General features: G+C 38.2%; 44 protein-coding genes and 1 pseudogene (1 of these 45 only partly in view). 22 read left to right on the forward strand and 23 right to left on the reverse strand.

Annotated elements, in window-relative coordinates; translation table 11 throughout:
• Nucleotides 1–173, forward strand: partial view of a transcription elongation factor GreA gene (gene greA, locus PVV66_RS04375; RefSeq protein WP_005773808.1) — the end only. The gene continues 301 nt to the left of window position 1, outside the view; 173 of the gene's 474 nt are visible here — the last part of the coding sequence; its start codon lies off the left edge, out of view; it ends in the stop codon at nucleotides 171–173.
• Between the two features lie 14 nt (nucleotides 174–187).
• On the forward strand, nucleotides 188–1,246 hold the full coding sequence (locus PVV66_RS04380; RefSeq protein WP_273717611.1) for a glycosyltransferase family 4 protein: 1,059 nt from the start codon (nucleotides 188–190) through the stop codon (nucleotides 1,244–1,246).
• A gap of 1,195 nt (nucleotides 1,247–2,441) precedes the next feature.
• Here PVV66_RS04380 and PVV66_RS04385 read toward each other — a convergent pair.
• Nucleotides 2,442–3,836, reverse strand: coding sequence for a TrkH family potassium uptake protein (locus PVV66_RS04385; protein ID WP_273717610.1), 1,395 nt, complete (start codon nucleotides 3,834–3,836; stop codon nucleotides 2,442–2,444).
• 312 nt (nucleotides 3,837–4,148) lie between these two features.
• Between PVV66_RS04385 and trxB the strand changes: the two genes are divergently transcribed.
• The 3 genes and pseudogenes from trxB to PVV66_RS04400 all read left to right on the forward strand — a co-directional run bounded on the left by trxB (nucleotide 4,149) and on the right by PVV66_RS04400 (nucleotide 7,455).
• A complete protein-coding gene (gene trxB / locus PVV66_RS04390; RefSeq protein WP_273717609.1) occupies nucleotides 4,149–5,105 on the forward strand; it encodes a thioredoxin-disulfide reductase in 957 nt (318 codons plus the stop codon).
• Between the two features lie 42 nt (nucleotides 5,106–5,147).
• Nucleotides 5,148–6,053 carry a LysR family transcriptional regulator gene (locus PVV66_RS04395; protein WP_273717608.1) on the forward strand — a complete coding sequence of 302 codons (906 nt, stop codon included), beginning with the start codon at nucleotides 5,148–5,150 and terminating at the stop codon, nucleotides 6,051–6,053.
• A gap of 298 nt (nucleotides 6,054–6,351) precedes the next feature.
• Nucleotides 6,352–7,455: pseudogene (locus PVV66_RS04400) on the forward strand (Arm DNA-binding domain-containing protein).
• Nucleotides 7,456–9,311: 1,856 nt separating this feature from the next.
• Here the strand turns inward: PVV66_RS04400 and PVV66_RS04405 are convergent.
• The 3 genes from PVV66_RS04405 to carB all read right to left on the reverse strand — a co-directional run bounded on the left by PVV66_RS04405 (nucleotide 9,312) and on the right by carB (nucleotide 14,789).
• Nucleotides 9,312–10,514, reverse strand: a complete 1,203-nt coding sequence (locus PVV66_RS04405) for a pyridoxal phosphate-dependent aminotransferase (protein ID WP_273717607.1) — start codon at nucleotides 10,512–10,514, stop codon at nucleotides 9,312–9,314.
• Nucleotides 10,515–10,837: 323 nt separating this feature from the next.
• Nucleotides 10,838–11,047 (reverse strand): cold-shock protein, encoded by a 210-nt coding sequence (locus PVV66_RS04410; protein WP_006590201.1) that lies wholly within the window; start codon nucleotides 11,045–11,047, stop codon nucleotides 10,838–10,840.
• Nucleotides 11,048–11,303: 256 nt separating this feature from the next.
• The gene (carB, locus tag PVV66_RS04415; protein ID WP_273717606.1) at nucleotides 11,304–14,789 is read right to left on the reverse strand and encodes a carbamoyl-phosphate synthase large subunit; all 3,486 of its coding nucleotides are present in this window, start codon (nucleotides 14,787–14,789) and stop codon (nucleotides 11,304–11,306) included.
• Between the two features lie 709 nt (nucleotides 14,790–15,498).
• On the opposite strand from carB, the gene PVV66_RS04420 reads away from it, so the two are divergent.
• A complete protein-coding gene (locus tag PVV66_RS04420; protein ID WP_273717605.1) occupies nucleotides 15,499–16,032 on the forward strand; it encodes a methylated-DNA--[protein]-cysteine S-methyltransferase in 534 nt (177 codons plus the stop codon).
• On the opposite strand, the gene PVV66_RS04425 is transcribed toward PVV66_RS04420, so the two are convergent.
• The 9 genes from PVV66_RS04425 to thiC form a co-directional block, all read right to left on the reverse strand.
• The gene (locus PVV66_RS04425; RefSeq protein ID WP_273717604.1) at nucleotides 16,029–18,350 is read right to left on the reverse strand and encodes a PAS domain-containing sensor histidine kinase; all 2,322 of its coding nucleotides are present in this window, start codon (nucleotides 18,348–18,350) and stop codon (nucleotides 16,029–16,031) included. The two genes, PVV66_RS04420 and PVV66_RS04425, sit on opposite strands and share 4 nt — an antisense overlap.
• Nucleotides 18,351–18,639: 289 nt before the next feature.
• Nucleotides 18,640–21,267, reverse strand: a complete 2,628-nt coding sequence (gene pepN, locus PVV66_RS04430) for an aminopeptidase N (RefSeq protein WP_273717603.1) — start codon at nucleotides 21,265–21,267, stop codon at nucleotides 18,640–18,642.
• A 68-nt stretch (nucleotides 21,268–21,335) separates the two neighbouring features.
• Nucleotides 21,336–22,175, reverse strand: coding sequence for a uracil-DNA glycosylase family protein (locus tag PVV66_RS04435; RefSeq protein ID WP_273717602.1), 840 nt, complete (start codon nucleotides 22,173–22,175; stop codon nucleotides 21,336–21,338).
• Between the two features lie 336 nt (nucleotides 22,176–22,511).
• On the reverse strand, nucleotides 22,512–23,270 hold the full coding sequence (locus PVV66_RS04440) for a hydroxymethylpyrimidine/phosphomethylpyrimidine kinase (protein WP_273717695.1): 759 nt from the start codon (nucleotides 23,268–23,270) through the stop codon (nucleotides 22,512–22,514).
• Nucleotides 23,261–23,866, reverse strand: coding sequence for a thiamine phosphate synthase (locus PVV66_RS04445; protein WP_273717601.1), 606 nt, complete (start codon nucleotides 23,864–23,866; stop codon nucleotides 23,261–23,263). The genes PVV66_RS04440 and PVV66_RS04445 overlap by 10 nt, the downstream gene beginning before the upstream one ends.
• Nucleotides 23,866–24,636, reverse strand: a complete 771-nt coding sequence (locus PVV66_RS04450; RefSeq protein WP_273717600.1) for a thiazole synthase — start codon at nucleotides 24,634–24,636, stop codon at nucleotides 23,866–23,868. Before PVV66_RS04450 ends, PVV66_RS04445 begins: the two co-directional genes overlap by 1 nt.
• Nucleotides 24,637–24,641: 5 nt before the next feature.
• Entirely contained in the window at nucleotides 24,642–24,839 is a 198-nt protein-coding gene (gene thiS / locus PVV66_RS04455) for a sulfur carrier protein ThiS (protein ID WP_273717599.1), read from the reverse strand.
• 3 nt (nucleotides 24,840–24,842) lie between these two features.
• A complete protein-coding gene (gene thiO / locus PVV66_RS04460; RefSeq protein WP_273717598.1) occupies nucleotides 24,843–25,793 on the reverse strand; it encodes a glycine oxidase ThiO in 951 nt (316 codons plus the stop codon).
• Nucleotides 25,790–27,610: a phosphomethylpyrimidine synthase ThiC gene (gene thiC / locus PVV66_RS04465; RefSeq protein ID WP_273717597.1), complete on the reverse strand. Its 1,821-nt coding sequence runs from the start codon at nucleotides 27,608–27,610 to the stop codon at nucleotides 25,790–25,792. The genes thiO and thiC overlap by 4 nt, the downstream gene beginning before the upstream one ends.
• A gap of 1,373 nt (nucleotides 27,611–28,983) precedes the next feature.
• Between thiC and PVV66_RS04470 the strand changes: the two genes are divergently transcribed.
• Complete coding sequence (locus tag PVV66_RS04470; protein ID WP_273717596.1) at nucleotides 28,984–29,958, forward strand: phage tail protein; 975 nt, start codon at nucleotides 28,984–28,986, stop codon at nucleotides 29,956–29,958.
• Between the two features lie 599 nt (nucleotides 29,959–30,557).
• Here the strand turns inward: PVV66_RS04470 and PVV66_RS04475 are convergent.
• The 5 genes from PVV66_RS04475 to PVV66_RS04495 all read right to left on the reverse strand — a co-directional run bounded on the left by PVV66_RS04475 (nucleotide 30,558) and on the right by PVV66_RS04495 (nucleotide 36,877).
• Complete coding sequence (locus PVV66_RS04475) at nucleotides 30,558–31,391, reverse strand: heme ABC transporter ATP-binding protein (protein ID WP_273717595.1); 834 nt, start codon at nucleotides 31,389–31,391, stop codon at nucleotides 30,558–30,560.
• A complete protein-coding gene (locus PVV66_RS04480) occupies nucleotides 31,388–32,467 on the reverse strand; it encodes an iron ABC transporter permease (protein WP_273717694.1) in 1,080 nt (359 codons plus the stop codon). Before PVV66_RS04480 ends, PVV66_RS04475 begins: the two co-directional genes overlap by 4 nt.
• A gap of 17 nt (nucleotides 32,468–32,484) precedes the next feature.
• Complete coding sequence (locus PVV66_RS04485; protein WP_273717594.1) at nucleotides 32,485–33,390, reverse strand: hemin ABC transporter substrate-binding protein; 906 nt, start codon at nucleotides 33,388–33,390, stop codon at nucleotides 32,485–32,487.
• Between the two features lie 11 nt (nucleotides 33,391–33,401).
• On the reverse strand, nucleotides 33,402–34,445 hold the full coding sequence (locus tag PVV66_RS04490; protein ID WP_273717593.1) for a hemin-degrading factor: 1,044 nt from the start codon (nucleotides 34,443–34,445) through the stop codon (nucleotides 33,402–33,404).
• Nucleotides 34,446–34,699: 254 nt separating this feature from the next.
• Entirely contained in the window at nucleotides 34,700–36,877 is a 2,178-nt protein-coding gene (locus PVV66_RS04495) for a TonB-dependent hemoglobin/transferrin/lactoferrin family receptor (RefSeq protein ID WP_273717592.1), read from the reverse strand.
• Between the two features lie 255 nt (nucleotides 36,878–37,132).
• Between PVV66_RS04495 and PVV66_RS04500 the strand changes: the two genes are divergently transcribed.
• A complete protein-coding gene (locus tag PVV66_RS04500) occupies nucleotides 37,133–37,912 on the forward strand; it encodes an energy transducer TonB (protein ID WP_273717591.1) in 780 nt (259 codons plus the stop codon).
• 1,029 nt (nucleotides 37,913–38,941) lie between these two features.
• Here PVV66_RS04500 and PVV66_RS04505 read toward each other — a convergent pair.
• Nucleotides 38,942–41,035 carry a lytic transglycosylase domain-containing protein gene (locus PVV66_RS04505; RefSeq protein WP_273717590.1) on the reverse strand — a complete coding sequence of 698 codons (2,094 nt, stop codon included), beginning with the start codon at nucleotides 41,033–41,035 and terminating at the stop codon, nucleotides 38,942–38,944.
• Between the two features lie 250 nt (nucleotides 41,036–41,285).
• Here PVV66_RS04505 and dapA point away from each other — a divergent pair, with 250 nt between their 5' ends.
• Nucleotides 41,286–42,170 (forward strand): 4-hydroxy-tetrahydrodipicolinate synthase, encoded by an 885-nt coding sequence (dapA, locus tag PVV66_RS04510; protein WP_273717589.1) that lies wholly within the window; start codon nucleotides 41,286–41,288, stop codon nucleotides 42,168–42,170.
• 18 nt (nucleotides 42,171–42,188) lie between these two features.
• Complete coding sequence (gene smpB / locus PVV66_RS04515) at nucleotides 42,189–42,665, forward strand: SsrA-binding protein SmpB (protein WP_273717588.1); 477 nt, start codon at nucleotides 42,189–42,191, stop codon at nucleotides 42,663–42,665.
• Nucleotides 42,666–42,708: 43 nt separating this feature from the next.
• On the opposite strand, the gene PVV66_RS04520 is transcribed toward smpB, so the two are convergent.
• The gene (locus PVV66_RS04520) at nucleotides 42,709–43,377 is read right to left on the reverse strand and encodes a uracil-DNA glycosylase (RefSeq protein WP_273717693.1); all 669 of its coding nucleotides are present in this window, start codon (nucleotides 43,375–43,377) and stop codon (nucleotides 42,709–42,711) included.
• Between the two features lie 561 nt (nucleotides 43,378–43,938).
• On the opposite strand from PVV66_RS04520, the gene rpoZ reads away from it, so the two are divergent.
• The 11 genes from rpoZ to panB all read left to right on the forward strand — a co-directional run bounded on the left by rpoZ (nucleotide 43,939) and on the right by panB (nucleotide 53,327).
• Complete coding sequence (gene rpoZ / locus PVV66_RS04525) at nucleotides 43,939–44,337, forward strand: DNA-directed RNA polymerase subunit omega (protein WP_273717587.1); 399 nt, start codon at nucleotides 43,939–43,941, stop codon at nucleotides 44,335–44,337.
• A gap of 128 nt (nucleotides 44,338–44,465) precedes the next feature.
• Nucleotides 44,466–46,688, forward strand: a complete 2,223-nt coding sequence (locus tag PVV66_RS04530; RefSeq protein WP_273717586.1) for a bifunctional (p)ppGpp synthetase/guanosine-3',5'-bis(diphosphate) 3'-pyrophosphohydrolase — start codon at nucleotides 44,466–44,468, stop codon at nucleotides 46,686–46,688.
• Between the two features lie 16 nt (nucleotides 46,689–46,704).
• Nucleotides 46,705–47,283, forward strand: a complete 579-nt coding sequence (gene pyrE / locus PVV66_RS04535) for an orotate phosphoribosyltransferase (RefSeq protein WP_273717692.1) — start codon at nucleotides 46,705–46,707, stop codon at nucleotides 47,281–47,283.
• A 94-nt stretch (nucleotides 47,284–47,377) separates the two neighbouring features.
• Nucleotides 47,378–47,992, forward strand: a complete 615-nt coding sequence (locus tag PVV66_RS04540) for a DUF2062 domain-containing protein (RefSeq protein WP_273717585.1) — start codon at nucleotides 47,378–47,380, stop codon at nucleotides 47,990–47,992.
• Nucleotides 47,989–48,390, forward strand: coding sequence for a holo-ACP synthase (acpS, locus tag PVV66_RS04545; RefSeq protein WP_273717584.1), 402 nt, complete (start codon nucleotides 47,989–47,991; stop codon nucleotides 48,388–48,390). The genes PVV66_RS04540 and acpS overlap by 4 nt, the downstream gene beginning before the upstream one ends.
• 80 nt (nucleotides 48,391–48,470) lie before the next feature.
• The gene (lepB, locus tag PVV66_RS04550) at nucleotides 48,471–49,283 is read left to right on the forward strand and encodes a signal peptidase I (RefSeq protein WP_273717583.1); all 813 of its coding nucleotides are present in this window, start codon (nucleotides 48,471–48,473) and stop codon (nucleotides 49,281–49,283) included.
• Nucleotides 49,264–49,971, forward strand: coding sequence for a ribonuclease III (gene rnc / locus PVV66_RS04555; protein ID WP_273717582.1), 708 nt, complete (start codon nucleotides 49,264–49,266; stop codon nucleotides 49,969–49,971). Before lepB ends, rnc begins: the two co-directional genes overlap by 20 nt.
• Nucleotides 49,964–50,869 (forward strand): GTPase Era, encoded by a 906-nt coding sequence (era, locus tag PVV66_RS04560; RefSeq protein WP_273717581.1) that lies wholly within the window; start codon nucleotides 49,964–49,966, stop codon nucleotides 50,867–50,869. Before rnc ends, era begins: the two co-directional genes overlap by 8 nt.
• A 10-nt stretch (nucleotides 50,870–50,879) precedes the next feature.
• Complete coding sequence (recO, locus tag PVV66_RS04565; RefSeq protein WP_273717580.1) at nucleotides 50,880–51,626, forward strand: DNA repair protein RecO; 747 nt, start codon at nucleotides 50,880–50,882, stop codon at nucleotides 51,624–51,626.
• A 28-nt stretch (nucleotides 51,627–51,654) separates the two neighbouring features.
• On the forward strand, nucleotides 51,655–52,515 hold the full coding sequence (gene panC, locus PVV66_RS04570; RefSeq protein ID WP_273717579.1) for a pantoate--beta-alanine ligase: 861 nt from the start codon (nucleotides 51,655–51,657) through the stop codon (nucleotides 52,513–52,515).
• Nucleotides 52,512–53,327: a 3-methyl-2-oxobutanoate hydroxymethyltransferase gene (panB, locus tag PVV66_RS04575; RefSeq protein ID WP_273717578.1), complete on the forward strand. Its 816-nt coding sequence runs from the start codon at nucleotides 52,512–52,514 to the stop codon at nucleotides 53,325–53,327. Before panC ends, panB begins: the two co-directional genes overlap by 4 nt.
• A 588-nt stretch (nucleotides 53,328–53,915) precedes the next feature.
• Here the strand turns inward: panB and PVV66_RS04580 are convergent.
• The gene (locus PVV66_RS04580) at nucleotides 53,916–54,533 is read right to left on the reverse strand and encodes an HD family hydrolase (protein ID WP_273717577.1); all 618 of its coding nucleotides are present in this window, start codon (nucleotides 54,531–54,533) and stop codon (nucleotides 53,916–53,918) included.
• Nucleotides 54,526–55,398 (reverse strand): folate-binding protein YgfZ, encoded by an 873-nt coding sequence (locus PVV66_RS04585; RefSeq protein ID WP_273717576.1) that lies wholly within the window; start codon nucleotides 55,396–55,398, stop codon nucleotides 54,526–54,528. The genes PVV66_RS04580 and PVV66_RS04585 overlap by 8 nt, the downstream gene beginning before the upstream one ends.
• 65 nt (nucleotides 55,399–55,463) lie before the next feature.
• On the opposite strand from PVV66_RS04585, the gene PVV66_RS04590 reads away from it, so the two are divergent.
• A complete protein-coding gene (locus tag PVV66_RS04590) occupies nucleotides 55,464–56,792 on the forward strand; it encodes a dihydroorotase (protein WP_273717575.1) in 1,329 nt (442 codons plus the stop codon).
• Between the two features lie 418 nt (nucleotides 56,793–57,210).
• Here PVV66_RS04590 and PVV66_RS04595 read toward each other — a convergent pair whose 3' ends face one another.
• Complete coding sequence (locus PVV66_RS04595) at nucleotides 57,211–57,582, reverse strand: TIGR02301 family protein (protein ID WP_273717574.1); 372 nt, start codon at nucleotides 57,580–57,582, stop codon at nucleotides 57,211–57,213.
• Nucleotides 57,583–57,671: the final 89 nt, after the last annotated feature.

Here is a 57,671-nt window from a genome sequence, read left to right on the forward strand (position 1 = left end):
AAAAGGTGTATCAGATTGTAGGGGATCAAGAAGCTGATGTAAAAATTGGTAAAATCTCTATTTCTTCACCGATTGCACGTGCACTCATTGGCAAGCAAGAGGGTGATGTGATTGAAGTGAATGCGCCTGGTGGTGCGCATAATTACGAAATCATTAAGGTTCAGTACATCTAAATATCTAAAGTGTTATGCGTGTGTCTTTGGAAGAAACTGAGATTATTGCGCCTCACTTTAAAAGGCGTTTATCGGGAGTAACATCTACGATTATTCAGCTTATTCCACTGCAGCGCGAGCAGGGGGTGCGTATATCCACTCTGGGGTTTGGGTTACCGAAAGAATTGCCGGCTCTTGCCTTTAGGGACCTTTTCGGACTTTGGAAAAGTCCGAAAGGGAAGTCGTTTCGTATTTGGCACGCAAGGCGTAATATTGAGATGCTTTGTGGGATCTTTTTGCGCGATATCTTGAAAATGAAGCTGAAACTTATTTTTACATCGGCTTCACAACGTCATCATAAGCCTTTTACAAAATGGTTGATTCGCCGTATGGATAGGGTTATTGCTACCAGTACACATACGGGCGCTTATCTAGAAGTGCCACATAAGGTTATTATGCATGGGGTGGATGTGAGGCGTTTTACGCCACCACAGAATCTTGATGATTGCTTTGCTTCGACAGGATTTCCAGGAAAATATGCGGTAGGATGTTTTGGGCGTTTGCGCAGCTCAAAGGGAACAGACTTATTTGTTGATTCTATGATAGCATTATTGCCCCACTATCCTGAGTGGACAGCGCTTATCGCTGGTCGTACGACAGAGCAACATTATCATTTTGAAAAAGAATTACGCCAAAAGATTGCTAAAGCTGGTTTGGATGATCGTATTATTTTCCTTGGTGAGATACTGAACATCCCTTTGTGGTATCGTCGCCTGTCGCTTTATGTTGCACCTTCTCGTACAGAAGGTTTCGGTTTAACACCATTGGAGGCAATGGCATCACAGGTTGCGGTTGTAACGAGTGATGCAGGAGCTTATAAAGAATTGGTTGTAGAAGCAACAGGAACGGTTGTAAAAGCAGGAGATGGTTCGGCTTTAACGGCAGCAATTGAACCTTATTTTGCTGATGTAGAAAAAACATTGGAAGCTGGAAAGAAAGCTTTGAGCCATGTTCGTACGCATTTTCCTTTGGAAAAAGAGGCAAGTGAGATTGAAAGTGTTTACAAAGAACTGTTTGCGGAAAAAACATTTTAATATTATATCAAAAATCTTCTTGAAGAGTGATAGAAATTGCTTTCCTTAAAGGTTATTTCATAATCATCAAGAAAATAGCTCAATGATATAATTTTTTTATTTTAAGCTTGGCTTTCTTAGAATGCTATAAGCAGTTCTCAAAATTTTGGATAAAAAATTAAAAATCTATATGCTTGAGAGCGATATGTGGCTTATGATAAAGCATACGAGGAGGGAGGAGAGCTATTTTTATTCTAGTGATATTTTAGAATAAGAAAATAATGCTTTAACTCAAGACTAGAGATTTATGCACCATCTTAACGATATGGTGCCGATATTGTTCGTTTTGTAAGACTTAAATAGATAGCAAAAAAATGTTTTCTTATCTTTAAAAAGGTAATGAGGGTATCTCCATGGATAAAATAGTCATCCATATTTTCAATAAATTCATAATAAAATGACTCTAAGATCAATATATTGATTCATATAGATAATTTACCTTTTCAGTTTGAATAAGAGCTTTGAATATCGTAAGATTTTCTCATGTCAAATCTGTTGATATTAAAACAATAAGGGCTATCTTCTTGCACATCACAATTGAAAGATGGCATGTGGTGGATAAAAACTATTGAAGACAATATGTAAAGAGATTTCTTATAAATTGTCTGAAATGCAGGTTATTACAACATTAACAGAAATAGTATGGTGGTGCTAATTTATATCTTATTTTGTGGTACCGATTTGCAGCTTATTATTTAAGTAAAAGTGATAATGCCCATTTTATAGCTTTCATGAGGACTGTTTTGAAATGGGTGAATGAGTATTGTCAGATGTTTTTTAACAAGCTTTTGAATTTGTAATAAATGGTATTTTGTTTTTTATAAGGACATGACTTATTAGAGAAAAAGCAATTTTATCAGCAAATATTCATATTTTTTGCATGAGAGATTATTCGTAAGAAAGATGTTCTATCTATTCATTTTATTTGATAAAGAAGCTCAATAATATAAAGTGTTATATGTTATGGTTTTGAAAACTGTTGACATTTGATTGTTTTTTCCAAAACATTTTTATATCAATCATTTATACGATGATTTATTTGAAATTTCACGAAATCTTCCGTCGATTGATTGAAGATTGAATATTATTCCGCATATTGTTCACGTCTTTTTATTTTGTTAATTTTTTATCATGGTGGAATAAAATGCTCTATGCATTAGAACTGTTCACGCCAGAAAGCGGGAATAAAAAGAACGAATATTGTTATGATTTCAAGGCGTCCAGCTAACATTAGAAAACTTAAAATCCATAAAGCATTATCATTGATTGTAGAGAAATTACCAACAGGGCCAATAATATCTCCAAAGCCTGGACCAACATTTGAAAGTGCTGTTAAGACGCCCGTAAAGGCAGAGGTGAAGTCAAGACCGGTTGTAAGCAAAAGTGCAGTGCCGATCACAAGGCAGAACATATAAAGACAGACAAAAAACAAAACGGCTTGAGCAACATCGTTTGATATATTTGAGTGATCGTAACGCGCCTTTACAACGACATTAGGAGAAAGAAGTTTTTCTATATTTGTTTGTGTAATACGCCAAAGAATAATAAGGCGATTGATTTTCATACCACCAGAAGTAGAACCAGCACATCCGCCTGTAAAAGAAACAATGAAGAAAATTCCAAGCGCAAACGGTCCCCAAAGTTGATAATCTTCAGCGCTGTAACCTGTGGTGCTAATAATGGATGAAAGGTGAAAAATGACATCAAGGAAAATCAAGTGGAAAGCGCGATGATCATGAAACCGTAGCCATGCTGCTAAAGCAAAGCTGAAAAGGACGACGATATGAAGAAAAACAATCACTTGTGGGTCAAGGAAACGTTTGGAGTGTCCAGGAAGGACTAATTTAACATAAAGTACGAAGGGCAAAGCAGAAAGCAACATGAAGATTGTTGAAATAATTAAGATGGCTGGTGTATCAGAAAAATAGCCAAAAGAAGCATCATGCGTTGAAAACCCAGCCGTTGCTACTGTACTCATTGCATGGTTAATGGCATCAAATAAACTCATGCCCGCAGCAAAATAAGAAAGCATACAAGCCAATGTGAGTCCAACATAAGCGATGATAATTCCGTTAGCAATTTGGTTGATGCGAGGCAATATTTTTTCAGATTTATCAGATGATTCCATATGAAAAAGTCGTACCCCCCCCACACGCAGTGAAGGCAAAAGCAAGAGGGCTAAACCGATAAAACCAATGCCCCCAATCCAGCATATAATAGAACGCCATAACAAAATACTTCGCGATAAATTATCAAGACCAGAAAGGACTGTGGAGCCTGTTGTTGTAATTCCAGAAACAGATTCAAAAATGGCTCCTGCTAGAGAAATGGGAAGAGGGGAAAGATAAAGAGGTAAGGCACCTACGATGCTTCCTGTAAGCCAAAGACAAACAGTGAGCATAAAGCCGAGCCGTGCTGAAAAACGACAAGTAGCTCCCTTCGTTGCTAAAAGAATCAGCGTTGCTAACATGGTGGTTATGGCACAAGAATAGAGAAAGTTTATCCAATTACGGTTGTTGTCGTGCAGATCCACAAAAATTGGCAAAAGCATTGCTCCTCCCATGATTAACGCAAAACGTGCACAGACATTAATAATAAACTGAAAAATGACCGTTCCCTATCTTTATATCTCTTTTTATTATGTTTTTTTGCTCATAAGAATTTGCGTTTTTCTCTTTATAGGATAAAGATTAATCCTTAACATGAACATGCCTTGATGAATTGGTAATCAGACCTTTTCATAAAACTTGAAAAGAAGTATGTATATATAACATAGTTAAGGTTATTGAGAAATATTTTTTTAAAAGGCTGCATTCCGTTATAATTTATAGAATAATTAAGTTGAAAAAGTGAAGGGGATTGAATGATACAATCGCATATTCGTCTGCTGATTATTGGCTCAGGTCCGGCTGGTTATACAGCGGCGGTCTATGCGGCAAGAGCAATGCTCCAGCCGGTTTTAGTGACAGGCTTGCAGCAGGGTGGGCAATTGACAATTACAACGGATGTCGAAAATTATCCAGGTTTTGCTGACCCCATTCAAGGACCGTGGTTGATGGAACAAATGGCAAAACAAGCTGAGAATATGGGGACAAAAATTGTCTATGATACGATTACAAAGGCAGATTTATTGAAGTATCCTTTTGTCTTATATGGGGATTTAGGAACACAATATTCTTGTGATGCGCTGATTATTGCAACAGGGGCTCAAGCGCGCTGGCTTGGTTTAGAAAGTGAACAGACCTTTATGGGTGGTGGTGTTTCTGCTTGTGCTACGTGTGATGGCTTTTTTTATCGAGATAAGGATGTTATTGTTGTAGGAGGAGGCAATACGGCCGTTGAAGAAGCTCTTTATTTATCGCATATAGCAAAAAGTGTAAGCGTGGTTCATCGGCGAGAACAGTTTCGGGCAGAGAAAGTTTTGCAAGATAGGTTGTTTGCTTGTAATAATGTACGTGTTCTTTGGAATCATGTGGTGGAAGAAATTGTGGGGCTGCCAGCTCAGGGGGCAAAGGGAGCTGTTGTAACGGGGGCACGTTTGAAAAATGTTAAAACAGGTTACGAGATGAAAGTGGAAGCAGAGGGCATATTTATTGCCATTGGGCATGATCCTGCTGTTTCTCTATTTGAAGGACAGCTGAAACAAAAACGAGGCGGCTATTTATGGACAGCACCGGATTCAACAGCAACAAGCATTGCGGGTGTTTTTGCTGCAGGGGATGTAACAGATGAAACATTCCGTCAAGCTGTAACAGCCGCGGGAAGGGGATGTATGGCAGCATTGGAAGCAGAACGGTTTTTAGATATATCTAAGCGTTAATAATTCATTGAGAATAGAGAGAATCGAGAGGTAGAATTAATTGTGGCGTCACCGTTGGATTGGGATAAGTTAAGGGTTTTTCACGCAGCAGCAGAAGCGGGATCTTTTACGCATGCTGCTCAAAAGCTTCATTTATCCCAATCAGCGGTTTCACGGCAGGTCTCGGCTTTAGAACAAGAAGTTGGGGTATCTTTATTCCAGCGTCATGCGCGTGGTTTGATTCTCACAGAACAAGGAGAAACTCTTTATCGTACAGCTCATGATGTTTTGATGAAGCTTGAAAGTGTACGTTTGCAATTAAGTGAAAGCTATGCAAAACCAACGGGGCATTTGCGTGTGACCTCGACCTTTGGAATGGGGGCCGGGTGGATTGCAGAGCGTATGCCAGAATTTCTTAGTCTTTATCCTGATATGCAGGTCCAGCTTTTGCTTTCTGATGAAGAACTTGATTTGACAATGTGTCATGCAGATTGTGCTGTTCGCCTCCATCAACCCCAACAACCTGATCTTATACAAAGAAAATTATTTACAATTCATATGCATGTTTATGCTTCAGAAAAGTATATTGCAAATTATGGAAAGCCTGAAAAATTATCTGATCTCGATGAGCATCGTATTATTTCATTCGGAGAACCTGTTCCCCCTTATTTGTCGGGTTTAAATTGGTTGGAAAAAGCTGGTAGAAATGATGGATCATTGCGTGTTTCAGTCCTGCAAATCAACAATATCATCTCCATCAAGAATGCGCTTATGCGTGATCTTGGGATTGCTGTGTTGCCTGATTATATTGTCAACAATGATGAGCACTTGGTACGTCTTTTTCCTGATATGGTTGATATTCCTTCTTTTGATACTTTTTTTTGTTATCCTTATAATTTAAAGAATTTGGCAAGGTTGAATGCTTTTCGAGATTATATTTTCTTAAAAGCGCGTCAGTGGTCTTTTTAATATTCATGCCTTAATTTATAAGGAACAATTAATTGTTTTGCACCTTAAGATTCTCGTAATATTCTTTCGTTTTAAATTTTCCCATATTAAATCAATTAAAATCATTCATTGAATGACATTATAAGTATACAACTTATTGATTTATAATGATAATCCAGTGTTCATTCATATTGAATGAGAAGCTTAAGTACCGTAAGATTCTCTCATTTCAAACCCGTTTATATTGAATCAATCAAAATCACTTGCTTGCACGTCACAAGCGGGGAGGACATGTGGATAAAAATTATACAAGAAAAGCATGCCTCTTTTGAATCGTCTCAAGTGCCAAGAGCTATCGAAACATAGGGGCTGGCAAAGTGTGTGATGGTGTCGGTTTTCTCCTTCACAAGCGTAAAGATGGAAGGGTTCAATGGCTTTATCGTTATAACATTCACGGGGTGCGCCATCGTGAGATGGGGTTGGATGCTTTGAGAGATGTCTTTTTAAAACAAGCGTGTGAGTATGCAACGCAATGGCGATCTGTTTTATATGAAGGTTGAAGATCACAACACCATTAAAGAACGCGATAAACAAAAGCGTGAGGCAATAAGTAATCTCTATTATTTAAAAGATATTTCTCGAGAGACTTTTGAAAGTCAAAAAGCAGAATTAAAAGGTGATGGTAAAAATAGCAGTTGGTTTTTTATCCTTAAAATTTCATATTATTCTCCCAATAAGGCCGCCTCCCTTTTCAGAAATTACAAAGAACAGAAATACGCTTACTTCTATCTAGCATATAAAAAAGTTGATACAGTTCGTAAAGCGCTGAACCGTCTTAATATTTGTTTCAAAAATGCGGCTGACTTGGGTTTAGATGTTGATTTACAAGCAACAGAAACAGCACGTGCTCTTTTAGGAAAACAACGTCATAAAACGTAAAGCTCTCCAGCTATGGGTTGGAGAGATATTCCGACTTTTTACAAAATATTTTGCTAAATAACAACCCTAACACAACTGACTGTGCGTTTGCTTATTCTTAAAGGAGTTCGTTTTTTCTCTTATGTCATATTCATAAAAATCAGGTTGAGGGTGATATTTGGACATCCTTAATTCGAGAATATAAAAGGTCAACGGATACTATAACAGAGTTTCGCGTGCTTTTATCATGAGAGGTATTAGCAATTTTAAAACAAGTGCGCCTGCTGTCTCACAAAGATTTTTTTTGAGGTCGTGGTCCCTTTGCTGATAGTTGTATATCAAAGTATATGAGAAAAAATGTAAAGCTTGTTCGCATGGGTTTGACTCTAGTTGACAGAATTGGCTCGCTGAAACAATAGATACTTCTTATGAGGTCGCTGAAATTATTTTAGGTCATAGGGTGGAAGGTGTTTGTGTGGATAAATACTTTTGCAGAAAGGGATAAAATGTCTTTTATGAATTCGCTCAAATGTGAAGGCTGTTATAACATTAAAAATTAGACAATCGTATAAGGGTGACCTCTTTCTATTTAATTAAAGAGAGCGGTCCAAGATTGAGGAAGAATTAAAGCTATGTGTTTATTGCATAGCAGATACGCTTAAGTCTTTATTGTGCTTCTGCTTATAAAATGACATAGAATATTATCTCTTGATTATGTTGCCTCCCATTGCATTTTCTTGAGTGTTCCCTTACGAAGATCTGACAGATTGATTTTATCTCTGAAGATTTTCCAGATTTGCCGGACGTTTGTCCGGCTTTTTTTTTATTCCTAAAAAAGTGCTTAGAAATTGCAATGCATGGGAAGATTGATAAGAAAAAAATTTCAAAACTTATGGATATCCAACGAATTTTTTGGGTAGGCTAAAACTCAACGAGGAATTTGAGAGAGATTTATTCTTTTGTACCATAAAACTTTGTCTTTGGGGGGATATAAAGCATGTAAACTTTATACATGCAGTGTTTTTTATGAGAGTATGAGATGAATATTGAGGGATTTTTCGTAAAACCTATGAAGTCAATCAAGTGGTTAGTAGGGAGAACTTAAGAGAAATTGAACTATTTATGCAGCGGAGAAGGGTAGATTCTTTTTTATTTTAAGGCGAAAACGATGCCGTGAAATAGAAAGGTTTAATTGTAAGGGGCGTTTAATTATAAGAGCGATTGTGTTTAAAAGTACGAGGTCTTTCTTAGTGTTATAAATTGGATAGGGAAGGCAAGTTTTATCAATTTACGCGCTTCTTTAAGAAATATTCTTCAGTATGCCCAAGCTTTCTGATATCCGTGAATAGCATCACGTAAAAGTTTTGACAAAATGGTATAAGATTCACTGTACAACTATTTTTACACTCATGAAGAAGCAGGTTGCAGCATGATCATTCTTTATAAGCTTTCAATAGTTGCGTAATCCTTGCATTTGAGAGAGGGAGGTATTTTTGCTCCTTTTTTTAAGTTTTTACCAACACATCAACTCTGCTTGTGATATATAAGAAAATGATATCGTTTTGTCTCAGATAGATTTGAAATAAGGGAATCTTACAAGAGGATACTTCAAGTTAAGAATCAACGAATTTATAAATCAATATTCTTCTATATATCACTTATTATAACTTAACGTAACTATAAAATATAATATAATTTGTATTGTATCTGGAGAAAATAAAGAGATGCGAAATTTAAATCAGTCCATTTCCATAGGAGGGTGAAAGACCACAATAGATTAAAAATATTATATGATGTAAACTTTGCTTGAGAGGCTTTTGTTTATAATCTCTCATATGAAACATACCTTCAAAAACGATAAAAACGACTAAATTTTTTAAAGATATCTCTTTTTTAGAAATCCCTCTGTATATAGAAAAAACATTGATTATAATTAAACTAAAATTCGCGAGAAGAATGCTCTTGCCTATAAATTAAAACAAAATGTAAATATAACGCGCTTTTTCTGAAATTCCGTTTTTATCGTACATTTATAACAACAAATACATCGTTCTTTCTTAAGTGAGGAGAGGGCAAACAAGATGATTTCTTAATTTGAATTTCCCTATTAATCCTGAAATTTATATTTTCGATAGAGAAAACTAAACAGGTTTTTCATTTCTCATGACAATAGACTGATTCATTTATTTGATCGCTGGTTTTTTTTGATCATTATCTGCCAGCTTCTATTTTTTTTATTATGTTTATTCATGAATATTTTTGCTAAATCGATAGGCTCTATCCTTAACATAGCTTTCGATATTTTGTCGGATAGATTGACATTCGGCAAAAAAACAATCACAAGAGATAATGTTAAAAATTTTAAATTAAACTGTTGCAAAAGCATTGGATACGTGTGCAGGCTTCTTCAAGTAATTTTTCTGATGTTGCGTAAGAAATACGAAAAGTTGACCCAAGTCCAAAAGCAGCCCCTTGGACGACAGCGACAGCTTCTGTTTCTAGAAGTGCTATCACAAAGTCTTCATCATTCCGAATACATTGGCCGTTTGGTGTTTTCTTGCCAATAAGTCCTGCGCAAGAAGGATAAACATAAAAAGCACCTTCGGGGGTTGGACAATGAATGCCGGGAGTTTGGTTTAGCATGGAAACAACGAGATCACGGCGAGCTTGAAAAATACTTTTATTTTTAGCGATAAAGTCTTGAGGTCCATTGAGTGCTTCAACAGCAGCCCATTGTGAAATAACACTCGTGCCAGATGTTTGCTGACCTTGAATGATATCCATCGCTTTAATGAGTTCTTGTGGGCCACCTGCATAACCGATTCTCCAGCCCGTCATTGCATAGGCTTTGGAAACGCCATTCATTGTGAGTGTACGCTCATAAAGCGCTGGTTCTACTTGAGCGGGAGTCACAAAGGTAAAACCTTCATACGTGAGATGCTCATATATATCATCGGAAAGGATATAGATATGAGGATATTTTACTAAAATATCCGTGAGTTTTTTCAATTCATTATATGTATAAGCGGCTCCCGACGGATTTGAGGGAGAGTTAAAGATAAACCATTTTGTTTTGGGGGTAATAGCAGCTTCTAGCTCTTGTGGTTGGAGTTTATAAGAAAATTCGGCTTTTGTTTCTAAAAAGACAGGCGTACCCTCGTTAAGCGCGACCATTTCTGGATAACTCACCCAATAAGGGGATGGAATGATGACTTCATCTCCTTTATTCAACGTTGCCATCAAAGCATTAAAGAGAATTTGTTTTCCACCGGTCCCAACAATAATTTGTTCTGGTTGGTAAAGAAGGTTATTTTCTCTTTTAAACTTTGCAGAAATTGCTTGGCGCAACTCTGGAATTCCAGATATAGGAGGGTATTTTGTTTCTCCCCGTCGAATGGCTTCAATGGCCGCGTTTTTGATATTGTCTGGAGTATCAAAGTCTGGCTCCCCAGCACTTAAAGCAATAACATCGCGTCCTAATGTTTTTAAGTGACGGGCCTTTTGGGAAGCAGCAATTGTTGCAGAAGGTTTGATACGAGACAGCTTGTCGGCAATAAAAGCCATAATTTAAAATCCTTATATTATATCAACAAATGATTATTGCTTTAAGGATATTCTATAAGAGATTATATTGTATGCAATAAAAAACTTCCAAAATACTTTGACACGCGTTTTTATAGTGTTGTTTTTTGAGAATTTTAACAAGGAATTCTTCTCTTAAGGATTATAAAAGTTTTAGAGGAAGGATAGGAATACTTTGATAAATTGTGCAAAATAGATAAGCCGTGTTTTCTTTTATCCAGGTCAATTTTGCTTTCTACAAAATAAAAAAAATCTCCGTCGTTATAGACGAAGATTTTTAAATAAAATATTGCAGAATTCAAACTTTAAAGAGCTGCAAGGTTGCCAGCGGCAAATTTCCCTGAACGACGGTCTTGAAGAACATCATAAGACACTTTTTGTCCTTCATTAAGATTGCTTAGACCAGAACGCTCAACGGCGGAAATGTGTACAAATACATCTGCACTGCCATCACTAGGCTGAATGAATCCGAAACCTTTTGTTGTATTAAACCACTTAACTGTTCCTGTAGACATAGGAAACTCCTTAGATATATAATTATATTGTGTACTGAAGCTATAATTCTTCAATACGGCTGTAGATCGAAATTAGGTGGGAGAAGTCTCGTCAAAAGTGCAGAATACACAGGAAAGAAAGTCACGTAACCGAAAATTCGATAAAACTCATATAGGCGCCTTTAGAATAAAAAGCAAGCTTTAATTGCTATTTTTGATAAAGAAAAAATCGAGAAAAAGTATCAAAAAGCGTATGCTTTTCCACATAGCAAGAAATTCAACTGAAATAACTTTGCAGGGAACGCACTTCAAGGCGCTTTTTTTTGAGTGCTTTGATCGCTTCTACAACGGCTTCGGCTCCTGCTATTGTTGTATAATAGGGGACATTTTGCATGAGTGCTGCATAGCGTAATGATTTAGAATCTGAGATGGCACTGGCAGTGCTGGTTGTATTAAAAATCAATTGAATTTGGCGATTACGAATAGCATCTTCAATATGAGGGTGTCCTTCTAAAACTTTGTTGATTTTTTTTGCCTTAATATGATGTTCGGTGAGGAATTTTTGTGTTCCACTTGTAGCAACAATAGAAAAGCCAAGCTCTGTTAAACGTTTTACAGGATTTAAGATGCGTTTTTTGTCTTCATCTCTTACAGAAACGAATACGATTCCCTCCTTAGGGAGTTTTACACCAGCTCCAAGTTGCGCTTTAGCAAAAGCAAGCGCAAACTCATAGTCAAGTCCCATAACTTCACCGGTTGAGCGCATTTCTGGACCAAGAAGTGTATCAACACCTGAAAAACGAGCAAAAGGAAACACGGCTTCTTTGACAGCGATATGTTGTTTTTCCTGCGAAGAAGGTAATCCACCATAAGCTTGGAGAGCATTGTGCAGCGTTTCTCCTGCCATAATATGTGCAGCCATTTTAGCAATAGGGCGACCAATTGTTTTTGCAACAAATGGAACCGTCCGTGAAGCGCGGGGATTGACCTCTAAGACATAAATGGTGCCATCTTTAATGGCATATTGTACATTCATTAAGCCGCGAACATGAAGTGCTTGTGCGAGTGCTTTGGTTTGGCGCTCTAATTCAGCGACTATGCTCTGTGAGAGCGTATGGACTGGTAAAGAACACGCGGAATCACCGGAGTGGATTCCTGCTTCTTCAATATGTTCCATAATCCCAACGATCAGTGTTTCTTTGCCATCACAAAGACAATCAACGTCTACTTCAATTGCTTCTGTTAGATAGGTGTCAAAGAGAAGCGGATTTTTACCAAGCAATATGTTTATTTGTCCTGTTTTGTCGTTGGGATAACGGGCTTTGATATCTTCAGGGATTAATTCAGGAACACTTTCAAGTAAATAATTTTGCAAACTTCGCTCGTCACGGATAATTTGCATAGCACGTCCTCCTAAAACATAAGAGGGACGTACAACCAATGGAAAGCCTAGTTCATGGGCGATAAGGCGTGCTTGTTCGATAGAGTGGGCAATACCATTTTGAGGCTGTGTTAAGTTAAGTTTAAATAACAGTTTTTGAAAGCGATCTCTATCTTCTGCTAAATCAATAGCATCCGGTGAAGTCCCTAAGATGGGAATATTGTGATTTTCGAGAGCACTTGCCAATTTCAATGGCGTTTGTCCGCCAAATTGAACGATGACTCCAACGAGTTCGCCTTTTTCCTGTTCTGCTTCTAAGATAGCGATAACATCTTCTGTTGTTAAAGATTCAAAGTAAAGACGATCAGAGGTATCATAGTCAGTTGAAACGGTTTCAGGATTGCAGTTAATCATAATCGCTTCAAAGCCAGCATCACGCAGTGCAAAAGCCGCATGGCAGCAACAATAATCAAATTCAATCCCTTGCCCAATGCGGTTTGGACCACCACCTAGAATAGCAATTTTTTTGCGTTCAGAAATCTGTGCTTCTGAGTGTTCTATACCGGACAAGGGAACTTCATATGTTGAATACATATAGGCTGTAGGAGAAGAAAATTCAGCAGCACAAGTGTCAATCCGTTTAAAGACTTGTTTAACATTCAGTGATTTGCGCAAAGCGGCGATATCATCGGGTCCTTGTCCGCTAAGGGTGGCTAATCGGGCATCTGAAAATCCCATAGCTTTTAACATACGCAAGTTATCTGCATCTTGGGGTAACCCATGGATGCGGATACGCTGCTCCATTTCAATGATGGAGGCTATTTGTTCTAAAAACCACGGATCAATTTTACTTATTTGATGAATTTCACTCAAGGGTAAGCCTGCACGCATGGCTTGAGCAATATAACGCAGACGGTCAGGGCTTGGGATGGCAATGGCTGAGCGTATAGAACTTTTTTCATCACCTTCAGCATGTTCTGGGATGACAATTTCATCAAGACCAGTAAGTCCTGTTTCAAGTCCACGGAGTGCTTTTTGTAATGATTCTTGAAAAGTACGTCCAATGGCCATGACCTCTCCTACAGATTTCATTGCAGTCGTCAGAACAGATGATGACCCAGGAAATTTTTCGAAAGCAAAACGAGGAATTTTTGTCACGATATAGTCAATAGAAGGCTCAAATGACGCTGGTATTGCACCACCTGTGATATCATTTTTTAATTCATCAAGTGTATAGCCAACGGCTAGTTTTGCTGCTATCTTGGCAATGGGAAACCCCGTTGCTTTTGAGGCAAGCGCTGAAGAGCGAGAAACACGTGGATTCATTTCAATAACAATGAGGCGCCCATTTTCAGGATTGACAGCAAACTGTACATTGGATCCTCCCGTTTCAACACCAATTTCACGCAAAACAGCAATCGAAGCATTGCGCATACATTGGTATTCTTTATCGGTTAAGGTGAGAGCAGGGGCTACGGTGATCGAATCACCGGTATGAATCCCCATCGGATCAATATTTTCAATAGAACAAACAATGATACAGTTGTCATTCTTATCACGAACAACTTCCATCTCATATTCTTTCCACCCTAAAACACTTTCTTCAATGAGAACTTCTGTTGTAGGAGAAGCTTCAAGCCCCCGTTCGATAATTTCATAAAATTCAGAGCGGTTATACGCAATTCCACCTCCAGTCCCACCAAGGGTAAATGAAGGACGAATAATCGCTGGAAGCCCAACAACATCAAGCGCTTGAACTGCTTTTGCTGTTGCATGAGCGATATAATGTTGTTTGCGATCTGCTTCGGTATGTCGCCAGTTGCGTTCAAGTTCTTCGAGAGCTTTTTCAAGGGCTGCACCAGAAAGTTTTTCTTTAAGTTCAGCACGCGTTTTTGCATGTTGTTGGCGATTTTCTTCTTTCAGTTCTGTTGCATTGGCTAACATAGACCGTGGTGTTTCCAAACCGATTTTTGCCATCGCTTGGCGGAATAAAGCACGATCTTCCGCTTTATCAATAGCTTCGGCATTGGCACCTATCATTTCAACATGATAGCGGTCTAAAATACCCATACGCTTTAATGATAAAGCGGTATTGAGCGCTGTTTGTCCTCCCATGGTGGGTAAAAGGGCATCTGGACGTTCATGGGCAATAATTTTGGCAACGATTTCAGGCGTAATGGGCTCTATATAAGTTGCATCCGCTAGATCTGGATCTGTCATAATCGTGGCAGGATTAGAATTGACCAAAATAATCCGGTACCCTTCTTCTTTTAATGCTTTACAGGCTTGTGTGCCTGAATAGTCAAATTCACATGCCTGACCAATGATAATAGGTCCTGCTCCGATGATAAGAATAGATTTTATATCTGTGCGTTTGGGCATGGTTTTTTCCTATGACAAATATCTGTGCACGATTATAGCAAGAAAAATATTTAAGTTTTGAGGCTCCGATCATTTTATAAGTTATGTGACAAAGAAAGTAAGCACTAAAATACCTTTTCCATGCTTTTTTTCATAAAATTGAAGATAAATTTCTTTTTCGAGGTTGAGTTACCCTATCACTATATCAAAAGGATAACCTTTGATAAGAAAATAAGAAAGCTTAGAAGAACGAGAATATTCAAGCATTCGTGGGGAATAAAACATGAATCATTATGCTTTGATGAAGTTTTGTAAAATGAAATGGGAAGTTTATTGTGTTGTTCCGTAAAACACGACTGTTTAGAGCGGTGATATAAGGCATAAAATTATACATGAGGTATTTTTGTTAGAGTATGCGATAAAATTCAATCTAGGATTTGTTAGGAGAATTTATGAAATGAGTCATATTGAGGTGGTTAAGGTTGGAGACTGTGAGAGGAGAAGTTGGATTATTTAAAGATTGTCTCTTGTCGTAGTTTTGGTTTTCTAGGGGAAGAAGAAGGTCAATCTCTGTCTGTGTCTATTTCCATAAAATAGTGAGAGTGTATTTTAGGACAGTAACGAAGAAAATAATTTCAGAATAATCATGTTTGGTTTTAAAAGATAGTAAATACTTTCCCTTTATTTTATGATGATGTTCAGAACTTTTTGAAATATAGAGAAAGTTAAAATGCTGAACATTTCCCAAAAGAGAATATTCTGTCTAAAAGATGTATCCATAGGAAAACTTTTGGTGGCTAAGTCTCAACAAGGGATTTGTCATATCGCATTAGGGGATACGACAGAGCAATTATTACAGGAGTTTACGGTACGCTTTGGTGATGCACAACAAGTTGTGGGTGACAATGCATTTAAGAAAGATGTCGCCCATATTATAGCCATGATAGAAACGCCTAAGTTGGTAAAAAAATATAATTTTCCCTTAGATATAAATGGTACAGTTTTTCAACGGCAAGTATGGACGGTATTATGCGATATACCGTGTGGTGAAACAATTTCATATGAGGAATTAGCGTGCCGTGTGGGGATGCCAAAAGCTTTTCGTGCCGTTGCTCATGCGTGTGCACGTAATGAATTGGCTGTCCTCATTCCTTGTCATCGTGTAGTGTGTAAAAATGGTTTTATTTCAGGGTATCGTTGGGGAGTTAAACGGAAACAGATTTTGCTACAACGGGAACAAAATGGGGAAATTAAAAAAAATTAACTTTGCGTGATGGGCATTATAATCGTTACCGTTGTTCCTTTCATTTCTTTTGAAGTAATTTCAAGTTTCCCTTTGTGTAGTTCTAATAAGGAGCGTGAAATAGCTAATCCAAGACCTGAACCCGTATGGGATTTAGTAAGCTGATTTTCAACTTGTTCAAAAGGTTGTCCAAGTTTTTTGATGGCTGATTGCGGAATACCAACGCCTGTATCTGTAATTTTAAAAATAAGGTTATTTTTTTTCTTGAAAGCGCAGACATCAATATTTCCACCAGAAGGCGTAAATTTAACGGCATTAGAGATGAGATTAAGGAAAATCTGTTTCATTGCACGCCCATCAACTTCAGCATGAAGTTTTGGGGTGATATTTGTTGTAACAGCAATATTTTTTTCTTGAGCTTGAGGCGTTAGTGTTCGTACTGCTTCACTAATGATGGGCTCAAGGTCGGTATTTTTACAATCAAGCGTAAATCTTCCAGCTTCGATTTTTGACATATCAAGGATATCATTGATAAGGGTTAGAAGATGGGTTCCTGAATTATAAATATCATGCATATATTCCTTATAGCGTTGTGAACCAAGAGGTCCAAAAGTCGATTGCAACATGATATCTGAAAAGCCGAGAATAGCATTCAGAGGTGTGCGCAATTCATGAGACATATTGGCTAAAAATTCTGATTTAGCCTTATTAGCACTTTCGGCGCGCTCTTTTTCTGCTTTCAGACTTTTATTAAGTTTTTCAACTTCTGTTGCACGTTGTTGAGCACTTCCTCTCGTACGTTTGAGTTCTTGAATAAAAGAAAAAAGACGCCTTTCACTGTCTTCAAATTTTTCTTGTTGTTGTTTAAGCTCAGAAATATCAGTACCAATACAAACCAATCCTCCATCTTGGGTTCGCCGTTCATTAATTTTAAGCCAACAACCATCTGCCGTTTGGCGAATACTGGTTAAGTTGCCGGTACCATCATCTTTGAGGGGATATTCACTGAGTGCAGGGCGGGCCATGGCTTCGACAGTTGCACGTTGGATCCCTGATTGTAGAATTTGTTTCGGAATAGCGGCATATTCACAAAATTTGCTGTTGGACATGACTAAACGTCCCTCAGCATCCCACAAGACAAAAGATTCTGAAATATTTTCAATCGCATCACGGATGCGAAGATCGGCTTGTGCTGTTTGTTCAGCCAATTGTTGCTGTTCACTAATGTCGAAAGAAATACCAACCAAATGAGGTTCTTCTTCTTCAGTAACTTCGGCGCGAAGCCGCATCCATACATAATGACCATCAGCATGACGCATGGGAACATTGATATCGATATGTTTTTTTTTGCCTCCCATTAATTCTTGAGCAAGGTCAAAAAAATTAGCATCATTGGGATTGATAATGGCGCTAATTTGCGAAATTGAGAGTAATGCATCTTGAGGGACATAGCCAAGCATTTCGTACATTGCGCGTGACCAATAAACGCGCCCACTTGCCATATTCCAATCCCATAATCCACAACGCCCACGCATCATTGCCATATCAATACGGTTTTGAAATTTTTCTGAAACAAGATCTGTCTTACGTGCTCGTAAAAGTTGATTATAATAAGCATAAAGAAGAACAAGAATAATACCGCTTGTTCCGATGAAGAGGGTTATATTAAGCGAAAAAAATTTGCGCCATTCCATAGCGCTATCTTGCATCTTTTCACTAATGAATACGCCATATTGCCCGTTTTCTGTTTGGTGAAATGAAGCAAGAGCAGGGGTATCCTTGCCTATTGTGATTTTCATAATTCCAGCGCGTTGTCCAAGAGATTGCAAAGCAATGCTGTCAGAGATAAAATCTTGCAAAGGTTTTCCTAAGACAATCTCTGAACTGGATGAAGCTAAGACATTGCCTTTTTGATCAACAATGGCGATTAGAGCGCTGGGATTAATAAGATCTTGATTGCGAAAAACGGTGAGGATATTTTGCAAATGATGATGAGAAAGGGCAGAGACTTTTCCTTTCTGAGAAAGAGCCAATAAGTCACGATCAATTGTGTTAGTAATATGAGAAGCTAAGAGCGTGAGGGTAGAACGCGTGCTTTTATCAACTGTATTGCGCCAATCATAGATTGATACAAAACGAATGACCGCAAGGACAATAAGAAATGCGACAATGACAAATGGAAGTGAGCGTCGTAACCAAGGTTCAATAAAGAGAAGCTTTTGATAGGCAGAGCCAGAAGGCAGATGAATATGTTTTGTCTGCGCTTTATGATTTTGAGCGCTCGATTTTGAATCAGCATATATCTCCGTTGGCGCATTATATGCGTCCAATTTAGTCATCTCTTGTTCCTTTAATTCCGGAATAATGTGATTTAAAAACTGCTTCGATTTTCATGAGTAAGCCCCATAAGCGTGCAGTGAATCAAAACCGGAGTCTTCTGTCCAGTCTTTTTTTTAAAAAAAAGTATTTTACTTTTATGAATGTGGAATATGGAAGGGAAAAGGCATTTGAAACATGACCGATAAACAGGCTTAGGGTGCCTGTTTATCGGTTTAATGATGATTGAGGTGTTTATAGAATTTATTTCAAAAAATATTATAGTATATTGATTTAAAATATTTTTTTGTTTTAAGTGAGCAGACGATTGATGATATCAGCGACATCGCTTGATAATTTTGGTGCAGCAGAAATTGCTTTTAATTCTGTTTCAAGTTTTTGTTGCCGAATGGGTTCTAATTGTCGCCAAGAGCGCATCATTGTTAATAATCGTGAAGCAAGCTGTGGATTTTTTTTGTCAATTTCCAAAATGATTTGGCAAAGAAAATGATAAGATGCTCCATCTACTCTGTTAAAACCTGTGGGGTTGTGAGAAGCAAAGACACCGATCAGGGACCGTACACGATTAGGATTATCCTTTGAAAACAGCGGGTGTTGCATGAGCTTTTGAACATTCTCGAGTGTTGATGCGCCAGCAACCATTGCTTGAATAGAAAACCATTTATCCATGACCAAAGGGTCATACCGATAGCGATTTTCAAAATCATTTAAAGCATTTTGTGCCTGCGCACTTTCATTAAAACGCTTTACGAGAACAGCGATACTCGCCATTCGGTCAGTCATATTATCAGCTGTTGCATATTGTGCCGCAGCACGATTTGGATTGGCTTCAGCAATGGAAAGGTAATCCAGTATGATATTCTTTAATGCTCGCTTTCCAGCTTGTACAGTGTTTGGTGAATAGGGCTCTTGGGTTTGCATCTGCTCATAGAATTTTGTTAAGAGCTCTTGGTGGGTTTGTGCAAGTGAAGCTAAAAATTGATTGCGGACATAATGAATACGATCTGGGTCGATATTTTTACCGATTGTATGCGCAAGCTCAACTTCACTAGGTAAATTTAAACAGAAAGCACGAAATTCAGGCTCTAAGTTTTCATCTGTTATGATTGTTTCAATCAGCTTTAGCAAAGCAGAAGGGAGTGTTGCTTTTGTCAGTGTTTTATCTTGAATGCTTTGAATCAAAGCTTGCGTCATTAATTGATTAAGAGATTGCCAGCGATTGATGTGATTGTCATCATGTTGTGCAAGAAAAATAAGTTCGCTTTCATTGAATGGCATCTGTAGAATGATTGGCGCAGAAAAGTCTCGCAGCAGTGATAAAACAGGTTTTTCACGGAGACCCTTTAATGTAAAGGTTTGGCTTTCCTTGGAGAGCAGCATAACGTCTGATTGAATATCTGTTTCCGCTTCATAAGCGAGGCTTTCTCCATTAGGTCCTAACAAGCCAAATGCAATAGGAAGAAGCATAGGCTTTTTTGTATTTTGTTGCGGGGTTGCGGGAATATGTTGCTTGGCATGAATTGTTAAAACACCATCACGATAATGACTATCGATTTCTACGTTGGGAGTTCCAGCTTGTTCATACCACAGCATGAATTGAGAGAAGTCCCGGCCAGATACTTCAGCAAAACAGGCGATAAAATCTTCAATTGTACAAGCTTGTCCATCATGACGTTGAAAATAAAGATCAGTACCTTTACGAAAGAGAGAGGGACCTAAAATCGTTCGTATCATGCGAACAACTTCAGCACCTTTTTCGTAAACCGTTGTGGTGTAAAAATTATTAATTTGGCTATATTGACGAGGACGAACAGGATGAGCAAGAGGTCCTGCATCTTCGGCAAATTGCGTCGCTTTTAATGTTTTTACATCTTCAATTCTCTGTAGGCTGCGTACATTTTGATCTGATGAAAATTCCTGATCACGATAAACAGTGAATCCTTCTTTTAAACAGAGTTGAAACCAATCGCGACAGGTAATACGATTACCGCTCCAATTATGGAAATATTCATGGGCAATGACGCGTTCAACATTTCTATAATCCTGATCGGTTGCTGTTTCGGGATCGGCAAGAACATATTTATCATTAAAAATGTTAAGTCCTTTATTTTCCATTGCCCCCATGTTAAAGTCTGAAACAGCAACAATATTGAAAACATCAAGATCATATTCGCGCCCGAAATGTTGTTCATCCCAACGCATGGAACGTTTGAGCGCGTCCATTGCATAAGCAGCGCGTTTAGTTTTTCCTTTTTCTACATAAATACCAAGCGCGATACGTCGTCCAGATACAGTTGTAAAATGGTCTTCTAACTTATCAAGATCGCCACCTACTAAAGCAAACAGATAAGATGGTTTGGGATAAGGATCTTCCCAAACGGCAAAATGGCGATTATTCTCTAAAGTTCCTGTTTCTACGAGATTCCCATTTGAAAGCAAGATTGGGACTGTTTGGGAGTCTGCTTCAATTTTCACTTTATAGGTAGAAAGAACATCTGGACGGTCGTAAAAATAAGTCATACGACGAAAACCTTCCGATTCGCATTGTGTGCAATAAACACCATTTGAAAGATAAAGCCCCATAAGTTGGCGGTTACTTTCAGGATTCACTTCCGTAACCAATTTTAATGTAAAAGGAACTGCGGGTGGCGTTGTAATTTCTAAACGTGAAGGCGTAACTTGATAAGTGTCTGGAGCTAATGTCTCTCCATTAATCGCAACAGAAATTAAAGTAAGATCATCTCCAGCAAGCACAAGAGGTGTTAATTCTTTTGTATCGTGACGGGGTTCAATAGACAATATGGCTGTAACATAGGTTTTTGTTGGTGCCAATTGGAAAGAAAGTTGTGTTTTGGGGATAGCGTAAGGGGTTGGCTGGTAGTCTTCCAAACGATAAATAGGTGTTGTTGGCTGTTCCATAGTTTTCCCATTCATATTTTAAGAGTTAAAGAAGGTATTTAATTTTAGAGTCAAAAAAGATTAAAGAATTACAAAAGGCTATCGAGGCGCTTTTTTACTTCTAAGAAGTCTATCCATGTAAGCTTCTTTTGACTAGGGGTTCTAAGAAGGTAGGCTGGGTGGAAAGTCGGCATAACAGGTATTTTTATATTATCCTCACTTTCATAAACATGCCATTTCCCTCGCGTTCGGATAATCCCACTTTGAGATCCGGTTAGAAACTGTGCAGCAACGCCTCCTAGCGCTATAAGCACACGAGGGCGTGCTAAATAAATGTGCCGTTCAATAAAAGGGCGGCACAAGGCAACTTCTCTTGGTGTTGGTGTACGATTTCCTGGTGGACGCCAAGGAATAGTGTTGGCGATGTACACATTATTTCTTGTTAAGCCAATTGATGCGAGAATTTTATTCAGTAACATTCCTGCTTTTCCTACAAAAGGAATTCCTTGTATATCCTCTTCTCGTCCAGGGGCTTCACCTATGAGCATCAAGGGACTTCCTGCTGTTCCATCTGAAAAACAGGTATTTTTTGCTGTCAATTTTAATGAACAGCCATTAAATGCAAGAAGAGCAGCCTTTAGTTCATCAAGTGTTTTTGCACTTCTTGCAATCTCTACAGCTGTAGGTTCATTTTGTATAATCCTAGAGTTATGCAGCGGATGATGATCTAATTTTACGGTTGGAGATGTTTTGGGGGGTGTTTGTTGATTATGAGAAAAATTCACAACAGATATTAATTTTTTCTCTGAACAAACAGATTGCTTAAAACGATCAATAGGTAAATCTGCCAGAACAGCGTCCGCACCACTTTCTTTATAAAAGTTCAAGAGTTCTTCATAGGGAATTGAGCACGGCGTTTGATTTAACATTTTACTTTTTCTAATGATCTAATGATTATAGATCAAACAAAATTATCCTTAAAGTTTTATAAATATGTTTGTTAATGCATAAAAACGCTGACAGCATTTTTTCTTTTCACAGAAAAGATAAACCATAAAATGCAGATATTTTCGATTATATACATCTTTTAAATGTACAATTTGTTTAAAGTGCGCGATTTTTAGTTTCTTAAACAGATTAATCTCTCCATAATAAAAGAATTTTCTACAGAACGCAAGTGGTGTGAATGACAATATTTTTATTTATAAATACTATTTATATGAACAAAAATACATAAATATTACTTTTATATAATCTGATATTATTTAAAAAATATTTTTACAATGGGTTAAAAGCAATGTGTGGGTATATGCTTTTGCTTTTTTGACAGCTGAAATAAGAGATTCATCGCGTGCCAAATGGGCTGCAATGGCACTTGAGAGAATGCATCCTGTTCCACGCATTGTTCCTTTTAAACGTGGTGCAGAAATATTGATGACGTCAGTTTTGTCAATGAAGCTGTCAATTGCAAGAGGTCCCTCGGCATGTCCCCCTTTTACTAAAATAGAGCGGGCGCCCAATGACAAAAGTTTTTTTGCTTGTTGTATGGTCTCTTCGTGATGAGATGCCAGTGGGGTTTGGCTTAGAAGAGCGAGTTCGTTTCTATTGGGGGTTAAAAGAGTCACATATGGGAGAAGCTGATTGATCATAATTTCTATGATTTTTTCCGTTGTCAGTTTTCCCCCTGATGAGGCAACCAGTACAGGATCAAGAATAACGGGAATATGGGGATAATCTTCGAGTACACGACAAATTGCTGCTATAATTGCTTGATTTCCGGTCATGCCAATTTTTATTGCGCTGACTGAATGAGCCTCTAGAGCTATACGCATTTGTGCGGCAATAAGTTTTTCATTCATGGGTACAATTTCAGCGACGTGATGATCATCTTGTACATTTACACAAGTGATGGCTAAATTTGCTTTGATGTGAAAATGTGCTGCTGTCTCTATATCACGAACAATACCAGCACCTCCTGTTGGATCAGTGCCTGCAACAATGAGAATAGAAGGTGTCAACGCCATGGCTGGGTCACCTTGAGCCATTGTTCTACTCGTTCTTCGGGTTTTTTATGGAGGATAATGTCGGTGACAACAGCCGCGCTATTGGCTCCTGCTTTCAAAACATCTATTGCGCGTTCTGGGTTTAAACCACCAATGCCAACGAAAGGTAAAGCACCAATTCGTTTTCTCCATTGTTTGATTTTTTCTAATCCTTGAGGTTGCCATTTCATTTTTTTTAAGATTGTCGGATAAATAGGACCAAGAGCAATATAGTTAGGATGAACAGAGAGTGCGATATCCAATTCATGTTCATCATGAGTGCTAAGACCAAATCTTATACCATTTCTACGAATTGCAGGAAGATCAGCATTGCTTAGATCTTCTTGTCCAAGATGAATAAAATTGCATTTTTCATCAATGGCTATGCGCCAATGATCATTAATAATTAATTGTGCTCCCCATTGATCACAGATGTTTTTTGCGCGTCTGATATGTTGACTGATTGTTTGAAGGTTTTCGTCTTTCATACGCAATTGTATGAGTTTTACACCAAGAGGAACCAAGCGTTCAACCCAATCAGCATTGTCAACGATGAGATAAAAAGGATGCAATTTCATCAAAATACCGCTTTACCAATAACGGGCGTTGAAGGAACCGCTACATTGCGTGCTTCGAGAATACCTGCTTTATATCCCATACGCCCTGCCTGGATAGCTTTAGAAAATGCTTCAGCCATCAAGACAGGATCACCTGCTTTAGCAACTGCGGTATTAAGAAGCACAGCATCATAACCCAGTTCCATAGCAACAGCAGCATGGGATGGACGCCCAATGCCAGCATCAATAATGAGCGTAACATCAGGAAGGTAAGCACGGATAGAGCGCAGTCCATCGATATTATGAGGGCCTTTAGCAGAACCAATAGGCGCGCACCAAGGCATAATGACACGGCAACCAACATCGAGAAGCTTTTCAGCCACAATGAGATCATCGGTTGTATAGGCAAAAATATGGAAACCTTCACTGTTTAAAATTTCTGCTGCTTCAATTAAAGAAAAAACATTGGGTTGTAAGGTATCGGTATTTCCGATAATTTCGAGTTTAATCCAAGAAGTTTTAAAGAGATCTCGTGCTAAATGGGCCGTGGTCATAGCTTCTTTAACAGTGTAACAACCTGCGGTATTGGGAAGTATTGTTATATCGAGCTCTTGAAGGAATTGCCAAAACTGCCCTCCTTGTTTTCCCCCAGCGCTTTCTCGGCGTAATGAAACGGTTATAATTTCTGTACCGGATTTACAAATAGCATCACGCAGAATTGCAGGGGAGGGATATTGTGCTGTACCTAACATAAGACGGGATGAGAATTCACGTCCATAAAGATTCAACATAAATATTAGCCTCCTTGCATTGGGCTTAAAATTTCTACTTTATCCCCTTCATGCAAAATAAATTGATCGCGCGCCTCTAAAGGAACAACCTCAGCATTAACAGCAGTTGCTAGCCAATTTCCTTCATATCCCAATTCCACAAGCAAGAGATTAAGAAAAGTGGCTTCTGTTTGAAGTTTTTCACCATTAACAAATATCTGCATGTTTTATTCCAATGCCAATTTCATTGTTCGTTTTGCCATTTCTGGAGATAAAAGAAAACCATGTCTATAAAATCCATTCATAGAAATGTGATTACCATATTTGTATACAGAAGGGAAGTTATCAGGATAAGCTGGACGAACCCCAACACCAGATTCAATAATTTCTGCTTCAGCAAAAGCAGGGTGCAATGTATAGGCAGCGTTGAGCAATTCCATCATTGATCTGACAGAGATGGCGCCATCAAAGTCACTCTCAATCATCGTTGCACCAATCATAAAAATATTATCTTGCCGCGGCACAATATAGAGCGGAATACGGGGATGAAGAAGACGAACGGGACGGGAAAGTTTAATATCCCTACTGCGTAGGAGCAGCATTTCACCCCGCACCCCTCGTATATCTTTATCTTTTCCTAAACGTGCTATTCCTGTTGCATCAATGACCATATCAAAATTTGTTTCAGACGTTTTGACATCAACAAAACATACGCCACTTTTTATTAGGTTTTCTTTTAAAGCAATAAGTGCTTTGCGAGGATCAAGATGCGCTTCATTTTCATAAAAAAGCGCATGGTTAAAACGTTCTGCAAGATCAGGTTCAAGGCGCGTTATTTCTTCACCATTTATAATTCTATGATGATGTGTTCGCTCTGAAAATCGTTCAAGTTCTACCTTATCTCGTGCTGGTGCGACAACTAAAGTTCCTTTTCGTATAACAAGATCTGGAAATGTTTTGCACCACCATTGTATGGCTTGTACACCAAGATCTTCAACAATTTGTTCAGCATTTTCTCTTTCACAGTAAGGTGCTAGCATTCCTCCCGCATACCAACTTGCCGTTCCTATAGGAGAAGAAGGAGGGGCCGATACAGTAACATGAGCGCCTTTTTGTTGTAACATAAAAGCAACCGTTAAACCACCGACCCCCGCACCTTTGATAAGAATATTCTTCAACTACTTACTCTCTTTTTTTGAGGTGCTTCGACATAAATGTCACCCCTTTCTTGATATTTTTCAGCCATAGCAACCATACCTTCACCTTTTGTCTTTTGGAGTGCTGCAGCATCTCGAATATCATGGGAAATACGCATAGAACAGAATTTTGGTCCACACATGGAACAAAAATGCACCAATTTATGCGCATCTTTTGGCATTGTTTCATCATGAAAGGCATACGCTGTTTCTGGATCAAGAGACAAGTTGAATTGATCATGCCATCTAAAATCAAATCGTGCACGTGAAAGAGCATTATCGCGTAACTGTGCTCTGGGTAAACCTTTTGCAAGATCAGCTGCATGAGCAGCGATTTTATAAGTGATGACTCCCGTTTTGACATCATTTTTATCGGGAAGTCCTAAATGTTCTTTAGGCGTTACATAGCACAACATAGCGGTTCCAAACCATCCAATCATAGCCGCACCAATTGCTGATGTAATATGGTCATAACCAGGAGCAATATCAGTTGTAAGAGGTCCCAAAGTATAAAAAGGGGCTTCATGACAGAGATCGAGTTGTTGTTCCATATTTTCTTTAATTTTGTGCATTGGGACATGTCCTGGTCCTTCAATCATAACCTGTACATTTTTTTCCCAAGCAGTTTTTGTCAATTCTCCTAAAGTCTTAAGTTCGGCAAATTGTGCTTCGTCATTCGCATCGGCAATAGAGCCAGGGCGTAATCCATCTCCTAAGGAAAGAGAGATATCATAGGTGCTTGCAATATCACAAATTTCATCAAAATTTTCATAGAGAAAGCTTTCTTTATGGTGATGGAGACACCATTTTGCCATAATAGAACCGCCTCGTGAGACAATCCCTGTTATACGATCAATGGTCATCGGAATAAATGGTAACCTTAAGCCAGCATGAATAGTAAAATAATCAACGCCTTGTTCTGCTTGCTCTATAAGGGTATCACGGAAAATGTCCCATGTTAAATTTTCAGCAACACCTTGTACTTTTTCGAGTGCTTGATAAAGAGGAACAGTCCCGATGGGTACAGGAGAATTTCGAATAATCCACTCACGAATATTGTGAATATTTCGTCCTGTCGAGAGATCCATTACTGTATCTGCGCCCCAACGAATAGCCCAAACCATTTTATCAACTTCTTCTGCCATAGAAGATGTTACGGCGGAATTGCCAATATTGGCATTAATTTTAACACGAAAATTACGCCCAATAATCATTGGTTCGCATTCTGGATGATTGATATTCTGAGGAATAATGGCGCGTCCGTTTGCAATTTCATTCCGAACGAATTCCGCAGTATAAATTTCCGGTATTTCTCCACCCAATAGATTTGATTGCACTGTTTGCAGGTCTTTTATTGAGAGCCCTTCATTTTCTCGTATAGCGACATATTCCATTTCGGCGGTAATAATACCTGCACGTGCATACGCCATTTGTGTAATTGCTTTACCACTTTTGGCTCGTAAAATAGGTCGTTTTTTTTCAAAGGCTGGTATAGGAGAGCTCGTTAATCCATTATCTTCAGGTTTAACTGAGCGCGCAGGATAAGGTTCAGTATCAGCACGCTGAAAGAGCCAACATGAGCCAATTGCTGGTAAACCTTTTGTAAGATCAATGATTGCCTCTTTGTCGGTATAGGGACCAGAAGTATCGTAAACATTTAAAGGTTTTTCACCACTACCATCGGTCAATGAAATTTCACGCAACGGAACACGCACATCAGAAAAAAGAGGACTCTGTTGATAAATTTTGCGTGAGGCGGGAAAGGGGCTGCAACTGATTGATGGAATATTTTTCGGCACAAATTTTTTCCTTTTAAACACAGAGTTCAAAAACTAAGGGGTATGGGGATATATTCAAATGATCAATTATGTATTCTTGAATGAAGAAATGCTTTTAACCTTTTATAGTCAGTGATCTTCAATAAAGTTTAAGAAAATTTATTTTGAAAAGATTAATGCAATATCTAAATAATATCTGCACTCCCCCACATAAACACTTTTGCTAGCACTGGTATGATTGGCTTAAATATGGATATTGTCAATCACAAAGATATTATTTTTAACGATTTTGGTGTATTTTTTAAGAATAAAAAGAGGCATTATGAAGTGATAAACTATATATTAAGAAATTGTTTTTGATAGTTGGGGAGAGAAAATATAAATCAATCGGGCATTTTTTGTTTGGATTGATGAGGCAGATGAGTAAGCAAAAGAGTTTAGAGAGTACTTACTTTGATAGTGCAATGATTAAGAAGAGCACCAATAATTGCGAGATCATGTTCAAAAGGATTTATTGTTCTTGCAAAAAAAATATACCTATAATAAAATATATACAGAGAGGGAGAGCCGTTTTAAATGAGGGCGGGTTTGGTTGTAGAGCGTTGGTTTTAAAAATCTTGCGAGATATGTTCATAAAAGCTTGGGGGGTGGGGTGTGTTTCTTGGTATCTGGATTGGTACAATCTTCAGACTTGAGGAAAGACTGTGATATGTCCTTAGTATTTCAGTTCACTGAAGGTATGAAGAAATTATCTATCGATATATTTTCTATGATGCATGGAGGTTGAACAGAAGTCTGTTCAAAAACATTTGTGCTGATCTCATAACGCAATTTCAAGAATAAATTGAATGAAATAGAACAAAGTATCTGCCTATAAATAAAAACATAATGAGGCATGCAAAGAATCTGAAGCTAACTTTTGAATTTTTAAAATACAAAACATAGTCAAAAGATAGACTTAACATACTGAAAAAATAAAATGTCTCATTAAAAATTCAAATCAGAAACTTTCTAAGCAGATGACAAGTTATTGCATTCAATAATGGTTATATGAAATCTATAGTAAGGGAAAATTTGAACAGTATTTGTAAGCTTTGCAACAAGATGCAGGATTTGAAAATACAACTATATAACGATAACAAAGCAACAAAACAAGATATTAAGTAACCTCAGATGAAGTGGCTACATTACACATTAGAAGTGGAAGCATTAAGACTGATGTTATGAAAAAAGTTTTATGAAATGAACTTATTACAATGGGAAGGAGTGAAGAGAGAAAGAATGCGTAAAATAGGAATGGTGCAGCGGTTATGATGTAGCAATGCGGCGGGCACATTTTAGAGCACAGAACGAGAAATTATTAGAAAAACGATGAAAATAATGGGGGATTTATAATGTCTAATATTTACGATTGGTCGCTAAAAGCTGATGAAAATGCTCATTCAGATAATATCATTAACTGGGCAGAAGGTCAGCCACCTAGTTCTGTCAATGATAGTGCACGGGCGATGATGCAGCGCGTGCGTGAGTATCTTGCAGATAATGGTGGTTCTATTAATTCAAGCTTTACAGTAAATGCAGAAGATAAAACAACATTAATTACCTTAAAGACAGTTTCACCTATAAAGAAATACAACAATGATATCATCATACGTTTTAAAGCTCGTGGTGTAAATGTTGGTGCGACAACAATAACTGTTAATAATATAGGAGAAAAGCGTATCTATAAAGCCACTAATGCGGGGGTTATGCCATTAGAAGGTGGAGAATTTCAAACAGATGGCATTTATGAAATGATATACAATAATGGTGTTTTAATAAAAGAGCATGAGGGTTGGTATTTATTAAATCCTACACCACCAAAGATAGAAAGTTTTCCTGCTGGATTCATTGCAACATTTGCTATGCAAAATGTGCCAAATGGTTGGCTTTTATGTGATGGTAAGGCCTATAAGCGTGAAGATTATCCGCAGTTATTCAAGGCAATAGGTGATAAATGGGGTAAAGACAGCAATAAAACGTTTAAAGTTCCTGATTTTAGAGGCATGTTTTTACGCGGCTTTGATAATGGTCGGGGGGTAGATGGTGGTAGAAAATTTGCAGATGAACAACAAGATAGCATAAAATCGCATACGCATATTGGAAACATTGAAAATGCAGGCGAGCATGCGCATAGTTTTGAGTATAAAGGAGTTGGATGGCCAACTGGTGATATTGGGAGACTACCGAATCATTATACCTATAATGCGACCCTGAAAGGGACAACAGATTCAGCTGGTGTGCATACACACAAGATAACCCTTTCCCGTACGGGTGAAGCAGAAACGCGCCCTGTTAATACAACCGTTATCTACGCTATAAAATCATGAGTATGATTGGGGAATAAAGTATCTATACGCCCTGATAATTTTATTAACGCGGAGCGATTCCGCGTTATTTTCTACGTATGCGAAGAAAAAACTATCTTATTACAATACTTAAAAGAGTTAAAAAACAATTTGTAAATAGAGGGAGAAAAGTCAAAAATATGATTTGATATGCTTTTACTATAGAGGTGTATAAATTAATATTTGTCTATTTATAAAAATATCTAAAGCATATGTGTCATGAAAAAAATAACGCCATTAAAGCCACAAATGAATATTTTATAGATTGAAGAAAGGGATTTGATTTCTATCGGGTATTTAGAAAATATAAACAATATATCTAATTTTGCACATATTTCTTGGATTATGTTGATAAAAACAAAAGTTATAGAAAAAGCGGGAAAGCGCATATCGATATTATATAAGTTAATAGCAAAACAAAATCTCAAATATTTTTAGTCTCGTAAAATTTTAAACAGGTTTTTTTGTCCAAAAATACGGTGTACTCGATCCTCTTTTTTAAAAGGACATATGAAAAAAGAAGTTCATTTAACAATAAAACAGACCGTTTAATATTTACGTGTTTTATTTTTTTATGGATTTTAATTTTTAGATTGAAGCCGATAGCTTTGGGATCTAATCTCATAGGAAGATGCCGTTTGAGGGAGTATAAATGGGATATCTTCTTTAGGTAATTCAGAAACGTTTAAGGAACAATGATAAACATCGTGGAGATTTTTTGTTGTCAAAACATGAGTCGCATTTCCTTCGCAATAAATCTCTCCTTCCTTAAGCAAGATCATGTTATCTGCATAATGTGCCGCGAGGTTGAGATCATGGAGAACAGCAAGAACACCACCACCAGAATGGGCAAATTGTTTTGCAATATCCATAACGATAATTTGATGTTGAATATCGAGGCTTGCAATAGGCTCATCTAATATCATCCAACGAGGAATTCCATTATAAGTGGGTTTCCAGATTTGGCAAAGAACACGCGCAAGTTGTACGCGCGCTTGCTCTCCACCTGATAACTGGTGATAATATAGGTTTCCATAATCAGAAAGGTCAACGCGCTCTAAAGCTTCTTGGATAAGGTTTTGTAATTCGGCTTTGGTAATGGTAATTTGGTTTACAGAAAGACCAAGCCCTACAACTTCATGAACTAAGAATGGAAATACGAGTGTCGTTGATTGTGGTAAAACGGCTCGCATTTTTGCCATTTCACAAGTTTTTGTTTGGCGTACATCATAACCATTTAAGGTTATTTTTCCACTGTAAGGAATTTCCCCACTCAATGCTTTAACAAAAGTACTTTTTCCTGATCCGTTGGGACCGATAATGATGGTAAAAGCTCCACTTTTAGCTTGAAGATTAATGTGGCTAAGAATCTGTTCCTTTCCGCGCTGAACGCAAATATCTGTCGCTTCAATCATGAAAAGTCTGTCCCTCGTTTACATATAAGAATCCATAGGAAAAAGGGGGCACCAAAAAGCGCTGTTACGATTCCGATTGGCAATTCTGCGGGAGCAACAATTAAGCGTGCAAACGTATCAGCAAAGATAAGTAATGCTGCTCCCAAAAGAGCAGAGTAAGGAATGAGATAGCGGTGATCAGGACCAATGAGCTGACGCAAAATATGAGGGACAATAATACCGATAAAACCGATACCACCACTGACAGCAACAGCACTTCCACACATAAGAGCAACAAGAGGAATAGCAATATTTTTAACGCGTTGAACAGGAAAACCGATATGACCAGCAACGGCTTCTCCAAGCGCAAGAGCATTAAGAGCTCGTGCTAAAAAGGGGGAGAAAAGAAGACCAATAAAAATAAAAGGGAGAACAAGCCATACTTTCAACCATGTCGCACCCGCAAGAGAGCCAAGACTCCAAAAAGTGATATCGCGTAATTGTTGGTCATTTGCGATAAAAATCAACGTTCCGACAACTGCACTGCTTAGGGCCCCAAGGGCAATACCAGCAAGCAACATGGTTGCAATAGAGGTAAAGTTATGATGCGTCGCTATGATGTAGAGAACAATCGTTGATAAAAGTCCACCAAAAAAAGCGCCTATGATAACTTTGTATGGCTCTAGAAAAGGTGCAAATGAAACGGGAAAGGCAAAACCGATAACAATTGCTAAAACAGCACCAAGACCGGCTCCTGCTGATACACCTACAATCCCAGGATCTGCAAGAGGATTACGGAAAAGCCCTTGCATTAGAACACCAGAGACAGCTAAAGCTGCTCCAATCAATAATCCTAAGATAACACGAGGAAGCCTGATATCAATAAATATGAGATAATCGCGTGTCTTACTACTGACAGAAAATTCTTGCGTAAACATGCTATAAAGAAAATCAAAGAAAGAAGTATTTGAAGCACCATTTAAAAGTCCGCTTAAAATACTAAAGACGAGGAATATTATTAGACTGAATAAGAGTATTTTTCTCAAATTCTCGCGATTTATTTTTTTATTTTTTTTTGTTTCAGATGCATCAACCATGGATGGCGCTACCAATTCTATCCGTTTTTACCGTTTTGGTTTGCTCCATAAAGCATATGAATAAGTTCTCTTGATGCGTATGCAGTGCGTGGACCAAATCCTAAAAGGTACATAGCATCCATTTGTTTAATAGCATGATTTTTGGCGGCAGTTGTTGCTTGAATTGCTGGTATAGCTAAAAGCTTTTCAAGATTAAGAGATCTTCCACTATGTGTTATAAGCAAAATAGCATCAGGATTTGCTTTCAATAACGCTTCGTTATTGAGAAGTTTATACCCTTTATAATCAGTAATGGCATTGACACCACCCGAAAGCTTTATGATACCATCAGCCGCTGTATCTGTTCCAGATGCCATAACGCGCCCATTTTGCACGGACAAAATAAAAAGGACACGCTTTGGTTTGGTTACTTTTGCCAAAAGAGCATCATTGTCTACAAAATCACGGCTCACTTTTTGAATTAACGCAGCGGCTTCTGCTTCACGATGGACGGCTTTTCCAACGAGGCGAATTTTTTCTATGACACTTTCTCGAGAATAGTCTTCTGGTATGATCACGATAGGGATTGATGTTTTCTTGAGAATTTCAATTGTAGAAGGAGGCCCACTTCCTTCAACGAGCAAGATTCCTTCTGGAGCAAGAGACAGAACACCTTCAGGTGAAAGAGCACGCATATAGCCAAGCACAGGAAGTTTGAGAGCTTCTTTGGGATAAACACTTGTACTATCACGAGCAACAAGTTGATCTTGTGCACCTAATGCATAAACAATTTCCGTTAAAGAACCGCCAATAGAGACAATTCGTGCATTTTCAGAAAAATGTGTGGTAGGCTCAGCTATGACTCGTTGAGAAGAGAAGCTAAGAGAAAGCAATATAAAAAGAAGAAAAAAACTTAATTGTCTGCGCAAAAGAAGTATAAGCATATTTTATCTTTCTAAGCGACGACTAATTCTTGATAGGGAGGAAGAGACTTCAATAAAGAACGCCAATCCTCACGCTCTTTTTGACCTTCTTTGCGCAAGCCAAAGAACTGAACAATCATTTCATCATTTTTATCGAAAACTTCAAGCGAACTGACATAACCATCACGGGTAGGTTTGCGAACATGCCATACACTAGAAATTCCAGACGTGAGTAAATGGAGGTCAAACTCTGGATCAAGAACATTAAGCCAAGGCCCCATTTGCTTAATATTTTTTACAGTCCCACTAAAAATTTGGATACACCCCTTATTACCAACAAAGCACATAATTGGTAGTTCTTGTTGTGCAACTTGGTTAAGCATTATTTCAACAGCATCTACCTGTAATGCATCAGCAAATTCATTGCCAGCATATTTTACAGCATGATGCCGATTCATTTTAAATTCGGAAATAATTTTGTGAAGTTGGTGTACATCTGTCATTTTTCGCCAACGATCCCGAAAATTCTCAATATCCAATTCTGTTATGTCACACTGGACTGGAAGAGAAACGGGAAGAATGTCAAGAACAGAGGACTGATCTTCAAGAAGAAGTTTTTCAACAAGTTTATTCCACTCTTCCATATTGGTCATAGCTTTAGAATAGACTTTAAAAATAGCAACGCCATGCTGATCAAAGAATTGTAGACTTTTTGTAGGTTTTCCAAGAACAACGACATCATATTCAAAACCGAACTTCCATTGTTTTGTAAAAATACGCAAATCAATTTCACCAAGTGTTATAGGAATATGTTGGTTTTGAACAATTTTTTCAAAACGTCCTGTTATTTCGTGAACAGCATGTTCGTTTCGTGTTAAGACCATGACTGTTCCAAGTCGAGGTGCACTCTCCAAGAGAGTAGCAACATCAGCTTGTAGTCTTTTTGCCTTTCCAACGGTACAATAGGCCGCAATAAGTTCCGCTTCAGATACACCAATCGAAACCGCAAAATCGCGGTTTCGCATTTCTTTTTTTTCTTCACGCAAGCGAAGAATCATTTCAGCTGTATATGCCATGGACTTTACCTTATTTTACTTTCACTCAAAAACTAACTTTCAAAATTTACAATTCTAAGGCAATAGATCAAACTCTTTTAAGAGCTCAATCTATCACAAAATAACGCTCTATCGCCAACAGCCGAACAATCAAAAAACGATAAAAAAGGAAGAATTAAAACTTTTCTATCAAACCCTTGTAATTTTAAAGATCTTGAAAATAGAAACACAATAATTGATCCTTTTATCGATACGATAACAGTTAACAGAAGTGACTAAAACTTTTGTACGAACGACACCTTAAAGTTACGACCAGGCTGGCTATAATAATCCTTCGGTGTTGAACTTTTACCTGAAGGAAGTTCTGATGCATTCCAATATTTTGTATTGAAAAGATTGTAAACACCGGCTCTTAAAATAGGTCCCGTTTCACCGAATGGTTTCCACCACCCTGTCATATCAACGACATAGTATCCTGGAATTTTTTGGTAATCAGATGCTTTAGCTACTTTGTCACGTTTGGCTGCCAAAGTGAGGATAATATCGCTTCCCCAAACCTCTTTTGCATACCCTAATCCGATAACTGCTTTCAAAGGAGGAATTGAGTTAAGATACTCCTTTTTATCAAGATCTTTTCCTTGTGAATAAGCAAGGGCAACATTGCTATGAAAACCATTTTTAAGAACTAAATGCGCTTTTGTTTCAACACCAAAAATTTGTACGCGGAAACGATTCATGTAATGCCGACGCGCAAATTTGAATTCCTCTGATGGACCTTTATCCTCAGTATCTATGAAATTCTTATATTGGTTGATAAAGGCATTGAAGGAGCCACCGAAATTTGCATTTCCATACCGTAGACCAACATCATACCCATTGCTTGTTTCTGGTTGAAGATCAGAATTTCCTTTCACGTAATAAGCAGAAGGTTTGATATAAGAAACGTAAAGCTCTGGAATACGCGGTGCACGAAAAGCTTGTGCCCACTGAGCATAAAGCGTTACTTGATTACGAACATCCCACTCCATGCGCAATTTAGGAGAAAAGCGTGATCCACTTCTTTCTGGAGGAAATTTATCAGAAATCAGCGCTTTCTCATAAGAAGGCGTTTTCTGAGGAATATATTTGTACCAATCATATCGGACTCCCGGCGTTACACGAAAACGATCATCAACGAACCCAACTTCATCTTCAAAAACAAAACCTAAATTGTAACCATTCGTGTCTGGTGAATCTGATCGATTAGCAGGAACGAAAAGACATCCTTTCGCATATTCTTTCACATGGCAATTGTCTTTGCCTAACAAATAGTGATGAAATTTAGATGAGGAAACATTCATTGCAAACTTTAACGTATGACTTACAGTGCCAAAATCTACTTTTTTAAGTGCATCAGCATTGAACCCATAATTGATATTACGCAAAAAATTATCTCTCAAATAATCCCCTTTAGGTGCTGAAACACGAACGCCAGTCAAAACGTGACGACTTGATTGCCTTTGCCAATAAAGCAGCCCACGAAACGCATCAAGAAACGCATCGCCATTACCATTATAATCATAAGAAAGAGAAAAGCGCTCACGAATTTTATTATCCCGATCATAAACGGAACCTAGAGCATATCTTGCAGATTCATTTAATGAATGTGTGTTACTATTATGACCAAAACGTTCTGCGGTAAAACCAAGCCGATGATTATCACTCAAATATTGATGGATTTTAAAAAGTAAGTTATTTTTATCAAAGTTAGAAGGGTTTTTACGCGTGCGTTCCTGATATCCTCCCACTGTTCCCATATTTTTGCGCTCATGACCTTCTACATAAGACCCTTGAAAAAGCAAAAATGTTCGGTAATTACGCACAGCAAAAGCTTGATTAACGCGCCAACTGTTATCAACAGAATGATAACCACCTTTTATAAGGCTTCCCCAATTCTTTCCCTCCCCGATAAGGTCTTCAGGATTAAGAGTACGCAACGCAATTATCCCCCCAAGCGCCCCAGAACCATAAAGACTAGAATCTGACCCTTGAATAGTATCAAATGTAGAAAGCGCATTGAAATCAAAAGTTGTATTCCCACCTCTACCACGGAATATATCATCAAACCATGGAAGAGAAATACCATCCATCGTTGTAATAACACGGTTTGCATCTAAACCACGAACAACGAAACTGTTATTTCCTGAGTTATAGGAGACAGAAGGATTAAGACGACTCACGTCATAAACATCAGTTATTTGTTTTTCATCAATATTCTTGTCGGTTTTACGATCAGTTAGAATGGTTATTGAATTCGAAGCATCTTCTATTCTTTTTCCTTTAATAAGGATTGGTTTGAGCTCAGTCACAACATTCTTATCACTGTTTTGTGCAAAAACAAATGAAGGCATACAGACCGACAATGCACCTAAAATCACACAGCTTTTATGGATATTTTCTCGTCTTATTCGCATAACTCATTATAACCTTTTTTTTTAACATCCCCTCTCTAAGCTTGAAATTTACATATAAAAATGCCCGTAAAAACGCTTGACTTAAGCCTATCAAAAATTAGCCAACCAAGCAGGAATGATTTAACAACATAAAATCACAGAGAAACCATATTAAACATGATAAAATCAGTCAAGAAAAAAGTTGCAATTTCAAAATAGCTTGTTTTAATGAGATGAAATATCAATATTGCACTTAGAATAGCGGCGGAAGAAACGATGAACTTTGCAAATACCAGGCAGTTATCAACTCTTTGGATTGGTGCATTTGTTGGCGCTCTGTCTTTGCATATTGCATTGGGAGCACAGTTTTATTTTCGAAAGACTGGCGTCAGTAATGGTATGCTCTCGTCGACGGTGATGTTAACTCTTGCCCAAGAGAGTGTATATCTGGATGCTGATGTAGATTCGTCGAATCCAGATCATGATACAGATTTATCAAATATCAGCATGAAATCAGAACTATTGCAGCCAGATCTTGCTGAGCAAGAGCCAGAGATATCGGAAACGGTGGATGAAATTCAACCGGAAGAGCTCCAGCATACTGTAGAAAAGGATGATTTTACAGTAAAATCTTTGGAAGAATCTCTTCCTCAAAAAGTAGAAGATAAAATTTTTGAGAAAAAAACAATACCAAAGACAGTTGTAAAGCAGCCACCTGTAAAGGCCGTGCGTTCACTTAATGCCAAACAGAGCGGCAGTACAGCAGGGCTTGAAGATATGGTGTTAATGGAGTGGTTAGCGAAGGTACAGTCGCAATTAGAGAGGCAAAAAAATTATGTGGTAGGACAGCGTACCAGTCGAGCAAAAGGAACGGTGAAGTTAGAATTTAGGGTGCATGAGCGGGGGAGTATTTTTTCTAGCCGTGTCGTCGTTTCTGCTGGAGATCCAGAACTCGATCGATTGGCTATGGCAGCCCTTCAACGCGTTGGTGCTTTTCCTCCCCCTCCACCATCAAAAGTGAATAAAACGATCAGAGTATCCTTGATATTTAGCTGATTTTTTATAAGGGGCTCTATTTAGATAATATATTGATTTAGAATGATTGTTTATCATTTTATAATTTGAATGAAATATAGTTCTCTCCAAATCTTTTGACATTAAATCAATCAAAACCATTTGCTTAATACGGTCATAAGGGAGATCATGGATAAAAAAACTTTAAGAGTAAACATATTTCTTATAAATGCTCTAAATGAAAGGGCTGTTGCAACGTTGAGCATTCGGGGCTGATAGGGCTATAGCTTTCATCTCATTAAAGGCAATATATTCTAATTGATTTTTATACCATTCGTGAGAGGCTTTTCATAAGCACTCTTCGAGTTCAACATTGTGAAATGAACTTAGAAACATTAAAAAGTGCTTTTTAAAACAAAATAGGCATAAGCGAAGTATACTATTTGGGCTAAATATTCTGCTTTGTATGAAAGATGTGAGCTTATCTATAAAATGAAAGAAATAAAAGGCAAAGCTTCATCTGCATATCTTAAAAGATATTGATATGTTTGAAAGTTGTAAAGCTGAATGAAAAGGGAAGGGGCAGGAGGATATTTTTTATCTTTAAGGTTTTCTCACTCAATGAGTCTGTGTTTTTGCTTTAGAGATGATCCAAACAGATATACGTAATAATGCACGCCTATTGAGTATAGAAATGTTGTAAGCAGAAAAAATATCTTCAAAACATGCTGTTGTACAAGATTTGAATGTTGATGAATAAGCAACAGTAAAAGAATGCGCTATTCATTTTACTCTTTTTACATTGTGACCTCTATTGATATTATTATTTATGTGTTGAGAAGAAATGCACTATTTGTACAACATAATGATTTATAAGGATAATTCATTATGTTGTATTTGGAATGAGTGCCTCAAATGGCGTAGGATTTTTCCACTTCAACTCTATTGATACTGAATCAATTAAAGTCATTGACTTGCATGTTAAAAGTGAGGCCGTATGTGGTTACTCTTTTAAGAAGGAATAAAAATGTCTCTTAAAAACGCAATGCTCTTGGGAAAGATTAAGGCATATTATTTCCATCGACCAGAAAGCAGGTCGGTTTTTATATCTATTTTTCCAGTGAGTCTTGCTTTGTAGACACCGTAATTTTCCATGACACGCATCACGTAATTCCGTGTTTCCGTATAAGGGATACGTTCAATCCAATCAATGATGTTATCGAGAGATTGTCCTCTAGGATCGCCATAACGTTTGATCCATTCATCGACCCGACGGGGACCTGCATTATAGCCAATAAGAGTGAGTATATAGGATCCATTAAAACGTTCCAATTGTTCATTGAGAAAATGGGCCCCTAATGTCACATTATAATGAGCATCACTGCTGAATTTTTTATGAGACCATGCGATTGAGTATTTTTTTGCGAGTGCTTTTGCGGTTGTAGGAAGCAATTGGAGTATACCTTGTGCACCTGCTTTTGATATGGCTGTTGGATTAAATTCGCTTTCTTGGCGTGCAATGGCATAGATAAGCGATTTTTCTTCTACAGAAATATGCGCAGAAGCTGGTATAGCGCCTAAAGGATGAGAAAGCGCCCCGACATTTTTCCCCTGAAAAGCAGCCATTTTTCCGATTTTGAGGCTGGTATAATAGTCACCATTTTTTTCTGCCATAACAGCCAGAAGAGCTAATTCACCAGGGCTTTCTATTTTTTTTCCGAGTTCTCTATAAAAAACTTTAGCAAAATCAGCATATCCGGCTTCTTCAAGACGTTGAATTGCTTTGATCGCTTTTCGTGCACTAAAATGTTGTCGCTCAGCGGTTGTTGGTTTAGGAAAGGAGATATTAAGCTTTTTTTGGTTGAGTCGTGCAGCGGCTAATTGACCATAATAAGTTGCACCAAAATGAGCTGCGCGATGAAAGTAAAGCTGAGCATTTTTGTGTTCTCCTAGCGTTTCTGCTGTTCGTCCCATCCAGTAATATCCACGTGATGCAGAAAAAGGTAAAGAAGAGAGTTGAGGAAGACGTGAAAAATGCTGCATTGCCAATTTAGGGTTATGAAGGAACCGTAGTGCGTACCACCCTGCATGAAACTCAGCATCGACGGCTAATGCGGATGTCATGCCAGTGTGCATCGCAACGAGCTGATAAGCTATTTGGGGTTTGTTTAAATCGAGCATTTCCCGAGAAAGGGCGCGTTGTTCTTTCCACAATGAATGAGGGTTCATAAGATGGAAGGTATCTTTTGATGTTTTCATCATCAGTGTTGCGGCGGCATCATATTGCTTTGTTCGCCGAAGATGGCGCATTCGAGCAAACTGGAAGAGAGGATCTTTTTTCCATATTCTCTCTATAGCTTGTAATTTTTGTGTCGCTCTGGGATCATTTTTTTCAACGGCCACAAAAGCATCAAAAAGAGATTGAGCACGGGCTAATTTTGCAACGCGTGCCGCTGAATCAAAACGATGTGCATACAGCATAAACTGCATGCGTTTTAAATGATCAATAGGTTTTAAGGCAGCGCTTGCATTTTTAAGAACAAATACTTCTTCTTTTGCATTAAGCGTTGTTTTATGCCACCACGGTGCAATAACATGTTGAGCACGGGTAATTTGTCCCGTTGCAATAAGTGCTTTAGCGAAGATTGCCATGCCTTGTGCTGTGAGAGGGGAGTGATGAGAAAATTTTTGGATGATGACACGTGTGACATTGGTTTCGTTAAGAAAAGCACGTTCAGCATTGCGTTGCATCGTTTCTATACCGGGCCATCCTTTTAGCATATTGATTGCGTTATATATTTCAGAACTTGGTATATTATCTTGGTTTGATAGCCCCAGCGCCCATGTCAGAATATCACGATCAAGGCTATGTTTTTCCATTGAATTACGCAGGTTTATTGTTTTTGCAACATTGTTGTTTGCAAGGGCATCTAGCCCAGCTTTTAGTTGTTTGAGTGTCGCAGTATTGTGCGATGTCGTGTGTCTTTGTTGAAGAGGTTCTTGAGCTTCTTGTTTAACAGTAAAGGGGGTAGGGCGTGCCGAAGGGATTGGTGCTTTCCCATGTAAAAGAGGTGTTTGTGCATAGGCACTTGAAAATAAAGTTTCTATTGCCAGTATAAGTGCAGTAAAGGTTGATACGAAAAGAGAGGTGGAAAACACACGCATAGAGAAAAGACCTTAAGACCTTGCTTTTTGTAAAAACTTAAGGGGTTATAGAACACAAGCATGAAAAACGCGTTAATACAGATGGCTTATTTTAAAGAAATGTTCAAAATTTAAGGAGGGACATGTTCATCTTATAGAGGCTTTTTTTGAAATTCATCTTGCTTCAATGATAGAGCAAGATTATGCTCTATTTAAAATTTATAAAGGCGATTATTAAAAAAATAAAAGCGAACATTATAGGGAGTTTATCATGCTCAAGGGAGCTATAACTGCGCTTATCACACCGTTTGATCAGAAGGGTGCAATTGATGAGAAAGCGTTTTGTGATTTTGTTGAATGGCAAATCACACAAGGGATTAACGGTGTAAGCCCTGTTGGGACAACAGGTGAATCAGCAACTTTAAGTCATGAAGAACATAAGCAAATTATAGCATTGTGTGTTGAGCAGGCCGCAAAGCGTGTTCCTGTTGTTGCTGGAGCAGGATCCAATAGCACAAGTGAGGCTATAGAGCTTGCACAATACGCGCAAAAAGCTGGTGCAGATGCCGTTTTGGTTGTGACCCCCTATTATAATAGACCCAATCAGTCTGGTTTATATAAGCATTTTTCTTCCATTGCCAAAGCTGTTTCTATTCCGATTATAATTTATAATATTCCGGGTCGTTCTGTTATCGATATGGCTGTGGAAACGATGAGAGACCTTTATCAAGATTTTAACAATATCATTGGTGTTAAAGATGCAACGAGTAGAATTGAGCGCGTGAGTGAACAAGGTGAAAAGTGTGGCAAAGATTTTGTGCAGCTTTCCGGTGATGACTGTACAGCATTAGGTTTTAATGCACATGGAGGTGTCGGATGTATTTCAGTTTCCTCCAATGTTGCTCCAAAACTTTGTGCAGAGCTTCAAGCTGCTTGTTTTCATGGTGATTATAAAACAGCACGGGAATTAAATGATCGCCTCATGCCTCTAAACCGTGCTGTGTTTATCGAACCTAGTCCAGCAGGTATTAAATATGCTGCTGCAAAATTGGGAATTTGTGGTGAGACTGTGCGTTCTCCGATTGTTCCATTAACAGAGAGCACAAAGAAGGTTATTGATACAGCCCTTAGTCATGCTGGTCTTTTAAAAGCATAAAATGATATTGAAAAAGCCATGAATAAAAAAAAGAACGCGCCCGTACGGAAAATAATTGCTGACAATCGTAAAGCACGTTTTAATTTTGAAATCCTTAATAATCTTGAGGCCGGTCTTGTTCTTCAAGGAGCGGAAGTGAAGTCTTTACGTTCTAATCATGCGAATATTGCTGAAAGCTATGCTAGTTTTGAAAATGGGGAATTATGGTTAATAAACAGCTATATTCCTGAATATACGCAGGCTAATCGTTTTAATCATGAGCCGCGGCGGTTGCGTAAGTTATTACTTTCAAAACGTGAGATGGCACGCTTTTTTAATGCAACATCCCGTGAAGGAATGACACTTGTTCCTCTCAAACTGTATTTTAATGAACGTGGGCGTGTTAAGTTAGAGATTGCGCTAGCACGTGGGAAAAAACTTCATGATAAGCGCGAAACGGAAAAAAAACGTGACTGGGGACGTGAAAAAGCAAGACTTTTAAAAAGATATGGATGATCGATTGGGATATCCTTTATTTATAGCGCTTTTTAAAACAATTTTAGCATTGATCTAAGTATGTTTTTGCTGCTTGAAAAATTTGGTGAAACATAGCGTCTGTCAAGCGGCCAGTATTTGTATTATAACGAGAACAGTGATAGCTTGAAAAGATGCGTAATCTGCCAATGTTATTGATTTTGCCATGTCCAAAAGGGTGAGCTAAAACTTTTGCATTAAGAGCACGTATCGTTGAATGGTGTGCAATGGAGCCTAAGGTAATAACGGCTTTAAGTTTGGGAAGATTTGTTAAAAGAGGCGAAAAAAACGAGCGGCACGTGTTAATTTCTGCACCGGTAGGTTTATTTTCTGGTGGAACACAACGAACAGAGTTAACAATTGCAGCATCAATCAGTTCAAGATTATCGTCTGCTCTTTCTTCAAAGGTTCCTTGGGCAAAACCGAATTTTTTCAAAGTGGAATAAAGTAAATGTCCAGCATAATCACCCGTGAATGGACGTCCAGTTCGATTGGCTCCGCGTAATCCAGGCGCAAGACCAACAATGAGAAGACGCGTTGTGTCTGCTCCTTTATAGGGAAAGAAGGGGCGTACCGGTGCGTTATGCCAACTTGGTTCTTTCACACGCCAGTCAGCGATAAACTGATGGAGCCTAGGGCATAAATTGCAATTTTGGGGAGGCTCTGGGCAAAGGGATGTTAATGGGCTATTCATGGCGTTAGGCATCAATTTTTTATTCTTTTGAGTCTTTTATGGCGTATATGATGGGGCATGTTTTGATAAACAATCTAGAATATAAATAAACTGCTTTAGAAGAAAGTTTAATATAAACTTATGGCTAATTCTGATGTAACAAGAAGCAATCTTTCAGTAAGTTATTCGATGAATAAGAGTGCAATACATATGCTGTTCAAAGAAAAAATTCTATCTTTCATAAATATATTATCATAAAAAATGTGCATAAGGCTGTTGTTATTGAAAAATATTTCCAAGAGCTGGTATTTCTTTTAAAAGGATAAAGACTCTAAAGAAATATTTTGTCAAGAAACGCCTTCCTTTGCTTCACTCCAATCTATTGGAATGCTTTTAAGAGAAGCTTTGATAACGAGTGCCAATAGGATATACGTTTTTTTATAAAGTTTCCAAGAATTTTTTCCAATAAGTTCTTTAAGCAAAAAATATGAAAGCTTGTGTTGTTTTTCTTGTGTTTTATTTTGATTATTGTATATACTGACCACCCGCTATTAATTTTTTTTATTTGAGAAAGAGGCATAAATGGCCCGCGTAACGGTAGAAGATTGTATTGATAAAGTTGATAACCGCTTTGAATTGGTACTTTTAGCAGGTCATCGGGCGCGTCAGATTTCACAAGGAGCGCAGATTACAGTTGATCGTGATAATGATAAAAATCCAGTTGTTGCTTTGCGTGAAATAGCAGAAGAAACATTGTCGCCTGCTGATTTAAAAGAAGATCTTATTCATTCGCTGCAAAAGCATGTGGAAGTAGATGAGCCAGAAATGGCAAGTGGATTTATCACTCATTCAAGTGAAGCTGAAAGTGTTTTTAATACATCATCGCAAGAAGAAGGAACTTCATTTGATCATATGTCAGAAGAAGAGCTTTTAGCGGGTATTGAAGGTTTGGTTGTTCCAGAAAAAGGTGAAGATTATTAATTGCGGTGGTTGATATTACAGGAATAGAGATACCTTGTCATGTAAGGAGCAGTTATTTTTCTTGTCTTTTGTTGATAAGATGTGTTCAATAAGGATTAGAAGTGTGAAAAGATAAAGGATATGCGCGTATGATGCGTCAGTGTGAGCTTGTTGGACGTGTTCAGCGTTACAAGTCTGACGTAGATGAGGCTCTTTTAAACAGAGCTTATAATTATGCAATGAGAAAGCATGCGCATCAAAAGCGTGCTTCAGGTGATCTTTATTTTTCTCATCCTTTAGAAGTTGCTGCTATTTTAACAGATATGCGGTTGGACGAAGCAACGATTGCTGTTGCTCTTTTGCATGATACAATTGAGGATACAAGTGCTACACGAGCAGAAATTGATCAGCTTTTTGGTTCTGAAATTGGGAAGTTGGTTGAAGGGCTTACAAAGCTTAATAAGCTTGATCTTGTATCCAAGAAAGCTGTACAGGCAGAAAATCTTCGTAAACTCCTTATTGCCATTTCTGATGATGTTCGTGTTCTTTTAGTCAAACTTGCGGACCGCCTTCATAATATGCGGACCCTTGGTGTTATGCGTGACGATAAACGTCGGCGAATTGCTGAGGAGACAATGGATATTTATGCGCCACTTGCGGGCCGTATGGGTATGCAGGATATGCGCGAGGAATTAGAGGACCTCTCTTTCTTTTATTTAAATCCAGAAGGTCATCGTACGATTACCAATCGACTTTCTGAATTATTGAAGCACAACCGTGATTTGCTTTCCACAATTGAAAATGAATTGACAAAACTTTTTTGGGAAAATGGCATTAAAGCAGATGTTAAAAGCCGTCAGAAAAAATCTTATTCAGTTTTTCGCAAAATGGAAAGTAAAGCATTATCTTTTGAACAGTTATCGGATATTTTTGGATTTCGTGTGATTGTTGAATCCGTGAATGATTGTTATCGTGCTCTTGGTGTCATCCATACGACATGGCCGATGGTTCCTGGTCGTTTTAAAGATTATATCTCTATACCAAAGCAAAATGATTACCGTTCTATTCATACAACTATTGTGGGTCCTTCAAGACAACGCGTTGAATTGCAAATTAGAACGGCTGCCATGAATGAAGTTGCTGAATATGGGGTTGCGGCCCATTCCATATATAAAGAGAGGGGGTCCAATTATTCGACTTCAAAATTATCAAGTGAAATGAATGCCTATGCATGGTTGCGTCAAACGATACAATCTTTATCTGATGGAGATAATCCGGAAGAGTTTTTAGAACATACAAAACTTGAGCTTTTTCAAGACCAAGTTTTTTGTTTTACACCAAAAGGTCGATTAATTGCTTTTCCTAAAGGCGCAACACCTATTGATTTTGCTTATGCCGTCCATACAGACATCGGTGATTCTTGTGTGGGCGTAAAAATCAATGGTCGTATTATGCCTTTAATGACTAAATTAAAAAATGGTGACGAAGTTGATATTATTCGTTCGCATGCTCAAGTTCCACCGGCTGCGTGGGAATTTCTTGTTGTCACAGGTAAAGCACGTTCAGCCATTCGACGCGCAAGCCGAGCCGCGGTACGTAAGCAATATTCGGGTTTAGGATATCGTATTCTTGAGCGTTCTTTTGAATATATGGGAAAACAATTTTCAAAAGACGTTTTGAAGAAAGTTTTGCCACGTTTGGCACGTAAAGATGTAGAAGATGTATTGGCTGCTGTTGGGCGTGGAGAACTGTTTTCCGCTGATGTGATTAAAGCAGTTTATCCTGATTATCAAGAGCGTGTGGTCCAAAAGTCATTTTTTAAGCCTGGGGAAGAAGGGTGGTTCAATATTGAAAATGCTCAAGGTATGATTTTTAAGGTTCCAGAAAATGAAAAGGATGCAATGGTCGAGAATCATCAATCTAGAGCATTACCTATTCGAGGAACCCGGGGAGATATACCTGTACGTTTTTCACCAGAAGGAGCTGTGCCTGGAGATCGGATTGTTGGTATTATGCAACCAGGCGCGGGGATTGTTATTTATCCAATACAGTCTTCGGCTTTAATGGCGTATGATGATCAACCAGAAAGATGGATTGATGTCCGCTGGGATATTGATGCCCAAATGAATGAACGTTTTCCTGCACGGATGAATATTTTGGCTGTAAATCGTCCTGGTTCTTTAGCTAAAATTACGCAAATAATTTCTGCTAACGATGCCAATATCCAAAATTTATCTTTTATCCGTACAGCACCAGATTTTACAGAAATGATGATTGATTTAGAAGTTTGGGATTTAAAACATTTGAATCGTATTTTTTCTCAATTAAAAAATGCAGATTCAGTCAGTACAGTACGGCGGGTTCATGGATAACAAGAAAGATTTTGCAATGAATACACAAGATGTCATTGATATTTTTAAACAAGCAGATGCTATTCTAGAAGGGCATTTTATTTTAACATCGGGGCGCCATAGTGCGACTTATATGCAAAAGGCAAAAGTGTTTATGCATGCTGACTTGACGGAAAAGCTCTGTCGTGGATTAGCTGAAAAAATAAAAGAATCTATCGAGGAACAAATTGATTATGTCGTTGGTCCCGCAATTGGCGGTCTTATCCCTTCCTATGAGACTTCACGTCACCTTGGAGTTCCTTCTCTTTGGGTGGAGCGTGTCAATGGTGTCTTTGAATTGCGTCGTTTTGAAATAAAGAAGGGTGCACGGGTTGTTATTGTCGAAGATATTGTGACAACGGGTCTTTCCATTCGTGAGACTGTTGAGGCGCTGTCGGCAGCAGGAGCAGAGGTATTGGCAAGTGCATGTATCCTTGATCGTTCTGGTGGTAAAGTTGATGTTGGCGTTCCATTGATTGCGCTTGCTGAATACGAAATAGCCTCTTATGCGAGTGATGCACTTCCGGCAGATCTTTCTGTTCTTCCAGCGATTAAACCAGGCAGTCGAAATATTTAATTGTTTTTCTATTTTTTTTTATGCAAAAACTTAAAAAGATTAATTTGGATGATATAGATTATTTCATCATCAAAAGATGTATATTGAGAGTCATATGCTTTTTCGTCGTCGAGAACCAATAGATTTTGTAACGCGTATTCGACTTTGGTTATGGCCACGTCGTTCATTTTCTCGCTCATTTTCTTACATCTATAAACGTATTTTGCGTATATCAGCATCACCGCATGAAGTTGCATTAGGGTTTGCTATTGGCATTTTTTTAGCCTGTTCCCCTGTCTTTGGGGTGCATATTATCTTGGCAATATTTTTTTCTTGGATTTTGCGTGCAAATTTTGCGGCTGCAATCATTGGGACGGTTTTTTCTAATCCACTCACGTTTTTATTGATTGTCATGGCTGATTATAAAGTAGGGTATTTTTGTTTATCGCTTTTTAGGGATGTCAATGAGATTTCTCTTTCTCAAATTCGTGCGCTGTTTAATGGTTTGACAATGTCAAATTTTTCTCTTCTTTTTAAAGGTGCATGGGATACAATTATGAGGCCTATGATTTTAGGTGGAACCCTTTTAGGTGTTGTTTTTGGTGGTGTATCTTATATAGGTGTTTACAGGGCAACGGTTCGTTTTAAACAAAAGCGATATCAAAAGATTATAAAAAAAAGGCGTTTAAAGAAGCGTTCATCGAAAGAAAGATCGGATAATATCTTATGATTGTTGGTCTTGGAAATGATTTGGTTGATATACGACGGATTGAGAGAATGTTGGTTCGTTATGGCGAGCGCTTTATCCAACGTATTTTTACGGATATTGAAAGGAATAGATCCGAAAAATTCAAGAAAAATTCTTCTTCTTATGCGAAAAGATTTGCCGCTAAAGAAGCATGTGCTAAAGCCTTAGGGACGGGAATCGCTTGTGGTATCAATTGGAAAGACATGGGGGTGGTTAATTTGCCATCTGGTAAACCAATCATGCAATTAACAAATCGTGCGCAAGCGCAACTTCAGAAGTTATTACCTCCTCATCATGATGCGGTTATTCATCTCAGCATAACAGATGATTTTCCTTGGGCGCAGGCATTTGTTATTATTGAAGCACTTCCACGTGGATAGATGGCGTGAGAGATTGTGCTTTTATTATTTGAATATTATGATGAAAAAAAGTTATATTTGTGATGAGAAGGCAGTTGGTGATGATCCAAAAAGATAAAGTGCATAAAAAAGAAAAAAAAGGTGGGATTCTTGAATTAATTTCTGTTTTAATACAGGCTTTGCTTTTAGCAGCGTTTATTCGGACACTTTTTTTCCAGCCTTTTAGTATCCCTTCCGGTTCAATGCGTCCTACTTTATTAGTGGGGGATTATCTCTTTGTTTCTAAGTATGCATATGGGTATTCTCGTTTTTCTATCCCCTTTTCTCCTCCGCTTTTTTCTGGGCGTATTTGGGCATCTCAACCTCAACGGGGAGATGTGGTCGTTTTTCGTTTACCAAGTAATCCGAAGATCGATTATATAAAACGCGTTGTTGGGTTGCCAGGTGATCGTATACAAGTTCGTCAAAGTGTTCTTTATATCAATGATGAGGCTGTTTCGCGTCACTTTATGGGGGAGATTGATAATTCTGATATAACGGAAGTGAATTATCCTGTTGAGGTCTATCGCGAAACACTGCCTAATGGTGTTAGCTACGATACGCTTGATTTAGCGTTCATCCCAAAAGTTGATGATACAAAAGTCTTTGAAGTTCCTCAAGGACATTATTTTATGATGGGTGATAACCGCGACAATTCAGATGATAGTCGTTTGGATGTAGGCTATGTTCCAGAAGAAAATCTTATTGGTCGTGCGAGCGTAATTTTCTTTTCTATCAGTAACGGTTCAAGTGCTTGGCAGATTTGGCGCTGGCCATTTGATGTGCGTTGGAAACGTTTGTTTTCTTTCATAAATACGGTTCATGATTTGCCGCTTATCAAGCAAGGAAACAACGATGAAACGTCTCATGATTGATCAGCTTTTCAAGCTGACGGGGCATCGTTTTAAAGATGAAGAAAAATTAAAAAGAGCATTAACACACGCAAGTGTACAAGATTCGGAGCAGGGGAATTATGAACGACTAGAGTTTCTAGGTGATCGGGTTTTAGGGCTTTTGATTGCAGAGATGCTGTATCAACTTTTCCCTCAGGCAAGTGAAGGTGAATTATCAGTCCGTTTGAATCATCTGGTCAATGCGCAGACATGTGCTGAGATTGCACGCGAGATGAGGCTGCCTGATATGATCCAAGTTGGTTTTGAGATGAGAAATTTTGAAGGGCGTCGACTCATCAATATGCATGCAGATGTCGTGGAAGCTTTGATTGCTGTGATGTATCTTGATGGAGGATTGGAAAGCGTTCGTCCTTTTATTCAAAAATATTGGCAAAGTCGGGCAAAGAAAATGGATGCTGGTCGACGTGATGCCAAGACAGAGTTACAAGAATGGGCGCATATCCAAGGCAATGCACAACCACATTATCAGGTTATCAAACGTTCAGGTCCAGATCACGATCCTGTTTTTATGGTAGAGGTCAGTATTTCAGGTTTTGCTTCAGAGGTTGGGCAGGGGAGCTCTAAAAGATATGCCGAAAGAATGGCCGCTGAAAAAATTTTGCGACGAGAGGGTGTCTGGAAAACTGTGGGAAAAAATGATCATGAGTGACGTTATGAAAACGCGTTCTGGGTTTGTTGTGCTTATTGGAATGCCTAATGCCGGTAAATCGACATTGGTTAATCAATTGGTTGGAACAAAGGTTTCAATTGTAACGCATAAAGTACAAACAACACGAACTTTAATCCGCGGTATTGTCATTCATGATGATGTGCAGATTGTATTGATCGATACACCAGGTGTTTTTCGTCCCCATAAGCGTTTAGAACGTGCCATGGTCTCTGCTGCTTGGGGAGGGGCTAAGAGCGCTGATGTTCTACTCGTTTTAATTGACGCTCAAAGTGGTCTTTCGGATGAAGTTGAGATGATGTTAGATATTGTAAACACTATGAAACAAGAAAAAGTTCTTGTTCTAAATAAGGTTGATACAGTTGTTAAATCATCTCTTCTAGCGTTAACCACTAAAATCAATGAACGTGTAAAGTTTGCGCAAACATTTATGATTTCTGCTCTAAACGGTTCTGGTTGCAAGGATTTACTTCATGCGTTGAGTAACATGATGCAGGAGGGGCCATGGTATTATCCGGAAGATCAAATTTCCGATATGCCTATGCGTCATCTTGCTGCTGAAATCACGCGTGAAAAACTTTTTCTTCGTCTTCATGATGAACTTCCTTATTCCTCAACGGTTGAAACAGAAAGCTTTGAAGAGCGTTTAGATGGTTCAGTTAAAATTAATCAAGTTATTTATGTTGAGCGTGAGAGTCAGAAGAAAATTGTTTTAGGAGCAAAAGGCGATACAATTAAAATGATTGGTCAAGCAGCACGCAAGGAGCTTATGGAAATTATGGATCAAAAGGTTCATCTTTTTCTCTTCGTGAAAGTGCGCAATAATTGGGATACCGATCCAGAACGTTATCGCGAAATGGGATTAGATTTTTTAAAATAATTAAAATAAAATGAAGTGGAAAGAACAAGCTGTTATTCTTGGGGCGCGCCAATATGGTGAAACAAGTGTTATTCTTGAGATTATGACGCGTGAACATGGTCGTTATATGGGCGTGGTAAAAGGGGGACGTTCGCGTCGTATGGCAGCTCTTCTTCAGCCTGGAAATTGTGTGGAGGCTGAATGGAGTGCGCGTTTAGAAGAACATTTGGGACTTTTTCGCCTTGAAGCACTTGATCTCCATGCGGCACGATTAATCTGTCTACCAGAAGCACTGTATGCTTTGCAATTGATTGCTTTTCATTTGCGGCTTCTTCCTGAGCGTGATCCGCATCCCATTTTATATGATATTTTACATCTTTTTATGCAGAATTTTGATGAGCTATCTGTCATTGCAGAATTGCTGGTACGTTTTGAAATGCGGCTTCTTGAAGAACTGGGTTTTGGTCTTGATTTATCTTGTTGTGCTGCAACAGGTCGTAAGGAAAAGCTTTATTACGTATCGCCAAAATCTGGACGGGCTGTCTGTGAAGAAGCAGGGGAGCCTTGGAAAAAAAAACTTTTCATTCTCCCACAGTTTCTTGTGCAAAGAGCGACCCGTCCTGCGGATTTTAAAGATATCATAAATGGTTTTAACTTAACGGGTTTTTTTCTTATGCGTCATGTCTGGAAGCCACGAGATATAAAACAGCCATCGGTGCGCATGAATTTGATACAGTTGTTTGAGCGTCGATTTGGTATACAGGCATTCATTTGTTGATCTGATAATAATTAAATAGAACGGGAAAATGAAAATTTTAAAGACAATTGCTGAAGTTCGTCACTATCTTTCAGAAGAACGACGGTTAGGTTTTTCGATTGGTTTTGTTCCAACAATGGGAGCACTCCATGAGGGGCATCTTGCACTAGTACAGCGTGCAAAAGCCATGTGTGATCGCGTATTGGTTTCTATTTTTGTCAATCCAAAGCAATTTGGACCTCATGAAGATTTTGCTCAATATCCAAGAGATTTGAGGAGCGATTGTGCTTTATTAAAAAAAGCAGGTGTTGAATGTGTTTTTGCTCCTTCTGTCGATGAGATGTGGCCATCGGGAAATGATACAATTGTGCAAGTGGAAAAACTATCACGTATTTTGATGGGAAAATTACGTCCAGGGCACTTTTGTGGTGTAACGAGTGTTGTTGCGAAGCTTTTTAATATTGTTCAGCCCGATAAGGCTTTTTTTGGAGAAAAGGATTTTCAACAAATTTTAATTGTTCGGCGTATGGTTGAAGATTTAGCTTTTCCTGTTGAAATTATTGGAGTCCCTATTTTACGTGAAGCAGATGGTGTTGCACACTCTTCACGCAATAAACTTTTAACATTAGAAGATCGTAAAGCAGCAAAAATTATTCCTAAAAGTGGAAAAGCTGCTGAAAAGCTTTACTATGAAGGTGAACGGTCGGTTGATAAGTTATGTAAAGTTGTTCGTGATATTTTACAAAAAGAAACGCGTGCAATCATTGAAGCAATAGATTTACGGGATATGGAAACTTTATGCATGGTCAAAGGAAAATTGAATAAACCAGCAGTTTTACTTCTTACTGTCCGTTTTGGTGAGGTAAGGCTGATTGATCAATACATATTGCAAGAGAAGGGCGAAAAATGAGTGTACATAAAATGGTAAAGCGTATAACATCTTCTCAAATACGTGCAAGAAAGGGGCAACAGCCGATTGTTTCTTTAACAGCTTATCAAGCTTATACTGCGCGGATTGCTGATCCCTATTGCGATATTCTTTTGGTTGGTGATAGCGTTGGTATGGTGGTGTATGGGTTCGAGACAACACTTCCTGTTAATTTGGATATGATGATTTTACACGGGCAGGCCGTGGTACGTGGGTCTCAAAAAGCTCTTGTCGTTATTGATATGCCTTTTGGCTCTTATGAGGAAAGTAAAGAGCAGGCTTTTTTAAATGCATCGCGTATTTTGGCACAAACGGGATGTGGGGCCGTTAAGCTTGAAGGTGGTGTTTATATAGCGGAAACAATAGATTTTTTGTGTAAACGGGGCATTCCAGTGATGGGACATATTGGTCTTACTCCCCAGGCGGTGAATCGTTTTGGTGGCTTCAAAACACAAGGACGTAAGGAGAGTGATTGGCAAAGAATTGAAGACGACGGAGCAGCGATTGAAAAGGCAGGTGCTTTTGCTATTGTTTTGGAAGGGATTGTCGAGCCTTTAGCCGTAAAGCTTACAGAAAAGCTTTCTATTCCAACCATCGGTATTGGTGCATCTAATCAATGTGATGGACAAGTCTTGGTGATGGAAGATATGTTGGGTTATGGTGCTCACGTGCCCAAATTTGTACGCCGTTATGGAAACCTTGAACAAGCCATGGAAACCGCAATCAAGAACTATGCAGAGGATGTCACATCCCGTGCTTTTCCAGCGGAAAAGGAAGTTTATAAACTGACATAGATTTTAGTTTAAGGTGAAACGTTCGACAAGAGAACATTTGTCTATTTTTATAATGAATGTGCATTATTTTATATATTTTGTATGCAAATTTTAGCTGTGATTTTTTCCATTGTTTGAATGGAAGCAATTGTCTCATGCAAAATAGAACGCCATTGAGATGCTAATTTACGTGCTTAAAAAAAAGAAACATTTCAGCACCTAATTTCACTCTCGAGGGTGTGCTCGTGAATGGTATAATGGTGAAGTTTTTGGGAAGTATATAAAATTTATAAAGCACGACCATCTTTACATTTCATAAAAAAGCAAGCGGGAACCATCACACACTTTGCCAAATCTCAATGTGCGATAAGCGCTTGGCACTTGAGATGATTCATAAGAGGCATTTTTAGTCCTCTTGTACAGTTTTTATCTACATGACCCATCTGCTTATGACGTACAAGAAAATGATTTTGATTGATTGAGTATAAGAAGGTTTGCAATGAGCAAATATTACGATATTCGGGTCTCTCATTCATCATGAAAAACACTGAATTATTATAAATCAGTGTGATGAGTCTGTAATGACAAGAAATCAACAATGCGAAGAGTCTATAATTTTGGGGTATCTAAATCATTAAAGCGAATTAAAAAGGCGTTTTCAATTTGTTGTGTAGAGTAGGGGTGTAAATGAAGATCATCGGATGAAATATTATTAGGAGAGCCAAAATAGCGAAGGGCTTCTTCTGTATTAAATCCAGCAAGCATGATCGCTTCATGATATGCAGCAATACGGTCGGCTTGTTTGATTTTTTTTACGAGTTTTTGAGAAAGATCAACGGGAAGAGAAAAGCGCATATGGATCGCATCTTGGATGCACTTTTCAATGCGTTCATATTGTTTTCCTATGATAGCTTTAAAGGGTGAAATCATATCGCCGATGACATATTCTGGTGCATCATGAAGGAGAGCGCAGAGACATTCATTCCTCGGCGATTGTGGAAAAAGTTTTTGAAATATTTGTTCAACCAAAAGTGAATGTTGTGCAACCGAATAGGCATGCTCTCCTCGTGTTTGACCATTCCAGCGTGCTACGCGAGCAAGTCCGTGGGCTATATCTTCAATTTCAATATCAAAAGGAGAAGGATTGAGAAGATCAAGTCTGCGTCCAGAGAGCATTCTTTGCCAAGCGCGTGCTTCTCCATTTTTTAATAATTCAGCTTTAGCCATGTGTGTTTTCTACAGTATTTTCAGGAAAGGTAAAATTCATATTTTCAGCAATATGTATGGTGACAGGAATGTTTTTTACGGTAAAGGGAATATTATGATCCATAGCATCTTTGACGTGGTCAATACGCATTAAAGCAAGAGCTTCATTTGCAACACATGTTCCCAAGTGGCCAAGCACTTTTGTTCCTGCTTCAATGCTCGATTGAGGGGGGAGATTACACTGGCTTTTTATAATTAAAATACGGCGACGTGCTGCGCGGCGATGGTGCATTCGTGAAACAATTTCTTGTCCAATATAACACCCTTTGTTAAATGCAAGTCCATTGATTTGATCGTAATTAATATCATGAGGAAAGACTTTGCCAACTTCATAGTCTTGACCACTTTCTGCAATTGCATAACGAATACGCAATTGATTCCATGTGTTATAATCTTCTGCTGCCAAAAAAGGAATTTTTCCATAGATTCGTATTATTTTTTCTTGTTTTGGGAAGCGTTTATCAACAAAACTTGAATCAAAATTTAAAGTATCTGATTCATTTTTCCAAGAAACTGTGACAAGCTCTTGTAATGGTTGTGTAATTTCTACCTTTTTACGCAGTTTATAGAGCAACAGACGCTTGTAGAGAGTATCGGCCAAAGACATCACAATATCAATAAAATAACCAGCCTCTCTTTTACCGATAAGAAAATCAGCAAGGACCTTTCCTTGTGGGGATAAGAGAGCTCCAGGAAAAAGTTCTTGGGGACTGATTTTTTTGACATCTGTTGTGATCAGGGATTGTAAAAAATCTGTTGCTTCTTCGCCTGTAATTTGAATAATCCCGCGGTTTTTTAAGCAAATGGCATTTTGTTTTTTAATCATGGTTCTTGCCTTTCTGCTCAAAGTTACATAATCGATAAGTGAGCAATATGTAAGGAGCTTGGCCTATGTTTAAAACATTTGATACAATTTTTAAAGGTGCAACACTTGTGAATCATGATGGAAAAAGCAAACGTGATATTGGTGTTACAAATGGTCGTATTGCTGAAATTGGCGACCTTACATGTACATCGGCTGGTGAGGTGATTGATTGTACGGGGCTTCATATTTTGCCGGGAATTATTGATAGTCAAGTGCATTTTCGTGAGCCAGGCAATGAATATAAAGAGGACTTGGAAAGTGGCTCATATTCTGCTGTGTTAGGAGGGGTTACAGCAGTATTTGAGATGCCTAATACCAATCCATTGACAACATCAGAAGAAACATTAAGCGATAAGGTTAAGCGCGGATTTCATCGCATGCATTGTGACTTTGCATTTTGGGTTGGAGGAACGCGTGAAAATGCTCATGAACTCTCTGAATTAGAAAGACTTCCTGGTGCCGCTGGAATTAAAGTCTTTATGGGATCTTCTACCGGTGATCTTTTGGTCGATGATGATGAAAGTGTACGCCTTATTTTGAAAAATACACGCCGTCGTGCAGCTTTTCATTCTGAAGATGAGGAAAGGCTCAAAGAGCGTAAAATACTGTGTATTGGAGGGGATGCATCTTCACATCCAGTTTGGCGTGATGAGATTGCGGCGTTAAAGTGTACGCAGCGTTTGGTAAAAATTGCTCATGAGACAAAAGCACGCATTCATGTGTTACATCTTTCGACAGAAGAAGAAATTGATTTTCTAAAAAAACATAAAGATGTCGCAACAATTGAAGTGACTCACCATCATTTGACTTTCACGGCTGATGATTATAAACAGTTTGGTACATTAATTCAGATGAATCCACCTATTCGTGAACCGCGCCACCGTGAAGCTCTTTGGTACGGTGTTCAACAGGGGATTATTGATGTTTTAGGCTCAGATCATGCGCCTCATACTTTGGAAGAAAAGCTTCAATCTTATCCCTCTTCACCTTCAGGAATGACAGGAGTGCAAACAACAGCAGCAATTATGTTGACCCATGTGAATGCAGGAAAAATATCCCTTGAGCGTTTTGTTGATCTCACTTCACATGGCCCTAGTCGTATTTTTGGTATAAGCTGTAAAGGACGTCTTGCTGTCGGATATGATGCTGATTTGACCATTGTTGATCTTAAGCGAGAAGAAGTTATTACGAATAGCTTAATTGGTTCGCGGGCCGGTTGGACACCTTATGATGGTCAAAAGGTTAAAGGTTGGCCGGTTGGGACTATTATCCGTGGTATGCGTGTTATGTGGGAAGGTGAAATTGTCACACCTTCACAAGGCGAGCCTGTTAAATTTATAGAAAATTTGGTGTAAACAGCATAAGTTGTATCTTGTTGTGTCAAAAATACCATCTTTTATAGAGCGATGATGTGATATAAGACATATCAACCTCTTTGACACATAAATGTTTTTGTAAAGTGCGTGATGAATGCTCTTAGGCTTTTTTGTAAAGTCGTAATTAAGCACATCACATGAGTGGGAAGCCAAGTGGAACGCACGAGCACTTGGGCTATTTACAGACCAGATTGGATTAAGAATCGTCATTCTTTAAGGGGGGGTAGGAAGCCAAAGGATGATTTTCTACAGAGAAAAGGCCGCATAAGAATAAAAGCATATCGAGGGATTATTCTTCAAAAGTTTCTTTATTTTTAAAAGCAACTTATTACTCCCTTCATTTGTGAGGGGGGCTCATTGATATCACTTAAATTGAAGGAGATGCTTTTTATACAAATTATTTGTTATAATGCATGAGAAGGTTTTCAGATAAAGCTCTTCCTTCCTCAAAGTATCTTTGATTGGCTTCAATGGCGGCTTGTGTACAATGATGATAATTTTCTGAGAAAGCACGATACGCTTCATTAAATGCTTCATAAAAATAAGCGCGTCTTTGTGGAATAGGGTGTTCTGCTTCAATGAGTGCGTTCATATAATCATACCATTGGTTTGTTGGAGGTTCACAAAGATTTTGGAGAGAATGCAATGATCCTAAAATTTCTGCGAGGCGAAGTAATTTTTTCTCATAAGGTGGAGATTGTTGCGCGAAGGTTGGCATTGAAATGACAAGGAATATTAAAAGAATGATTTTTCTCAATTTATTACGCATTATTTTTTATTACCTTCTTTGAATAAAACGCTGTACAAATAAATAATTATGTCATCAGAACGATGTTAAAAAATAGGGTTAATTGCGAC

The organism is Bartonella sp. AU16XJBT, from assembly GCF_028618665.1.
In the GTDB taxonomy this organism is placed as follows: Bacteria; Pseudomonadota; Alphaproteobacteria; order Rhizobiales; family Rhizobiaceae; genus Bartonella.

Excerpts from the sequence above, each read along its gene's own strand:
- PVV66_RS04380 (WP_273717611.1), top strand. The coding sequence starts at position 188 with ATGCGTGTGTCTTTGGAAGAAACTGAGATTATTGCGCCTCACTTTAAA.
- PVV66_RS04385 (WP_273717610.1), bottom strand. The coding sequence starts at position 3,836 with ATGCTTTTGCCAATTTTTGTGGATCTGCACGACAACAACCGTAATTGG.
- trxB (WP_273717609.1), top strand. The coding sequence starts at position 4,149 with ATGATACAATCGCATATTCGTCTGCTGATTATTGGCTCAGGTCCGGCT.
- PVV66_RS04405 (WP_273717607.1), bottom strand. The coding sequence starts at position 10,514 with ATGGCTTTTATTGCCGACAAGCTGTCTCGTATCAAACCTTCTGCAACA.
- PVV66_RS04410 (WP_006590201.1), bottom strand. The coding sequence starts at position 11,047 with ATGTCTACAGGAACAGTTAAGTGGTTTAATACAACAAAAGGTTTCGGA.
- carB (WP_273717606.1), bottom strand. The coding sequence starts at position 14,789 with ATGCCCAAACGCACAGATATAAAATCTATTCTTATCATCGGAGCAGGA.
- PVV66_RS04420 (WP_273717605.1), top strand. The coding sequence starts at position 15,499 with ATGCTGAACATTTCCCAAAAGAGAATATTCTGTCTAAAAGATGTATCC.
- PVV66_RS04425 (WP_273717604.1), bottom strand. The coding sequence starts at position 18,350 with ATGACTAAATTGGACGCATATAATGCGCCAACGGAGATATATGCTGAT.
- pepN (WP_273717603.1), bottom strand. The coding sequence starts at position 21,267 with ATGGAACAGCCAACAACACCTATTTATCGTTTGGAAGACTACCAGCCA.
- PVV66_RS04435 (WP_273717602.1), bottom strand. The coding sequence starts at position 22,175 with ATGTTAAATCAAACGCCGTGCTCAATTCCCTATGAAGAACTCTTGAAC.
- PVV66_RS04440 (WP_273717695.1), bottom strand. The coding sequence starts at position 23,270 with ATGGCGTTGACACCTTCTATTCTCATTGTTGCAGGCACTGATCCAACA.
- PVV66_RS04445 (WP_273717601.1), bottom strand. The coding sequence starts at position 23,866 with ATGAAATTGCATCCTTTTTATCTCATCGTTGACAATGCTGATTGGGTT.
- PVV66_RS04450 (WP_273717600.1), bottom strand. The coding sequence starts at position 24,636 with ATGTTGAATCTTTATGGACGTGAATTCTCATCCCGTCTTATGTTAGGT.
- thiS (WP_273717599.1), bottom strand. The coding sequence starts at position 24,839 with ATGCAGATATTTGTTAATGGTGAAAAACTTCAAACAGAAGCCACTTTT.
- PVV66_RS04470 (WP_273717596.1), top strand. The coding sequence starts at position 28,984 with ATGTCTAATATTTACGATTGGTCGCTAAAAGCTGATGAAAATGCTCAT.
- PVV66_RS04475 (WP_273717595.1), bottom strand. The coding sequence starts at position 31,391 with ATGATTGAAGCGACAGATATTTGCGTTCAGCGCGGAAAGGAACAGATT.
- PVV66_RS04480 (WP_273717694.1), bottom strand. The coding sequence starts at position 32,467 with ATGGTTGATGCATCTGAAACAAAAAAAAATAAAAAAATAAATCGCGAG.
- PVV66_RS04485 (WP_273717594.1), bottom strand. The coding sequence starts at position 33,390 with ATGCTTATACTTCTTTTGCGCAGACAATTAAGTTTTTTTCTTCTTTTT.
- PVV66_RS04490 (WP_273717593.1), bottom strand. The coding sequence starts at position 34,445 with ATGGCATATACAGCTGAAATGATTCTTCGCTTGCGTGAAGAAAAAAAA.
- PVV66_RS04495 (WP_273717592.1), bottom strand. The coding sequence starts at position 36,877 with ATGCGAATAAGACGAGAAAATATCCATAAAAGCTGTGTGATTTTAGGT.
- PVV66_RS04500 (WP_273717591.1), top strand. The coding sequence starts at position 37,133 with ATGAACTTTGCAAATACCAGGCAGTTATCAACTCTTTGGATTGGTGCA.
- PVV66_RS04505 (WP_273717590.1), bottom strand. The coding sequence starts at position 41,035 with ATGCGTGTGTTTTCCACCTCTCTTTTCGTATCAACCTTTACTGCACTT.
- dapA (WP_273717589.1), top strand. The coding sequence starts at position 41,286 with ATGCTCAAGGGAGCTATAACTGCGCTTATCACACCGTTTGATCAGAAG.
- smpB (WP_273717588.1), top strand. The coding sequence starts at position 42,189 with ATGAATAAAAAAAAGAACGCGCCCGTACGGAAAATAATTGCTGACAAT.
- PVV66_RS04520 (WP_273717693.1), bottom strand. The coding sequence starts at position 43,377 with ATGAATAGCCCATTAACATCCCTTTGCCCAGAGCCTCCCCAAAATTGC.
- rpoZ (WP_273717587.1), top strand. The coding sequence starts at position 43,939 with ATGGCCCGCGTAACGGTAGAAGATTGTATTGATAAAGTTGATAACCGC.
- PVV66_RS04530 (WP_273717586.1), top strand. The coding sequence starts at position 44,466 with ATGATGCGTCAGTGTGAGCTTGTTGGACGTGTTCAGCGTTACAAGTCT.
- pyrE (WP_273717692.1), top strand. The coding sequence starts at position 46,705 with ATGAATACACAAGATGTCATTGATATTTTTAAACAAGCAGATGCTATT.
- PVV66_RS04540 (WP_273717585.1), top strand. The coding sequence starts at position 47,378 with ATGCTTTTTCGTCGTCGAGAACCAATAGATTTTGTAACGCGTATTCGA.
- acpS (WP_273717584.1), top strand. The coding sequence starts at position 47,989 with ATGATTGTTGGTCTTGGAAATGATTTGGTTGATATACGACGGATTGAG.
- lepB (WP_273717583.1), top strand. The coding sequence starts at position 48,471 with ATGATCCAAAAAGATAAAGTGCATAAAAAAGAAAAAAAAGGTGGGATT.
- rnc (WP_273717582.1), top strand. The coding sequence starts at position 49,264 with ATGAAACGTCTCATGATTGATCAGCTTTTCAAGCTGACGGGGCATCGT.
- era (WP_273717581.1), top strand. The coding sequence starts at position 49,964 with ATGAGTGACGTTATGAAAACGCGTTCTGGGTTTGTTGTGCTTATTGGA.
- recO (WP_273717580.1), top strand. The coding sequence starts at position 50,880 with ATGAAGTGGAAAGAACAAGCTGTTATTCTTGGGGCGCGCCAATATGGT.
- panC (WP_273717579.1), top strand. The coding sequence starts at position 51,655 with ATGAAAATTTTAAAGACAATTGCTGAAGTTCGTCACTATCTTTCAGAA.
- panB (WP_273717578.1), top strand. The coding sequence starts at position 52,512 with ATGAGTGTACATAAAATGGTAAAGCGTATAACATCTTCTCAAATACGT.
- PVV66_RS04580 (WP_273717577.1), bottom strand. The coding sequence starts at position 54,533 with ATGGCTAAAGCTGAATTATTAAAAAATGGAGAAGCACGCGCTTGGCAA.
- PVV66_RS04585 (WP_273717576.1), bottom strand. The coding sequence starts at position 55,398 with ATGATTAAAAAACAAAATGCCATTTGCTTAAAAAACCGCGGGATTATT.
- PVV66_RS04590 (WP_273717575.1), top strand. The coding sequence starts at position 55,464 with ATGTTTAAAACATTTGATACAATTTTTAAAGGTGCAACACTTGTGAAT.
- PVV66_RS04595 (WP_273717574.1), bottom strand. The coding sequence starts at position 57,582 with ATGCGTAATAAATTGAGAAAAATCATTCTTTTAATATTCCTTGTCATT.